Origin of the sequence: Dysgonomonas sp. ZJ279, from assembly GCF_011039205.1 — a bacterium.
Classification (GTDB): Bacteria; Bacteroidota; Bacteroidia; order Bacteroidales; family Dysgonomonadaceae; genus Dysgonomonas.
Map to the genome: position 1 here is coordinate 230,687 of NZ_JAAKEL010000003.1, position 57,671 is coordinate 288,357.

Annotated in this window: 47 protein-coding genes; 18 read left to right on the forward strand and 29 right to left on the reverse strand. The window is 36.8% G+C overall.

Features of this window, described 5'->3' with window-relative positions; genetic code table 11:
* Positions 1-247: 247 nt before the first annotated feature.
* The 10 genes from G7Y57_RS06310 to G7Y57_RS06355 all read right to left on the reverse strand — a co-directional run bounded on the left by G7Y57_RS06310 (position 248) and on the right by G7Y57_RS06355 (position 13,493).
* Positions 248-1,879: a DUF6377 domain-containing protein gene (locus G7Y57_RS06310; protein WP_185153925.1), complete on the reverse strand. Its 1,632-nt coding sequence runs from the start codon at positions 1,877-1,879 to the stop codon at positions 248-250.
* Positions 1,880-2,347: 468 nt separating this feature from the next.
* The gene (locus G7Y57_RS06315) at positions 2,348-4,075 is read right to left on the reverse strand and encodes a sensor histidine kinase (RefSeq protein ID WP_165021358.1); all 1,728 of its coding nucleotides are present in this window, start codon (positions 4,073-4,075) and stop codon (positions 2,348-2,350) included.
* Positions 4,076-4,146: 71 nt separating this feature from the next.
* A complete protein-coding gene (locus tag G7Y57_RS06320) occupies positions 4,147-4,848 on the reverse strand; it encodes a response regulator transcription factor (RefSeq protein WP_255491355.1) in 702 nt (233 codons plus the stop codon).
* Positions 4,832-5,500 carry a phosphate signaling complex PhoU family protein gene (locus tag G7Y57_RS06325; protein WP_255491356.1) on the reverse strand — a complete coding sequence of 223 codons (669 nt, stop codon included), beginning with the start codon at positions 5,498-5,500 and terminating at the stop codon, positions 4,832-4,834. The genes G7Y57_RS06320 and G7Y57_RS06325 overlap by 17 nt, the downstream gene beginning before the upstream one ends.
* An 88-nt stretch (positions 5,501-5,588) precedes the next feature.
* On the reverse strand, positions 5,589-6,371 hold the full coding sequence (gene pstB / locus G7Y57_RS06330) for a phosphate ABC transporter ATP-binding protein PstB (RefSeq protein ID WP_165021360.1): 783 nt from the start codon (positions 6,369-6,371) through the stop codon (positions 5,589-5,591).
* Positions 6,356-7,234: a phosphate ABC transporter permease PstA gene (gene pstA / locus G7Y57_RS06335; RefSeq protein WP_165021361.1), complete on the reverse strand. Its 879-nt coding sequence runs from the start codon at positions 7,232-7,234 to the stop codon at positions 6,356-6,358. The genes pstB and pstA overlap by 16 nt, the downstream gene beginning before the upstream one ends.
* The gene (gene pstC, locus G7Y57_RS06340; protein ID WP_165021362.1) at positions 7,231-8,079 is read right to left on the reverse strand and encodes a phosphate ABC transporter permease subunit PstC; all 849 of its coding nucleotides are present in this window, start codon (positions 8,077-8,079) and stop codon (positions 7,231-7,233) included. Before pstC ends, pstA begins: the two co-directional genes overlap by 4 nt.
* Positions 8,080-8,142: 63 nt before the next feature.
* Complete coding sequence (pstS, locus tag G7Y57_RS06345) at positions 8,143-9,189, reverse strand: phosphate ABC transporter substrate-binding protein PstS (protein WP_165021363.1); 1,047 nt, start codon at positions 9,187-9,189, stop codon at positions 8,143-8,145.
* Positions 9,190-9,632: 443 nt separating this feature from the next.
* On the reverse strand, positions 9,633-12,518 hold the full coding sequence (locus G7Y57_RS06350) for a PD-(D/E)XK nuclease family protein (RefSeq protein WP_165021364.1): 2,886 nt from the start codon (positions 12,516-12,518) through the stop codon (positions 9,633-9,635).
* 90 nt (positions 12,519-12,608) lie between these two features.
* Entirely contained in the window at positions 12,609-13,493 is an 885-nt protein-coding gene (locus G7Y57_RS06355) for an alkaline phosphatase (protein WP_165021365.1), read from the reverse strand.
* 212 nt (positions 13,494-13,705) lie between these two features.
* Between G7Y57_RS06355 and ilvA the strand changes: the two genes are divergently transcribed.
* A complete protein-coding gene (gene ilvA / locus G7Y57_RS06360) occupies positions 13,706-14,968 on the forward strand; it encodes a threonine ammonia-lyase (RefSeq protein ID WP_165021366.1) in 1,263 nt (420 codons plus the stop codon).
* A 49-nt stretch (positions 14,969-15,017) separates the two neighbouring features.
* A complete protein-coding gene (locus G7Y57_RS06365) occupies positions 15,018-16,010 on the forward strand; it encodes a DUF4421 family protein (RefSeq protein WP_165021367.1) in 993 nt (330 codons plus the stop codon).
* A 5-nt stretch (positions 16,011-16,015) separates the two neighbouring features.
* Here G7Y57_RS06365 and G7Y57_RS06370 read toward each other — a convergent pair whose 3' ends face one another.
* On the reverse strand, positions 16,016-17,653 hold the full coding sequence (locus tag G7Y57_RS06370) for a sulfatase-like hydrolase/transferase (RefSeq protein WP_165021368.1): 1,638 nt from the start codon (positions 17,651-17,653) through the stop codon (positions 16,016-16,018).
* A gap of 139 nt (positions 17,654-17,792) precedes the next feature.
* On the opposite strand from G7Y57_RS06370, the gene G7Y57_RS06375 reads away from it, so the two are divergent.
* Both G7Y57_RS06375 and G7Y57_RS06380 read left to right on the forward strand, forming a co-directional pair.
* Entirely contained in the window at positions 17,793-18,866 is a 1,074-nt protein-coding gene (locus G7Y57_RS06375; RefSeq protein ID WP_165021369.1) for a magnesium and cobalt transport protein CorA, read from the forward strand.
* A 9-nt stretch (positions 18,867-18,875) separates the two neighbouring features.
* On the forward strand, positions 18,876-20,003 hold the full coding sequence (locus G7Y57_RS06380) for a tetratricopeptide repeat protein (RefSeq protein WP_165021370.1): 1,128 nt from the start codon (positions 18,876-18,878) through the stop codon (positions 20,001-20,003).
* On the opposite strand, the gene G7Y57_RS06385 is transcribed toward G7Y57_RS06380, so the two are convergent.
* The 3 genes from G7Y57_RS06385 to G7Y57_RS06395 all read right to left on the reverse strand — a co-directional run bounded on the left by G7Y57_RS06385 (position 19,987) and on the right by G7Y57_RS06395 (position 23,087).
* Positions 19,987-20,793, reverse strand: coding sequence for a GNAT family N-acetyltransferase (locus G7Y57_RS06385; RefSeq protein ID WP_165021371.1), 807 nt, complete (start codon positions 20,791-20,793; stop codon positions 19,987-19,989). The two genes, G7Y57_RS06380 and G7Y57_RS06385, sit on opposite strands and share 17 nt — an antisense overlap.
* Positions 20,794-20,833: 40 nt before the next feature.
* Positions 20,834-21,511, reverse strand: a complete 678-nt coding sequence (locus tag G7Y57_RS06390) for an RluA family pseudouridine synthase (protein WP_165021372.1) — start codon at positions 21,509-21,511, stop codon at positions 20,834-20,836.
* A gap of 79 nt (positions 21,512-21,590) precedes the next feature.
* Positions 21,591-23,087: an acetyl-CoA hydrolase/transferase family protein gene (locus G7Y57_RS06395; protein ID WP_165021373.1), complete on the reverse strand. Its 1,497-nt coding sequence runs from the start codon at positions 23,085-23,087 to the stop codon at positions 21,591-21,593.
* Between the two features lie 314 nt (positions 23,088-23,401).
* Between G7Y57_RS06395 and G7Y57_RS06400 the strand changes: the two genes are divergently transcribed.
* Both G7Y57_RS06400 and G7Y57_RS06405 read left to right on the forward strand, forming a co-directional pair.
* The gene (locus G7Y57_RS06400; protein ID WP_165021374.1) at positions 23,402-24,172 is read left to right on the forward strand and encodes a DUF6597 domain-containing transcriptional factor; all 771 of its coding nucleotides are present in this window, start codon (positions 23,402-23,404) and stop codon (positions 24,170-24,172) included.
* Between the two features lie 30 nt (positions 24,173-24,202).
* Entirely contained in the window at positions 24,203-24,604 is a 402-nt protein-coding gene (locus G7Y57_RS06405) for a VOC family protein (protein WP_165021375.1), read from the forward strand.
* Between the two features lie 72 nt (positions 24,605-24,676).
* Here the strand turns inward: G7Y57_RS06405 and G7Y57_RS06410 are convergent, their stop codons facing one another.
* The 4 genes from G7Y57_RS06410 to lgt all read right to left on the reverse strand — a co-directional run bounded on the left by G7Y57_RS06410 (position 24,677) and on the right by lgt (position 28,655).
* Positions 24,677-25,258: a non-canonical purine NTP diphosphatase gene (locus G7Y57_RS06410; protein WP_165021376.1), complete on the reverse strand. Its 582-nt coding sequence runs from the start codon at positions 25,256-25,258 to the stop codon at positions 24,677-24,679.
* A complete protein-coding gene (locus tag G7Y57_RS06415; RefSeq protein WP_165021377.1) occupies positions 25,255-26,457 on the reverse strand; it encodes a pyridoxal phosphate-dependent aminotransferase in 1,203 nt (400 codons plus the stop codon). The genes G7Y57_RS06410 and G7Y57_RS06415 overlap by 4 nt, the downstream gene beginning before the upstream one ends.
* A gap of 133 nt (positions 26,458-26,590) precedes the next feature.
* The gene (locus G7Y57_RS06420; RefSeq protein WP_165021378.1) at positions 26,591-27,796 is read right to left on the reverse strand and encodes an FprA family A-type flavoprotein; all 1,206 of its coding nucleotides are present in this window, start codon (positions 27,794-27,796) and stop codon (positions 26,591-26,593) included.
* 1 nt (position 27,797) lies between these two features.
* Positions 27,798-28,655 carry a prolipoprotein diacylglyceryl transferase gene (gene lgt, locus G7Y57_RS06425; RefSeq protein WP_165021379.1) on the reverse strand — a complete coding sequence of 286 codons (858 nt, stop codon included), beginning with the start codon at positions 28,653-28,655 and terminating at the stop codon, positions 27,798-27,800.
* A 366-nt stretch (positions 28,656-29,021) separates the two neighbouring features.
* Between lgt and G7Y57_RS06430 the strand changes: the two genes are divergently transcribed.
* From G7Y57_RS06430 to G7Y57_RS06440, 3 genes are all read left to right on the forward strand, one after another.
* The gene (locus G7Y57_RS06430) at positions 29,022-30,983 is read left to right on the forward strand and encodes a glycogen debranching enzyme N-terminal domain-containing protein (RefSeq protein ID WP_165021380.1); all 1,962 of its coding nucleotides are present in this window, start codon (positions 29,022-29,024) and stop codon (positions 30,981-30,983) included.
* 62 nt (positions 30,984-31,045) lie between these two features.
* Positions 31,046-32,305: a glycosyltransferase gene (locus G7Y57_RS06435; RefSeq protein WP_165021381.1), complete on the forward strand. Its 1,260-nt coding sequence runs from the start codon at positions 31,046-31,048 to the stop codon at positions 32,303-32,305.
* A 16-nt stretch (positions 32,306-32,321) separates the two neighbouring features.
* On the forward strand, positions 32,322-33,767 hold the full coding sequence (locus G7Y57_RS06440) for a glycoside hydrolase family 57 protein (RefSeq protein WP_165021382.1): 1,446 nt from the start codon (positions 32,322-32,324) through the stop codon (positions 33,765-33,767).
* Between the two features lie 70 nt (positions 33,768-33,837).
* Here G7Y57_RS06440 and G7Y57_RS06445 read toward each other — a convergent pair whose 3' ends face one another.
* Positions 33,838-34,581: an RDD family protein gene (locus tag G7Y57_RS06445; RefSeq protein ID WP_165021383.1), complete on the reverse strand. Its 744-nt coding sequence runs from the start codon at positions 34,579-34,581 to the stop codon at positions 33,838-33,840.
* 141 nt (positions 34,582-34,722) lie between these two features.
* Between G7Y57_RS06445 and G7Y57_RS06450 the strand changes: the two genes are divergently transcribed.
* The 6 genes from G7Y57_RS06450 (at position 34,723) to G7Y57_RS06475 (ending at position 40,994) form a co-directional block, all read left to right on the forward strand.
* Positions 34,723-35,694: a stage II sporulation protein M gene (locus G7Y57_RS06450; protein ID WP_165021384.1), complete on the forward strand. Its 972-nt coding sequence runs from the start codon at positions 34,723-34,725 to the stop codon at positions 35,692-35,694.
* Positions 35,672-36,526: a hypothetical protein gene (locus G7Y57_RS06455; RefSeq protein WP_165021385.1), complete on the forward strand. Its 855-nt coding sequence runs from the start codon at positions 35,672-35,674 to the stop codon at positions 36,524-36,526. The genes G7Y57_RS06450 and G7Y57_RS06455 overlap by 23 nt, the downstream gene beginning before the upstream one ends.
* Positions 36,527-36,592: 66 nt before the next feature.
* Positions 36,593-37,291 (forward strand): hypothetical protein, encoded by a 699-nt coding sequence (locus G7Y57_RS06460; protein WP_165021386.1) that lies wholly within the window; start codon positions 36,593-36,595, stop codon positions 37,289-37,291.
* Entirely contained in the window at positions 37,281-38,675 is a 1,395-nt protein-coding gene (locus tag G7Y57_RS06465) for a DUF4350 domain-containing protein (RefSeq protein WP_165021387.1), read from the forward strand. The genes G7Y57_RS06460 and G7Y57_RS06465 overlap by 11 nt, the downstream gene beginning before the upstream one ends.
* A 13-nt stretch (positions 38,676-38,688) precedes the next feature.
* Complete coding sequence (locus G7Y57_RS06470) at positions 38,689-39,663, forward strand: AAA family ATPase (RefSeq protein ID WP_165021388.1); 975 nt, start codon at positions 38,689-38,691, stop codon at positions 39,661-39,663.
* Positions 39,627-40,994 carry a DUF58 domain-containing protein gene (locus tag G7Y57_RS06475; RefSeq protein ID WP_165021389.1) on the forward strand — a complete coding sequence of 456 codons (1,368 nt, stop codon included), beginning with the start codon at positions 39,627-39,629 and terminating at the stop codon, positions 40,992-40,994. Before G7Y57_RS06470 ends, G7Y57_RS06475 begins: the two co-directional genes overlap by 37 nt.
* Before the next feature lie 199 nt (positions 40,995-41,193).
* Here G7Y57_RS06475 and G7Y57_RS06480 read toward each other — a convergent pair whose 3' ends face one another.
* The 5 genes from G7Y57_RS06480 to rfbA all read right to left on the reverse strand — a co-directional run bounded on the left by G7Y57_RS06480 (position 41,194) and on the right by rfbA (position 46,792).
* A complete protein-coding gene (locus G7Y57_RS06480; protein ID WP_165021390.1) occupies positions 41,194-43,476 on the reverse strand; it encodes an NADP-dependent malic enzyme in 2,283 nt (760 codons plus the stop codon).
* Positions 43,477-43,553: 77 nt separating this feature from the next.
* Positions 43,554-44,552 carry a S41 family peptidase gene (locus G7Y57_RS06485; protein ID WP_255491357.1) on the reverse strand — a complete coding sequence of 333 codons (999 nt, stop codon included), beginning with the start codon at positions 44,550-44,552 and terminating at the stop codon, positions 43,554-43,556.
* Positions 44,553-44,578: 26 nt separating this feature from the next.
* Positions 44,579-45,367 carry a glycoside hydrolase family 25 protein gene (locus G7Y57_RS06490; protein WP_165021392.1) on the reverse strand — a complete coding sequence of 263 codons (789 nt, stop codon included), beginning with the start codon at positions 45,365-45,367 and terminating at the stop codon, positions 44,579-44,581.
* Between the two features lie 3 nt (positions 45,368-45,370).
* Positions 45,371-45,919, reverse strand: a complete 549-nt coding sequence (gene rfbC, locus G7Y57_RS06495) for a dTDP-4-dehydrorhamnose 3,5-epimerase (protein ID WP_165021393.1) — start codon at positions 45,917-45,919, stop codon at positions 45,371-45,373.
* A gap of 9 nt (positions 45,920-45,928) precedes the next feature.
* The gene (gene rfbA / locus G7Y57_RS06500) at positions 45,929-46,792 is read right to left on the reverse strand and encodes a glucose-1-phosphate thymidylyltransferase RfbA (RefSeq protein WP_165021394.1); all 864 of its coding nucleotides are present in this window, start codon (positions 46,790-46,792) and stop codon (positions 45,929-45,931) included.
* A gap of 219 nt (positions 46,793-47,011) precedes the next feature.
* On the opposite strand from rfbA, the gene G7Y57_RS06505 reads away from it, so the two are divergent.
* A complete protein-coding gene (locus tag G7Y57_RS06505) occupies positions 47,012-47,575 on the forward strand; it encodes a GNAT family N-acetyltransferase (RefSeq protein WP_165021395.1) in 564 nt (187 codons plus the stop codon).
* Between the two features lie 75 nt (positions 47,576-47,650).
* Here the strand turns inward: G7Y57_RS06505 and rpiB are convergent, their stop codons facing one another.
* From rpiB to G7Y57_RS06520, 3 genes are all read right to left on the reverse strand, one after another.
* The gene (gene rpiB, locus G7Y57_RS06510; protein ID WP_165021396.1) at positions 47,651-48,109 is read right to left on the reverse strand and encodes a ribose 5-phosphate isomerase B; all 459 of its coding nucleotides are present in this window, start codon (positions 48,107-48,109) and stop codon (positions 47,651-47,653) included.
* An 8-nt stretch (positions 48,110-48,117) separates the two neighbouring features.
* Positions 48,118-50,145, reverse strand: coding sequence for a transketolase family protein (locus G7Y57_RS06515; RefSeq protein ID WP_165021397.1), 2,028 nt, complete (start codon positions 50,143-50,145; stop codon positions 48,118-48,120).
* Between the two features lie 170 nt (positions 50,146-50,315).
* Positions 50,316-51,521: an L-serine ammonia-lyase gene (locus G7Y57_RS06520; RefSeq protein WP_165021398.1), complete on the reverse strand. Its 1,206-nt coding sequence runs from the start codon at positions 51,519-51,521 to the stop codon at positions 50,316-50,318.
* Between the two features lie 577 nt (positions 51,522-52,098).
* On the opposite strand from G7Y57_RS06520, the gene G7Y57_RS06525 reads away from it, so the two are divergent.
* Complete coding sequence (locus G7Y57_RS06525) at positions 52,099-53,385, forward strand: MFS transporter (protein ID WP_165021399.1); 1,287 nt, start codon at positions 52,099-52,101, stop codon at positions 53,383-53,385.
* 482 nt (positions 53,386-53,867) lie between these two features.
* Here the strand turns inward: G7Y57_RS06525 and G7Y57_RS06530 are convergent, their stop codons facing one another.
* Both G7Y57_RS06530 and prmA read right to left on the reverse strand, forming a co-directional pair.
* Positions 53,868-55,076: an MFS transporter gene (locus G7Y57_RS06530; protein WP_165021400.1), complete on the reverse strand. Its 1,209-nt coding sequence runs from the start codon at positions 55,074-55,076 to the stop codon at positions 53,868-53,870.
* Positions 55,077-55,697: 621 nt separating this feature from the next.
* A complete protein-coding gene (gene prmA / locus G7Y57_RS06535) occupies positions 55,698-56,534 on the reverse strand; it encodes a 50S ribosomal protein L11 methyltransferase (protein ID WP_165021401.1) in 837 nt (278 codons plus the stop codon).
* Positions 56,535-56,748: 214 nt separating this feature from the next.
* Here prmA and G7Y57_RS06540 point away from each other — a divergent pair, with 214 nt between their 5' ends.
* On the forward strand, positions 56,749-57,594 hold the full coding sequence (locus G7Y57_RS06540) for a hypothetical protein (RefSeq protein WP_165021402.1): 846 nt from the start codon (positions 56,749-56,751) through the stop codon (positions 57,592-57,594).
* Positions 57,595-57,671: the final 77 nt, after the last annotated feature.

A 57,671-nucleotide genomic window follows, 5' to 3' on the forward strand; every position in this document is an offset into this window, starting at 1 on the left:
AGAAAAATTGTTTTTTTAGTACAATTAGATTCATAGATTCATGATATTAAAATTAGTATATAAGATACGGTTGTCCAAAAACATAAATAAGGTTAAGCATCGTTTAAAAATGTTTTTGATATAGTGAAACTACCTATATAGAGCCTTGTCTTTTTTTTGTGCGGAGAAAAAGTACTAAACTGAAAATGCTAACTACTGTTTTATAGGTAATTAGCATTTATTCGGTGGTATAAAAAGTACTGACTTATTACTTGTATTTTTTGCTTACCGCTCCAATTTCTTTCACTCTTTCCTCAAATTCGTCACGAGAATCGGCAGCTTTGTTTCTGACTTTTGTGCGGTAATTGTAAACAGTTCTTAAAGAATATCGAAGGAAGCTGGCAATCTTAACACTGTCGGTAATACCTAGACGAATTAGTGCGAATATCCGTAATTCGGTATTCAAAAATTCGCCTTGCTTGGGCAGTATCTGTTCATCGGGGAGAAGCAGGGCATTGAACTCCTCTACGAAGGTTGGGTATATATTTAAGAAGATGGAATCGAAGTTTTTGTATAAATCTTCCAATTCGTTTTCGATCAGTATGGTCGATTTAAGAGCTTTGAACAAATCTTCGATCTTATTGTTGGCTGCAAGTTTGCTTAATGATTTGCGATAATCTTCAAACTTATCTATGTACGTTGAGCACAGATCGAAAAAATGTGCTATATATTCTTCTTTAATATGATTTGCTTCACTCAAACTACTATTAGCACTATTTAAATCTTCGTTCAGTTTGCTTAGTTTTACATTTGTATGATATAGCTCTTTTCTGATACGCGACAGTCTTTTCATTTGCCTGTACACATAGATAATACCAATGATAAGAAATACCGATAAGATACTGATGAGTATTAAATATGATTGAAGTTCTGATTTTTGTTTATTCTCTTTAGCTTGGTATGCTGCATTTATTAGCGGATAGAAGGATGATGTTTCGAAAGTTCTGCACCGAACATTACAAAATACAGCATCGTTTATGGCCATTTCTATAAATTTATATGCGAGATCTATGTCACCCATTCCATAATACATTAATGCTAATCCCTGTAATGAAGCATTGTCTTTTATCGAGTTTTTGATATCGGTAATAGCAGACATGGATAGATACTTTTTTTGTAATTCAATATTACCGTCTTCTTTATATTTTAGTCCGAGCATGTAGGCAATTACCGCACGATCGGCATCTTTATCGGATGTTTTATCTAAAAGAGATAACAGAATTGTTTCGGCCTCGTCTCTTTGCCCTTTATAAAATATTTTGGTAGCATAAGTTATTTGGTATAGAGTCGATTGAGTGTCAAGAACCATTAATAGGGAATCACGATATAACTCGCTTTTCTTATAATAATTGGCGTTATTGTTGCTTTGTCCATAATGGCTGCAAAATGCATTGTATATTTCGTAATAGTCGGGAAGTTGCTCTTTTATCAATGTAGACCGATCTATATTGTCGAGTATATTCTTGGCTTCTATATATAGACCTTCTGTCGAATATAGCCATGCCAGTTCCAGATTAGCTTCATTCTTAAGATCGAGATTTCCAATCTGATTTGCAATTTTAATATTATCTAAAACATAGGTCACGGCAGAATCTGATATATATTTTCTATACTCGTTGCACAGCTTACTATTGATCTCATATATTTGCTCAGGATATAAGTTCTTTATAGTCAACATTTGCTTTAGATTCTGTATGTTCTTTTCTTTAACAGCATCATAAGACTCGATGTTATTCAGCGCATTATTTAGTTCCTTGGCTATAGAATCAGTCTCATTCTTAGATGAAATATTGCCAAGTGCAGTAAATAGTAGAATTAGTATAATAATGTATCTTATCATAGTAGTTGTTTGGATATGCAGACCATTTATGGGTTAGTAGTAGAAAATCGTATTGTTATCTCAAGAGGTTATATCGTTTCGTTAACGAGTTGCATAAACAAAGAAAACCCGGACCTCATAGAAGCCGAGCAGATAATTTATTAAAATTAAGGGAACTCTTGTTTGGACGGAATAATATTACTATATATTCTCTCTCTCTCTCTCTCTCTCTCTCTCTCTCTCTCTCTCTCTCTCTCTCTCTAATAAAACATGGTTAACCTCCAAATTTTCAGCAGAAAAAATGATAGGAAAAGCTGATATATATTGAGGGTAAGCTGTCATTAAATTAAAAATGAGCGAGATTTATATTCTGCTACAAAGTAAATACAAATATCTGAACTATAAAATATTCAAATATATTTCGTAGTTCAGATATTTGTATTTGAAATAGGGGTTTGCTAAACAGAAACCGATATTAGCATTTATGATCTATTTTTTTAATGTGAACAGAAATTCGAGCCCTCCATCTATCCTATTTTTTACCTGTATTTCTCCTTTGTGAAACAATACAGCATTTCTGACAATAGATAATCCCAGACCAGAACCACCAGCATCTCGTGTGCGTCCTTCAGATACACGGTAGAAACGTTCGAATAAGCGGTTCAGATGTTCTTCGCCGACACCTTTTCCTGTATCATAGAATGATAGGTATAGGAATTTTTCATCTTCCATGTAATTGTTTATATGTATCTCGGTATGTGGCCCAGCATAACTTATCGAGTTATCTATTAGGTTACGGAAGATGGAATAGAGTAAAGTATAGTTACCTGTCAGATGTAAATCGTCTTTAAGTGAAATGTCGAGTTTTATATCGTTTTCTACCAACTTGTCTGTAAGATCAATACGAACATCATTTATAACCTGCGACAGATTGATGTTCTCGGTCGTAAATTGTTTTGTCGACTCTTCCATTTTACTGATGAGGCTTACGTCGTCTATCAGATTAGATAAGCGAATCGATTGTTGGTATGCTCTGTCGATAAATTGTTTTTGTTTATCAGCAGGTAAACTTTGCTCATTCAGTGTTTCGAGGTATCCACGTAGGCTTGTAACAGGTGTGCGCAATTCGTGCGCTATGTTATTAGTCATTTCTTGTTTCAACAAACGGTTTTTCTCAACCTTGGTTATGTCCTTTATCGTTATTTCGAAGCTTTTATCTTCGAATACGATTGTTTTTATCAGGAATACTTTACCATTTCTGTTAAGTTCGAATATAGAATGGTTTTGTACTTTATTTGTATCATTCAGAAACTCCATGATAGGACTGAATGCGTCTTCCTGAAAAATCATGTCGACATTGAACATCGGTTTATCGGCAATGAAATTCATAAAGTGGATGAAGTGCGTGTTGGCATAGACCTTTTTGCGATCGGACGAGAATATGCATAAACCTTCTTCCGAAAATTGGAAGTGGCGTATAATTTTCTCACGTTCTAATTCTATATTGTGCTTTATTTTTTCTTTTTGGTCAAATATATCCACTAACTCATATCCGATCTCTCCTAATTCATCATCGGGGAAATGTATATCTTTTGGAAGTGGTTTATCTCCTTTTATCAGTGAAGTAAAGGTTTTCAATCTGGCAATGGAACTACTAAATCTTCCTGCGGCATAATTCAGTAATACTAATACGATAATGAACATTATGCCGACAATATAGATAAACATTTTGTCAGCTTGAAGCATATTTTTTGTTTCAATATTGTAAGGTAGCGCTACACGTACATAGTATGATGGATAATGTTTTGCATAATAAATATACTCGTGTTTTGTAGATGCCGACATACGGATATTCCAACCATGCGATTGATATTGTGCATTTCTTATTTCGGGGCGATCCAGATGGTTTTCTAATGTATTTAAGTTAGTTACATCTTTGTCGTATTTTACTTTCCCTTCTGTACCTATTACTGTGATACGGATATCGTCTGGCAAAATGTCTGCCAGATTATGGAGTTTAGGTATGGTTGTATCATTCAACTGATTTTGCTCAATATACTTGTGTACAATTTCGGAATAACGATCCAAACGTGCTATCAGATCATCTGTGCGATACTTTTTTTCTTCGCTTTGTTCAAATATAATTATGCTCCCTGCAAATAACACAAAGATGACGAGGAAGTAACAAAAGATGCGTTGTTTATATGTCAGTTTCATAACTATATTGAGTTTATGATGTATTAAGAAATAATTATTGACCTGTTTTATATTACAAAGGTTTACGACCTTTATTTGTTGTGCATATTAAAGCTGTATCCGTACCCTGTACGATTGACAATGTAATCGCCATATTGTCCTATCTTTTTCCGAAGGCGGGTGATGTGTACATCTACCGTCCTGTCTAATACAATGCCGTTTCCATCCCATGCTTTTTCTAAAATATCGGAACGGGAGAAAGTCCGCCCTTCGTTCTGAACAAGTAAGACAAGTATATTATATTCGGTTTTTGTAAGATCAATAGTCTCATCACTGATAGAAACAACTTTAGAATCTAAATCAATTTTCAGATTGTTTATATCCAGAACCTTAGCTTTCTCGGCCTTCTCTGTTAAGCTCGCTCTTTTCACTACACTTTTTACACGGGCAATTACTTCTTTTATCGAGAAGGGTTTAGATATATAGTCGTCTCCTCCGATCGAAAATCCGGTCAGCATATCATTTTCGGTATCTTTTGCCGTTAAGAATATAATTGGAATATTGTTTCCCAGCTTTCTCAATTGGTCGGCAAGTTTAAATCCCGATATGCCACCCATCATAACATCAAGAAGAATCAGCTGATGCTTAGGTGATAGCTTTTCGAGTGCCTGTTCAGCCGACTCAGCCTGATCGATGATATATCCTTCGTGTTCGAGGTTAAATTGAAGGATTTCGCGGATGTCGGCCTCATCGTCTACTATTAGTATAGATGTCTCGTTATTCTTCATTTCCATGTCTTATATCTTTTCCTTCGGTCAAATAAATAGTTGCCTCGGCAATATTAGTAGCGCTATCTCCGATGCGTTCGAGATTGTGAGATATTGCATTTACATTGATAATGTTTCGTATCTGATCTTTGCTTAACTCTTTAGTGGCGAATGTTTCCTGTAAAGATATTCCAATTTGATCAAACAGGCTGTCTACTTTATCATCGTCTTTAATAATTTTGTATGCAGTATGACTATCGCGGTTCGAAAATGAAAATATAGCATTACGCAACATTTCATTTACAGCTCCTAACATTTTATGTATCAATTTCCGTATTACATCAAAATCAGCGTGATGTATATCTGTTACTTTAAGGAAATGGATGATATTTAAAAGCATGTCGCCGACACGCTCCAGATTAGTTGTAATATCCTGATAAGTAATTATTTTTCTTAGATCGGCAGCTATGGGGTTGAACTGGAAAATGGTAAAAACAACTTCTTCTCTGATTTTTATTTCCAGCCTGTCCATTATTATTTCGTTCGATTCTGCTTCTTCATAAAGCGCTTTGATACTATTGTCTTCGGACAGCCTGTTTACAATCTGCATCTGAACCAAAGCGGTTTTTGATAATAACTCAAAATCGTTAAGTAGAATTTCGAGTTGCTTCAATTTCATATTTGTTGTCATCGTTTTTTCTATTTTAGATAGCTACATGGTAACTATTGCTTGTTATAACTCTAAAGTAATAAAAAGGTCTGTGACCTTAACTAAATACCCCTGTCAGATAATCTTCTGTACGTTTATCCTTAGGCTTGGTAAACATTTGCTTGGTTGTGCCATATTCTACCAGTTCGCCCAAATACATAAACATCGAGTTGTCGGACAGACGGGCTGCCTGCGACATATTATGCGTTACAATCACAATTGTATATTGCTTTTTTAATTCTAATATCAGTTCTTCTATTCTATTCGTAGAAATGGGGTCGAGTGCCGATGTCGGCTCGTCCATTAATAGCAGTTCGGGCTTAAGAGCCAAAGCACGGGCGATACATAGCCGCTGTTGCTGACCGCCTGAAAGGAATGTTCCTTTTTTCCCTATCGCATCCTTTACTTCGTCCCACAAAGCCACACTACGCAGGCTTTGCTCTACGATTTCTTCCTTATCGGATTTACTCAGTTTTATATTATTCAGTTTATAGCCTGCAAGTACATTGTCAGATATGCTCATCGTAGGGAATGGATTCGGTCGTTGAAATACCATACCAGCCAATCGACGAACTTTCATCGGATTCATTTCGAAGATATTTTCACCTTTCAATAATATTTCACCTGTGGTTACAATATCCGGATATAGTTCGTGCATGCGATTGATAGCACGTAACAGAGTACTCTTACCACAGCCCGAAGGGCCCATTATGGCAGTAACTGTATTTGGTTTTATCCCTGCACTTACTGCATTTACTGCATTTTTGCCCGGAGTATAAGATACAGATACATCTTTCAACTCAAGTATATATTTATTGTCTGTCGTTATTGTATTTTCCATTTTTTAGCTATGCTTTTTGCAAATATATTAATTCCTAATACGATAAGAAGTAAAAATAATGATGATGACCAAACTAAATCCGCCAAGTTGGGATCGTTATAAAATTCCCATATCAATAGCGAAATAGCACTTGTCGGTTGTGCGGCATCCCAGTTGACAACCGATGCGCCCAATGCTGTAACCAGTAATGGTGCTGTTTCACCCATTACACGCGATACGGCAAGTAGCGATCCTGTAAATAACCCTCCGAATGCTGAAGGTAGTAATATTCTGAGTACTACAGAACTATAAGAACCACCTAATGCCAGCCCTGCTTCTTTGAGCGAAGTGGGTAACATCTTAAGACTCTCTTCTGTGGAGCGTATAATCATCGGTAACATCATTATCGCCAATGCTACGCTACCAGCCAGCGCAGAGTAACTGAACATGGGTTTTACCACCCAGATATAAACGATTATACCTATTACGATAGATGGAATACCTTGTAAGAGATCGGTAAGGCTTCTGATTAATTTGCTGAACCGTGTATTTTGATTTTCTGCAAGATAAATGCCGGTCATTATGCCGACCGGTATTGCTATCACGATTGCCATAGCCAGAATAAATAGTGTACCTGCTAATCCGTTTAATATACCGCCCGGAATAAGATCACCGCTTATACGTGCAAGCATGGCTTCCATCGATGTGGGTGCAACCTCTGTAAATAAGCTTACATTAAATTGTCTGTATCCTTTCTTCACCAGTTCCCACAAGATGAGGAAAAGAGGAATCATTGTAATAGCCGAAAAAAAGCAGACACTAAAGAAGAATGCCCTATTCTTGGCTAATCTATATCTGGAACTTGAAAATATATTCTTTTTCATCTATTTACAATTTTCATGATATACTTGGCTATAAAATTGATCGAAGCTGTTATAAGGAATAGCAGCAATCCGATAGCCATAAGCGAACTTAGTTTTAAGCCATCGGCCTCTCCGAATTGATTGGCTATGATACTAGCCATTGTATTTCCTGTATCGGATATGCTTTGAGGTATATTATTTGTATTTCCTATCAGCATGGTTACAGCCATTGTTTCGCCTAATGCACGCCCGAAAGCTAATATATATGAGGCGAAAATTCCCGATCCTGCAACGGGGAGGCTTACTGTTCGTATTACCTCAAGATTAGTTGCTCCTAAGCTGTATGCTGCTTCCTTCAATTCGTTGGGCACCATCGATATAAATTCGGTGCTTAATGATGAAGCGTAAGGGATAATCATAATCGCCAAGATAATGGACGATAATAATACGCCGAATCCTTGTGCACTGAGTCCCATATCAACAAGAATGGGGCGTAGTACATAAAATCCCCATAAACCGTAAACGATCGATGGTATGCCGGCTAGTAAATCTACAATAGAACTAACTACTGTTGCTATTTTTTTACCTCTGAAGTATTCGCCGTTAAACAAGGCAATCGACAGTGAAAAGGGTATACAGAACAGTAAGGCAAGAATAGATGTGATAAGTGTACCTGTAATGAATGATAAGGCTCCAAACTGGTTGTTGACCGAATCCCATTCCGAAGAAGATATGAATCCGATGAATCCGAAGGATGAGAAGGCGTCTATGCTTTTGCTTATTAAGCCATAGACTATACCTGCTGTCAGAAGTAATATCAAACAAGAGGCTATAAAAAGTATTATCTTAAATATTTTGTCTTTCATCTTAACGAGTATATAAACCCTTTGTGTAATTTAAAATTTAAGTAAAAGAATATGAGTTCTTACTTATTCTGTAACAATCGGATTTCCGTTAAAAGTCATTGACTTAATAATTGCCTGCGTTTTTTCAAGAGCAGCGGGCGATAGTGGAGCATAGTGAGTTTTTGCTGCAATATCTTGTCCTTCTTTGCTTATAACAAAACTAAGCAGGTTGCTGAGTGATTTGGCTGTGTTTTCACTTCTGTTATTATATCCTTGTTCTTTGTAAGCAATTATCCATGTGAAAGTGCTGATAGGGTAGGCTTCAGGATTAGGCGAATTGGTAATCATCAGGCGGGTATCAGCTGGCATATCTACGTTTGCAGCAGCAGATATACTTTTGGTATCGGCTTTGATAAAATGACCTGCACTATTTTGTAGCGATGCGGCTGTAATGTTCAGAGCTAATGCATATTCAGAACCGATATATCCGATCGAACCTTCTGTTTCGGCAACAATACCTGCTACTCCCGGATTTCCTTTAGCTGCGATTCCGGCAGGGAATTTCAGCGATTTACCGCTACCTATTTCATTCTTCCAATTGTCATTCACTTTGCTCATATAGTCAGAGAACACAAATGTTGTTCCACTGCCATCCGAACGATACACGGCAGTTATTGCTTTGTCAGGGAAAGTTATACCCGGATTTAATGTTTTAATTTTTTCGTCATTCCATTTGGTGATTTTACCTCTGTATATATCTGAGATAACTTCGGCAGTCAGTCTCAAGTCTGTAACATTAGGTAAGTTGTATGCCAGCACTACGGCTCCGAGTGCAGTAGGAATATGTACTATATCTGCACCCATATCTTTTAGTTCGGCATCAGATAAAAATACATCAGTAGCACCGAAGTCAACTGTTTTGTCTTTCAGACTGCGAATACCTCCGCCACTACCTACGGCTCCGTAAGTAACATTGTTTCCTGCTGTTTGAGAGTAACTTTTAAAAACGATATTGTAGAATGGTGCGGGAAATGTAGCTCCTGCTCCCGATAATTTTGCTCCGTTTTTGTTAGATGAACTACAAGAAACTAGAAGTAAAGCTGCGAAAGCGAAAAATAGTATCTTTTTCATATTTTTTCTTATTTATATATCGTGACTTTATTAATTCTGATGCAATATTATTTCATTATTATAACACTTCTGCTACGCAATTGTTACGTAATGGTTAAGATTATTTTACAAAAGGTTAATTGGTAGATAGACAAATAGGTAGTTCAATCTGAGTTTGATATTATAAAACGAGCAGTAACATTTTTATTTGAATCTGTCATCCCGATACGCAGTGAGGGATCTGTTATCTCTTGAGTTTATTAGTCAACATGCTTATTTTATATAGATCCCTCACTGCGTATCGGGATGACAGAGTGGACGATAGAGACTAGCTCATAACGCATAATTATATGATGGTTATACTAAACTAACGTGAGTTTAAGCAGATAAATTGTAAAGAAAAGTATATGAAGTTTAGATTATGTTAGGATATTGTTGGCTTTCGGTTAAGGCCGACAATGCTTTTATTTTTTACAAATATTGGTAAAAGTGCACCATTTGCAAGCTTCGCCCGTAGGGGTTTGGTTGAATGGTATTTCGGGATTGAATATTTCTTCGAGGCAGGTATCGAAATGTTCTTTGAAATCTTTTCGGTACGGTGTGAAATCAATGATTCGTTTGTCTTCACGCTCGGGTTTATAGATGACATCGGGATCGAATCTGTTATCAAACAGATTGCGTAAATAGTATATACCCGGTTCTATAATTTTTTCGGGTTGCTCCATCATATACAAATGGGCATACATAAAAACCTGCATAACGGCTTTCGGGCGGTCTTTCAGTTCTTTGTCGAACAAGTCTTTCATTGCCCGATATCGAAGAACACCTTTGCCTGTCTTATAATCGATAATTCGGGTGTGTCCTTTTACCTCGTCCACACGGTCGATGAAACTTTTAAGAGATACTGTTTCGCCCGAAGGTAAAGGATAATCTATCTTGATTCGTTTTTCAGATTCGATGTATATAAATGGTGTCAGTTTTGCATCGGTTGCTAATACACGTTTTATATATTTACGCAGCACCTCACCTGTCAGAAAGTTTTGTCCTGTCAGTTTCTTAATTTTTTCTGTTTTGAAATAGTTTTCGGCAAACGATCTTTCTATTGTTTCGGTCAATAGCTTCTCGTCTTTAGCTATTTTGTGTAGCAGATCGGCTGTAACCATTTTACCCTCGAACGGTTTGTATAACCATTCTATTGAGGAGTGAAAGATAGTACCGAAAGTGCTGGCTTCTATTGTCTCCGTAATTTCGTCCTCTTCATCCATTTTCTCGATGATGGACAAATAGAATTGTAGCGGGCAGTTCAGATAAGTGTTAATCGAACTGGCCGACAGGCTTCTGTCTCCACCTTGTCCGAAAGCTTTCATTTTATCCATTATCTGAGGCGTTTTCCTGATGGAGATGGATAAACTTTCGTTCGATGATACTTTATAGGTAGCAAGCTTCTCTTGTATATCGAATTTGTCGGCGTACAGGTGTTTTATTTGTTTGTAGTAGCGGCTGACTTCGCCCATTTGTAAACCTTCGGTACGAGTATCGTAAAGCAGATATATGCGCTTAGCCCTGTTTATCATACGGTAGAAATGGTATGCGAATATGCTGTCCTGATGCTCGTATGTCGGTAGTTCAAATCCTCTGCGCAGGTTGTAGGGTATAAATGAGTTTGTTGCTTTTTTCAGAGGAAATATGCCTTCATTCATCGACATAATAATGAGATTGTCGAAGTCTAAGGCACGTGTTTCGAGCACCCCCATTATTTGTAACCCAGATAATGGTTCACCGCTGAATGGTACACTGATACTTACTATCAGTTTTTTCAGTAGTTTGAAGTAAGTTTCGACTGTCATATCAGGCGCAGCATCTTTCAATGCATCTTCCATCTTGTTGATCGTCTTGTAATATTCCACTATAAATTCACACTCTATGTCTATCGATCGGGCATTTATATCTTCATCTTCGTTTTCATTGTTCACCGACAACAACGTTTTCAGTGCAGCTAAGATGTTCTTAAGATATTCGGGAATATCCTGCCATCGCTCGATAGGAGCAAATATCAGTTTAAGTAACGGATGAGTTTGCAGTTCACCAACCGAAACCACTACTTTATTGTATTGAATGATATTTTGTTTCAATCGTTTGGCTTCATCTTCCAGTACATTGGTAATGTACCGATGGTTGAGGATAGCGAGTACAGGACGGTAGTAAAAGCTTATCTGTCCACCCGATTTCTTAATATTACGCTGGATATTAAATATATGCTCCATCAATCCCGATACGGACGTATTGTTGAGATTATATCCCATCGTTACGTTTATTTTATCTATCTCTTCGGGAATGGAATAGAGGGTAGGCAATAGTAAATTCTCATCGGGTAATACCAATGCTGTATTCATTGCCTTATCAGACGAGACTATCTGTTTCTCGTTCAATAACGATTTTATAATAGTATGGACATATTTTGCCTGACCTACTGCCGATGGTATACCGATAGCTTCAATAACAGGTAAATCCATTGTTAACTCTTCGGCTTCAAGTGTGAGCTGTGATGGAAATAGCAGACGATTCTTATCGATAAAGAATGAAGCTTTGTTTTGTGCATCCTTTACTAATGGTGATGAATAGTCCCAATAAAAATCGGCAATGCCTCTTTTTTGAAGATAGCTGAGGAATTTCTCCTCCGACTTACTATGACCGTTAAGTCCTACAAATATGATTTTTTCGAAAGGTAATTCTATCTCTTCTTTACGTAAGGCTTTCTCGGTCACATCACGAAAAATCATTCCTTCGTATGCTTGTCCTTTTTCCCTTAATTGTTCTCTTAAGGTTGTATAAAGTCGGAAAAGTACCTGCCACATTTCGAGGAAGTCTTTCTTCTTGTCATTATCGCCGATGGGTAGAAAATTAGACCAGAATCTTTTTATAGCTTCTATCTGATCGTCGGTCAGGAAATCGAATCCTGCATCTATTTCTTTCAGATCGTAGATGTTGCGGAAGAGTTGTTCTGCATCCACCAGATATTTATCTACATCGTCGAAGTCGTTGAGCAGCATCTCTCCCCAATATAAAAACTCGTCGAATGTCTCTGTCGATTTACTTATCTGAATGTAAATATCATAAAGCATGAAAAGCATTTCGATACGATCGGCTTTCTTATACGGACTTAGTTTTTCAAACAGATCGGTAACAGTCAATACTTCGGGCGAAAAGATCGGCTTTTTCGCTATTTGTGATAAGTAGTGCTGAAAAAAGATACTTGCCCGCCGATTAGGGAAAACAAAGGTAAACCGACTGATTTCCTTATCGTAGGTTTTATAATATGTTTGGGCAACATTATAGAGAAATGGTATCATTTTTTCATTTAATGGGATTCAGATACAAAGTAATAAAAAAACAAGTCCCTGTAAATGTTTACAAGGACTTATTTTCAGAATTTGTGAGTCTTATTTTATGAAAGCATCCGAAATGGGAATGCCTCTCCATGCTTGCGGACGTTTAAGTCCGAATATTTCGGCAATGGTCGCGCCATAGTCGTAATCTATAATAACATCTTTTATTTCATGCCCTTTCTTAATTCCCGGGCCACACATTACGATAGGTACTTCTACTTCGTAGAGTGTTTTTCCTCCATGACCTTTTTCTATTCCTCCATGATCGGATACAACCATAATAATGGTCTCATTTTCTATTCCTGCATCTTTTACGGCTTGCACTATTCTGCCAATTCTTGCATCGACATTTTCGAGTTCAGCATAATATTCGGGAGTATTATGTCCGGCACTATGACCAATATGATCAGGTTCGTCCAGATGAATAAATGTGAATAATGGCTTCTCGTTTTTGATAATGGTTACTGCTTCGTCTACACAAAGGTTATCATTGTCGTTGGTCGGTATAACGAAGTCTATAATTTCTTTTTCCACAAGATATTCTATGCCTCCCCAACTGTATACAACAGCAGTCTTGGCTTGAGGTAATTGTTCTTTTATTATAGTATAAATGGAGGGGAATTTACCATATTGGCTAGTTGCAGCAGATGGTATTTCGGGTGTTTGGCTTCCCCATTCGGTGTAGCCATGTAGGGTAGGACTGGCACTCATAAGCATAGAGGCCCAATTGACAGCGCTGGATGAAGGCAGAACTGATCGGGCTTTTAGAGACCAGGATCCATCTGCCGCCAATTTCTTCAGATTAGGCATATTTGCTTTGTTGTAAGCGTATGCGCCGAATCCGTCGCAGCCGATTAGCACTACATGTTTGACATTGGTAGCATTTGTATGTAATACAATACCTAAACAGAAAATAAGTAAGATCAGTCGGTTTTTCATTAGTGTCGATTATTTAAAGTTAGATATACAAATCTACAAAAATTAATCAAGGATTATAGGTTTATATCCCCTTTTACCCCTTTATGTAGACGTATTTGCCCATTTCGTATATTTACTTAAATAAATCATTTGAATAAAATGTAAAGTAGCTGTAAGATAGTTTTCAATTTTGTATCTTTGTTTCGCTTATTCTAAAAATACTATAACGACATATGCAAACACGATTAACAGATGAATTTGGTCTTCATATAGAGGAGGCGTTAGACCGATTGAAAGGCATTGCTAAAGAGACTCCTTTGCAGTATCTGAATTCATTATCTCAATATTTTGAAGCTAATATTTATCTGAAGCGAGAAGATTTACAGGTTGTTCGCTCATACAAGCTGCGAGGAGCTTATAATATGATAAGTAGTCTCGACCCCGGACTTCTGAAAAAAGGTGTGGTTTGTGCCAGTGCAGGTAATCATGCTCAAGGATTTGCATATAGTTGTAATCGCTTAGGCATAAAAGGTGTTGTTTATATGCCCAAAATAACACCAAAACAAAAAATAAAACAGACCAAAATGTTTGGCAATGGTCATATCGAGATTGTATTGGAAGGTGATACATTCGACGATTGTGCAGATGCCGCAAAAGATTATTCGCATAATCATAATATGACATTTATTCCTCCTTTTGACGAACCTCGGATTATTGAAGGACAAGGAACTGTTGGCCTGGAAGTTTTGAATGAAATGGGCGAAATGCCATTAGATTATATTTTTATACCTATCGGTGGCGGTGGATTATGTGCCGGAGTTGGTGCTTATGTTAAGGATTATTCGCCGGCGACTAAGGTTATAGGTGTAGAACCTACGGGAGCAGCGAGTATGAATGCAGCTTTTAAAGTAGGGCATCCGGTCACACTTAATCGCATAGATAAATTTGTAGATGGCGCAGCTGTAAAACGGGCGGGAGATCTTACTTATCCAATCTGTGCAAAAGTAGTCGATGATATGTGTTTGGTTCCGGAAGGAGAAGCCTGTACAGCTATTCTCAAATTGTATAATGAGAACGCTATTGTAGTAGAACCTGCAGGAGCATTGAGTATTGCGGCACTGAATCATTATGCATCGGAGATAAGAGGTAAAAATGTGGTTTGCATTGTTAGTGGCAGTAATAACGATATCGATCGTATGCAGGAAATAAAAGAGCGATCTTTGATTTTCGAGGGGTTGAGGCATTATTTTATTATACGTTTTGCTCAGCGCCCGAATGCCCTAAAAGATTTTGTGAATAAAGTGCTAGGCGATAGTGACGATATTGTACGTTTCGAGTATATGAAAAAGAATGAGAAAGAATCAGGGCCTACTCTTGTCGGTATAGAACTCGATTCTATTGACGAATATGAAGGGCTATTAGCTCGCATGCGTGACTATGGTCTCGACTTTACAATTCTTGATCCCGATAGCGATTTAGGGCGATATATACTTTAAGAAAGACTAAAATTCATTTTAGTACGTTCTACATTACATATGTTTTAGAATGTACTATTACTACGTTATTATGATATTGGCAAATAAATTTCGTTTCCGCTATATAGTTCTATTTTCATTATTTCTACTTTCCCAAGCTTATTGTTTAGCTCAAGTTGACAGCTCCTATATTCGTCCGTTTGATCAGAAACTGGCAATACGTGCCTACGTTATGGATTCTTATAGTGCATTATCGCAAGATTATGACTACGATACTGAATACACATACCGTCCTAATAATCCAATTAGTCTGGGGCTAGGTGTATCGTGGAAAAACTCTTCGTTAAGTGGTTCCTATGGTTTTGGTTTTATGCGGGATAAAAAGAAGGGAAATACAAAATCTTTTGCTTTTCAGTACCATTATTATAAGCGAAAATATGTGTTCGATCTCTTTTTCCAAAACTATAAAGGTTTCTATCAGGAAGACGCTTCGGATAAAATGATTGCATTTTGTCCTGATATAAAGCTGATTCAATATGGTGCTTATGGTCAGTACTTTTTTAATAACAAAAAATTTTCATACAAAGCTGCATTCGATCAATCTGAGCGGCAGATGAGGTCTGTAGGTAGTTTTCAGATCGGCGGAGGTGTCTTTTATAACGATATAAGGTCCGACTCTTCGCTTGTGTCTTTAGGGCGTTACAACCAGAAGAATTTGCAGATAGGGATAAGTGGCGGCTATGCACATACATTTGTTATAAAAAAGAATTTCTACGTAACGGGTTCATTTTCTCTGGGCTTAAATGTGGCGACAGACGACATCAATAATTTTTACAACAGCAAGATAAACTTTTTTCCCTCTATGTTTCCTCGGGCTGCTGCCGGATATAATGGGAAAATTTGGTCTCTGAGTGTTTCGTTTGTAAATAACAGGATGGTGCTCATGACTCAAGATAGCCGAAGCCTGAATGTCGATTCGGGCAGTATGCAAATAAACTTCATCCGACGATTCAATTCGGCTCCCAGCAAAATAATCGATAAATTACCTAAGAGGTTTCGCTAAAAAACTTATTTGTCGAATTTCTCTTTAATCTTAGTGTATTTTTTCTCTCCTACAAATCTTTCTTTAGGCTCGAAATGAGTAGAAAATAGGCTTCGTGAATCATCATAGCCCTCATATTCCAGTCCACTCATATCGGATATGGTATAAATGAAATCTTGAGTAGAGTAGGGGCGATTGATGTCAAGCACTAGGTCTGAGCGATTCTTCTTATAATTGTCGGACATCCATACCATAAATGGTATTTCGCACATTGGAGGCGATACCTTTTCGTAAGCATGACCTGCAAATTCACGGTAATCATATAGCTCTTCTCCATGATCGGAAAGATAGATCATTGCAGTTTTCTGATTTTGTAGCCCTTCGAGTGATTTTATCACACTATTTATAATGAAGTCGTTGTATAGAACCGAATTGTCGTATTTATCTATTGTCTTCTTTGCTTGTTTGTCCCTGAAAATGGCAGTATCGACAAGGTTGTCGTTGGCATTATTAAATACAATATACTCTTTGGGATATCTGAATTCATAAGCCATGTGGTTGCCTATCAGATGGATAACAATAAGTCTGTTTTTGATTGTTTGGTTGTCTAATATTTCGTGAAAAGTATCCAGAACAACATCATCGTGCTGTTTGTGTTGGGCAACATTATATTTATTTTTAGCTAACGTGAGTAATACATCATAGCTGGATCTATATTTCTCACTGAATTCTTGATTACTTATGAGGTATGTATCATAATCGGCCCGATTGAATAATTCGAATAGAGAAGGATATTTCGTGAAATATTCGGGGTGCTCTAAGTCTGACATGGTGAGCAAAGAGCGCATTACAGGAATAGTGTGTACCTGAGGCGATACTACATCTGTGTAAACATGGAGTTGATCGTTTTTTACTAAATTCGATAATAGCGGGTTTGTATTTCGTGCATAGCCATAGAGAGACATGTGGCGCTTGGTCAAAGATTCACCGATAACAATAACGATTGTTTGAGGAAGCGAGTCCTGATGAGTTACCTTTACTTCGAATGGTTGGTTCTGCCTTTCTTTAATAGTCTTTATCTCGTAGCTTACTCTTAGTTTATAGCTTACAAACGTTTTATAGAAATTGATAAAATAGACAGAGCGTGATACCCTGTTTATACCAACGATTGATATAAGTACAATTATACTAAGAATAAAAATGGCTTTATGATCTTTTACTTTTAGCCGTTTAAAAGATTTCATCTTGCATATCATTACAATTGGGATTGCAGTATAGACCAATACACCGACAATCACCCATATACTGAGGTAATAGGCAACAAATTCTTTACTTTCTTCCGGATTGGTTTCGAATAGGCTCGTAACACTGTTTTGCTCTAATAATACATGCGCAAACAGAAGATAACTTAAGAAGATAGCTCCCGGTATAATGGATATGGTCAGTAGAATCGAATATATGATTTTTTCCGATTTAGAACTTATAAAAACTGATAATATCGAAATCGACATAAATAACAATCCACAGACTAAAAAAATGGCTAATTTGTCCAATATTGATATATTCTCGGCCAAAGGGCTAAGTATTGGTAATAGGAGTAATATGTAAAATAAGAAGAAAAATTGAAGCTTTTTATGCTTCAGAATGTCGAGTAATTGATTCATTAATAGTGTAAAGGTTTACTTTTTAACTCTTTTAATTTAAAGAATATAGGCTGTAAATAACCTATCTACAGGGAACAAATATAGTATTTTATTCTTACTTTTGGTGTAATTTACTTTTGTGTAACATTTAGATACGAGTATGGCTAAACGAACATTGAAAAAACGCAGGCATAAGCAAAGTCGGGAAAGTCAATTCTTGTCAACACCCATCTATCAAGGAGAGAATGATATTCCTACTCAGATAGAGCTTATTCAATACGACGAATTAGAGATTGATGTGAGAAATATTTCGCCGGATATTGATATAATGAACGAGATAAAACCGAATAAAATAAATTGGTTTAAGACAGTAGGCGTTTCCGATGTTACTCGCATTAATCAAATTTGTCGTGGTTGTGGATTACATGGCTTCGATATCAAAGATTTGTTGTCAGATCAGGATGTAGTTAAGGCAGTTGTATATGATAAAGTATCATTTGTTTTAATGCCCGGTTTCTTTTTCAACACAAACGGTGAATTCGAATCTTTTCAGATAGGATTTATATTGGGTGATAATTTTGTTATAAGTTTCCAAGAATCTCCGATGCCGGTTTTTGATGATGTGAAGAAAGCATTTAATGATAATCATATTCCTCTTCGTCGCAATGGGGCTGATTTTCTGTTATATGTGCTTTTGAATAGTGTTAATTCATTGTATATGAATGCTTCAATAAGAATAGAGGATCAACTGTTAGATGCAGAAGATCAATTAATAGCCCAACGTAATTCGTTGGATATAATGAATTTCTTGCGTGCACGTAGGATGGAATATATTAAGATGAAAAGATCTATAGTTTCTTTTCGTGAGGAATACAGTAACCTGCTGCGTAATTCGAATAAGTTGATAAAAGATGAAAATATAGTCTATATAAACGATTATGACGATAAATTGCGTACCGTTTTGAGTGATTTGGAGGCTTGTCATGAGTTACTGGTTTCGCTTATCGATCTTCATTATAGCAACAGTAATATGCGGATGAATGAGATAATGAAGCGATTGACGGTCGTTTCTACGATCTTTATTCCATTAACTTTCCTTGCTGGGGTATGGGGTATGAATTTTAAATTCATGCCTGAGACCGAATCCCCGTATGGTTATGTTTTTGCTTGGATTACGTTTATAGTTGTTGGTCTTCTGGCAGGTTATTTTTTGAAAAAAAGGAATTGGTTTTAAAATACCATTATGAGAAGGATTATAGCTATAGTTTTATTTATATCGGTTTCTATCTTGATGAGCTTTTCTCAGGCAGTACAACCAATAAAAGATATAAAAGTATTATTCGATGATGAACAATATCAAGAGCTTGTAGACCAGTATGCAGGTAAACCCCGCACATTATCTGCACAAGAGTTGGGTTATGTCGCATCTGCATATTTCAAATTGTCCGACTTCGATAACTGCAATAGATACGCAGGCTTAGCTCTTCAAAAAGATGCAAATAATTCGTTGGCTTACAATTTAAAAGGTTTGGTATATTCTGCAACGGGTAACTTTCAGGATGCTGTTAATATGTTTAAAAAGGCGATTGCATTATCACCTCGCGAAGCCGAGTATTATACTAATTTAGGTGACTCTTATCTCGGGTTGGAGCAAATAAGCGAGGCTATTGAGATTTATAAAAAAGCAACTCAGCAGATCAAACCATCCGAAAGGGCGTATTACATGTTAGGTGTTGCTTATACCTCATTAGATGATTATGAGTCTGCGCTTAAGGCTTTTAACGTCGCTAAATCGAAAGTTGTAAAAGACAAGGAATTATATGTTACAGTAATATATAATATTGGATTCATAGAATACACGAAAGGTGAATATCAGAAAGCAATACCGGCATTTAAAGATTTGATAGAGCATTTCCCCGACGATTACCGATCATTTGAAAAACTTATACAATGTTATTATGCTTTAGGAGATTATAAAGCGGGAGATAGTTATAAATCGAAATTATATAAAGCACATGAGGGCGGATTGTTGAATGATACAGAGTTGGATGACAAAATATGTATTGACAATTTCATGATTGCAGGCAATTCCATTCATGCCTACGAGCGTTATCAGACGGGTGATAGCCCTTATCCTTACCTTAAAAATATGTTTTATGTATTGAATCCCGACGGGAAAGTAATCTGTGAGGTACAGCTTCAATACAGCCCCGAAACAAATAACTATGGATTAGCAAAAATAGAAGGTGGAAAGATTTATACTTATGGTATTTTCTTCGATTCGATTGTTAGTTATAGTACTCTGAAAAGTTTTGCCAAAGATATAATAAATGGAGTGCTGAAACCAACTGCGGTTACTTTAAAAGAATAGTCTGAAAATCAAATTCTAGTAAGCAGTATTTGCTAACAAAACCATTCTTCTCTAATGTTCTTCGCGAAGCGATGTTCTCTACGGCACATCCACAGATTGATCTGTACCCATGCAAGAGGCAATATTCTTTGAGGTATGCTATTATCTGTGTAGCATAGCCCTGTTTTCTGAATTCGGGATTGACCCACATACCTATATCGTAATCTTTTTTATCGGGTAATATCCGAATAAGATAACCGCAACCGATAAGTTCTTTTTCCTTCTCAAACATATAAAGAGCTTTATTCGATACGGTGAAACGAAGTTCCTCCGGTGTTTCATATAAGTCGCTGTCGAAGGTAAGCAAGAAATTGATATCACCTTCTTTCGCCAAGCGGACACTTATATTACTATCCAGTTTAATGTATGTATTGAGTAAATAGTCCCGAAATAGAGTGCCAATTACATTATTTGATTCGGAAAAAGTATGGCAGCAAGCTAATAAAATAGGATCGAATGATTTACAATATGCTTTAGATATGGATTTTTCTATAATTATTTGTTTGAAAATCTTTTCTTTCTGAGTCAGCGAATTGGGTACTAAATAGAATTCTATAAGGATGTGATCTTCTGATATTATATAGTAACCTATTACTTTTCTTATCATTTCCTGATTATCTATTATCAGATAACATTCGCCCTTTGCAACCATCCATTCTATAAATAGCTCTTGAGCAAAAACGATACTATTAAAATACCCTTCTCTAAATTCTTTTAAAGAATCTAAATTAACTTTTTCAAATTGTTTCACTTTGTAAGGCAGGTTAAATAATACTGTAATCTTAATCCTTCTATACTATGCTTTTCTCTAGAGCACTCCACAAATTGTCATCAGGGAGGGGCGCCGTTATATCGATCTGTGTTTTCGATACAGGATGTATAAATGATATACTCCGTGCATGCAGGCTAATTCCTGCATCGGGGTTCGAGCGGTCTGCTCCATATTTCAGGTCACCTTTTATCGGGCATCCCATTTTTGCTAACTGGCAGCGAATTTGGTGATGTCGGCCGGTTTCAAGATCTATTTCAAGCAAATTGTATTTATCCGAACGGGCAATGAGTTTATAGTGTAATATTGCCAGTTTCGAATTTGGCCTTTCAGAATCGTAAGCATACGATTTGTTTTGTTTCTCGTTCTTTATAAGATAATTCTTTAAAGTACCTATCGGTTCTTTAGGTTGATTCTTAACGATAGCCCAATAGGTTTTCTTTACATCTTTATTTTTAAACATCTCGTTCAGTCGGGGCAATACTTTACTCGTTTTAGCAAAGACTACGATACCGCTTACCGGTCTGTCCAGACGATGAGTCACACCACAGAATACATTCCCGGGTTTATTGTATTTTACCTTTAACCACTCTTTTACAATCTCAGAGAGTGGTTTATCGCCTGTTTTGTCTCCTTGCACAATCTCGGAAACTGTTTTATTGACGATTATAATATGATTGTCTTCGTAGAGAACTGTCATGCTTTATCTGTTTATAATACAAAGAAAAACCTTTCGATCAGATAATCGAAAGGTTTTCACTATAATATTTAGCTATAGGTTAAGCTTTTTTCTCTTTTCTCCATTTTACGTTTTGCATATTGCCTGTTTCCATAAATGCTTCATGGAATGCAAACGCATCGTACAAATTGACAGGAGTCTGTCCCTTTTCGCCACGTGCAAGATATTCTCTTAACAATGGACGATAGTCAGGGTGTACACAGTTTTCGATAATGCATTCAGCACGATCTTTCGGGCATTTGCCACGTAGATCGGCAACCCCGTATTCCGAGATGAAGATTTTCACCGAATGTTCGCTGTGATCCTGATGTGCCACCATTGGGACAAAAGAACTGATCTTTCCGTCTTTAGCAATTGAAGGTGTTACGAATATAGAAACGTAAGCTCCACGGGTAAAGTCGCCCGATCCACCAATACCATTCATCATCTTAGTTCCCATAACGTGGGTTGAATTTACGTTTCCGAAAATGTCGGCTTCTATTGCCGTATTGATAGCAATAACACCTAGTCGGCGAACTATTTCGGGGTTATTCGAAATTTCAGATGGACGAAGTACTACTCTTTCTTTAAAGAAAGGCAGGTTTTTATATATTTTTTCGATGCAAGGATTGCTTACTGTCAATGAACATCCGCTGGCAAATTTAACACGACCTGTTTCCATCAAATCTATAACAGCATCTTGTATAACTTCCGTATAAACTTCAAAATCAGGGATTTCTTTGCTATCACCCATTGCAGCTAGTACTGCGTTGGCAATATTACCCACACCCGATTGTACGGGTAGGAATGTTTTCGGCATACGTCCTTCGGCCATTTCTTTCACGAAGAAATTAGCTACGTTCTCACCTATTTTTGCAGTTATTTCGTCAACAGGAGCAAAACCACCACCTTCGTTAGGTGTATTGCATTCAACAACTACAATTTTACTTGGGTCTACTTTTATGTGGTCTTTACCAATACGGTCACGTACTGCATGGATACCTATTTCGCTACGTGTAGGAGGGTCTTGCAATTCAGTTAAGTCGTGCATTCCTCTCATTTCTTTAGGATTCCATTTGTTAAGCTCTACAATTACAATTTTAGCCATACGAGCTACTGTCGGAGAGATACCTACACCACAAGTTGGCACTATTTCGCCATCTTCAGTAACATCGCATGCTTCGATAACTGCAACATCAACAGGGCCGAAAAATCCGTAACGGATATCTTGAGCCATAGTAGAAAGGTGTAAATCGAAATATTTAACTTCTCCACTGTTGATAGCATTTCTTAGATCTTTGTTTGTTTGATAAGGTGTACGGAATTTAATAGCGTGCGCTCTGGCGAGATTACCATCCAAACTGTCGCCTGTAGATGCTCCTGTGAACATACCGATTTTAAACGGGTTGCCTTTCGCATGTTCTTCTTCGGCTCTTTTAGCCAATGCTACGGGTACTACTTTGGGACATCCGGCATGTGTAAAGCCACTAAATCCCACATTATCATTGTCATTGATAAGAGATGCTGCTTCTTCAGCAGTTACAAATTTTAAAGCCATTTTTGTTGTAGTATATTTTGTTTAGTATCAATAAATTCTATAATAACCGGAGCAAAACAGTTGATGGTGTATATCTAAAATCATAACAAAATCATAACAGATTGCCTCTTTTGTACGTCAGAAAATAATAAATGGGTTTGCAATTTTATTAGTCTAGCAAAACCGACGCAAAAGTACAAAATTATTAGATGAAGAACTATTTTAATTGATTAAAAATTAGATACTATATCCTATTTTTAGCAATCTTCTTAACGAATGATGATACTTGTCCGGTTTTCTCTATTTTTACATTTTGAAAGACTTATTTATGACCAATGACTGAAGATTGTATAACATATCGTGAATTTACGCCCCATCCTTTATTGGCTGATTATGTGAAGTCGTATTGGTATTTCAGTAATGAATCGGATACTGTTCATTCTTTTGATATTATGCCCGATGGTTATTTCGATTTGCTCATATCTTTTAAATCAGGTAATATCGTGGATACGCAATTAACCGGAATCTGGAGTAAGATGGTGTCGCTCGATTATCTTCAGGGGCAGATAATCGGAATTCGGTTTAAACCACTGGCTTTATATTCTTTATTGGATATCCGTATCAAAGATATATTGAATAATTACTGTTCTTTACCATTGAAGGCATGGGGGCTTAATGATGAAATAATCGAAACCAAGAGCGATAAGTCGGTTCTTGAAGTTATTAAGTACATCGATGAAAGTCTATTGTTATTAATTAAGAACGAGAAAGAAGATATCAAGCTTAAATATCTTTTCGAGCAAATAGGTGAATCTTCCGGTATTACATCTATTCAATCTATTTCGGATTCTGTCGGGTTAAGTGCAAGGCATATTAATCGTAAAATGAATGAACTGATTGGTATTAGTACAAAAGATTATGCTAAAATAGTTCGTTTCAAGGATTCTTTAGCAAGGATTAAGAAAGACAAATCTGATTTTATAGGTTATTTCGATCAGTCTCATTTTATCAAAGATTTCAAAAAATATACAGGGTTTACCCCTAAAGAAATTGATTTAGGAGCTGATGTCCGATTTTTACAATACTATGATTTTGATAATATCTAATTTTGTATTTAAATCAAAAAAATAAAAGAAATGAAATTAGAAGGTCTGTCAATTTGTTTCCATACTACGAAAGTAGAAGAGTGTAAAGAATTTTATGTGAAATATTTCTCTGGTGAGATTATTTTCGATTGTGGTTGGTACGTAAGTATCGTTTTTAATAAAGAGAGGTGTTTGACGTTACAGTTTATGATACCACAAGACGATACTCCTGTTTATGGAGAAAAAGGTGTTACTCTTAATTTGGGTGTTAAAGATGTAGATGCGGAGTATCAGCGATTGATTGTGGAGAATAAACTTCCGGTTCAACGCGATTTGCAGGATCAACCGTGGGGAGATCGGTCGTTTACGATATTTGATCCTCTGGGGAATACATTATATATCTATTCTGACCGAGAAATGTCGGATGAATATAAAGAGGCGGTAAAGCAGTAAAGAAATACAAATAATAAGCGGGCGAGACTCATCATAGTCTCGCCCGCTTAAACATATATGGGGGATAATATGTTACCGCTTATTCAAAAAGTCACACAAAGCCTTAACGGCCAACGCCCGATGGCTTATTTCGTTCTTCACGTCAGCGCCTAATTCAGCAAAAGTCTCATTGTAGCCATTTGGTTGAAATACAGGGTCATATCCAAAACCGGTAGTTCCTCGTTCATCTTTTGTAATAACACCTTCTATTTTTCCGTCAAAAAGGTATTCCTTTCCATTTAAGATAAGTGCAATAACGCTTCTGAATCGGGCGGTTCTGTTTTCTTTCCCTTCAAGCTCTTTAAGCAACTTATTTATATTTGCTTTGAAGTCGTGCCCTTCGCCTGCATAACGTGCAGAATAAACACCCGGTGCGCCATTTAAAGCATCCACTTCGAGTCCTGTGTCATCGCCAAAGCAGTCATATCCATATTTTTCTTTAATATGGCGTGCTTTTATCAATGCATTCTCTTCAAGCGTAGTGCCTGTTTCGGCTATATCTTCGAAGCAACCAATATCTTTAAGACTAAGTATGTCGATAGTATCTTTTACAATCTCACTAACTTCTTCAAGTTTATGAGCATTATTGGTTGCAAAAACTAATTTATTCTTCATTTACGGGGCAAGCTGTTATATGTTTCTAATGCTTTCTCAAGAACGATCAAGGCATTTCCTAAATCTTCTTTATTAAGGACATAGGCTATCCGAACTTCATCTTTACCTAATCCTGCTGTTGTGTAAAAACCTGATGCCGGAGCCATAAAAATAGTCTGACCATCGTATTCAAAATCGGAAAGACACCATGCGCAAAATTTATCGGCATCATCTACCGGCAAACGGGCTACTGTATAAAATGCGCCCATTGGTATAGGAGAATATACACCCGGGATGCGGTTGAGCCCATCTATTAAAAATTTACGACGCTCTACATATTCGTCATACGTATCTCTAAAATAATCGGGATCGGCGTCAAGGGATGCTTCTGCAATTATCTGCCCGATGAGGGGTGGACTAAGTCGTGCCTGACAGAATTTCATTACGGTGTTTCGTAGTTCTTTGTTTTTGGTGATTAGAGCACCTATTCGGATACCACATTCGCTGTAACGTTTCGATACAGAATCGATTAATACAACATTGTCCTCTATTCCTACCAGATGGCATGCAGATATATAGGGTGAGCCTGTATATATGAATTCACGATAAACTTCGTCAGAAAATAAAAATAAATCATGTTTCTGAACCAGACTTTTTATCTGATTCATTTCTGCACGGGTATATAGATAGCCTGTCGGATTATTAGGGTTGCAAATCATAATCCCTTTGGTGCGCTCATTGATGAGTTCTTCGAACTTATCGATAGAAGGCAACGAAAATCCCTCTTCTATAGTTGAAGATACACCTCTGATAACAGCCCCTGCCGATACAGCAAAAGCCATATAATTGGCATAAGCCGGTTCGGGTACAATTATTTCATCACCGGGATCCAAGCAAGCAAGGAATGCGAACAGAACAGCTTCCGATCCTCCGGTAGTTATGATGATATCATCTGCCGAAACATTAATATTGTATTTCGCATAATAGCCAACCAGTTTTTCTCTGTAAGATCTGTATCCATCACTGGGGCTATATTCCAGTATTTTTCTATCGAGATTGCGAATGGCGTCGAGTCCCGCTTCAGGAGTGGCTATGTCGGGTTGACCTATGTTAAGGTGATATACTTTCAATCCTCTAGCTTTGGCTGAGTCTGATAACGGAGCCAATTTCCTGATAGGAGAATTTGGCATTTCGATTCCTCGTTCTGAGATTACTGGCATGATAAATATATTATTTTAATTTTAAAAACAATAAGTCGCAAATATACGAAAAGAGCATTGTAAATATAATAGTATATAAAATAAAAACGCCGAAAATACTATTTCGGCGCTTTATTCAAAAGGAAATGTATCTTTATTTTCGGTCTAATATTAATCTATCCGCCATCGCTTTTCCGAGGGCTATACATGAGTCGTATGTGTCAAGGCTCATAGATTGTTTCATTTCTACGGGTGAACCTATAATCTCAAATTTGGTAGAGTCGGCAAATTCTGTAAGACGTTTTACTGCCGCTCCTGACCATGTATATGAGCCGAAGTATCCGAAATAGCGATTTTTCATATCGCGTCCTTCTACTTTCGATAATAGGTATTCAACATCCGGAAACAATTTATTATTGTATGTCGGTGAACCAACGATTAATCCTTTATACTTGAAAATGTCACGTATAATATATGAATGAGATCGTTTTGATACGCTATGTATTATGACTTCTTTTATACCTTGTTGAGCCAACTCATAAGCTATTGTTTCAGCCATTTGTTCTGTATTTCCATACATGCTGCCATAGGCAATAACTACACCTTCGTCTCCTTCATAGCGGCTAAGCTTGTCATAGATAGAAATTACTTTATTTATTTGCTCCGGCTGTGTCCATACCGGACCATGGGTAGAGCAGATGTATTTAATATCGATAGTGCTTAGTTTTTCCAATGCTTTTTGAACAGGAGAACCAAACTTGCCTACTACATTCGAATAGTAACGAATCATTTCATCGTAATATCTTTCGGGGTGTAATTGTGAATCTGTGATACCACCATCTAATGTTCCAAAAGTTCCGAAAGCATCACCTGAGAAAATGATTTTTTCAGTTGTTTCGTATGTTATCATTGTTTCAGGCCAGTGCACCATTGGCGTAAGGTAGAAAGCAAGATTGTGTTTGCCAAGTGATAGCTGGTCACCATCTTCGATCACCATCACGTTATCTGTAATACCGAAAAAGCCCTCTACCATATCGGCAGTGCGCTTATTTCCAACGATTTGTACGTTTGGGTATTTGCTTCTTAAGAGACCTAGCGATCCTGAGTGATCTGGTTCCATATGGTTGATAACCACATAATCGAGCTGTTTTCCATCAAGAGCTGTTTCTAATTTTTGGAAAAAGATATCTGAATAGCAAATATCAACAGTGTCGAATAATACGTTTTTGTCGTCGGTGATCAGATAAGAATTGTAAGAGACACCTTTAGGCAGAGGCCATAGATTCTCGAAAAGGTGCTTAGTGCGGTCGTTTAGTCCGATATAATAAAGATCTTTCTTTATTTGAATTGGTTTAAGCATATTATTTTTTGTTGTTTATAATAGTTACATCTTTTTTTCTCAGTGCATTCCATACCAGCCATATCCCCCATAACACAAAAGGTATACTTAGTATTTGACCCATATCGAGTCCGTAGGTTGCCCGCATTTGCACTTCGAATGGCTCTTGTACATTCTTTATCATTTCGATGAATATTCGGGACAGGAATATGCCAATTAATGCAACGCCAAGTATAAGCCCTTTTTTCTCTTTGGCATTCGTCTTCCAGAACATATACAGAGTAAGTCCGAAAATAGCAAGATATATTAAGGCTTCATATATTTGAGTAGGGTGACAAGGCAATTCACCCGATCCTCCCATATCTAAAGGCATGTGCCACGCTCTGTCTCTTACAAAGTTGAAACCCCAAGGTAGTGTTGTGGGAGCTCCGTATACTTCCGAATTCATAAGATTACCAACACGTATAAATGCTGCTCCAATACCAATACCTACTATTAGCCTGTCTAAAGACCATATTATGCCCATTTTTGTTATTCGGCGAGAATGTATCCAAACGGCTAAAGCCATTCCGGCAGCTCCTCCGTGGCTTGCCAGTCCGCCTTCCCATACTTTGAATATCTCCAGCGGATTACTTAAATAGTATTCGGGAGAATAAGCCAGGCAGTGCCCTAGACGAGCGCCTACAAGAAGACCTATTACTACATAAAGGAATAATGAATCGAACCATTTTTCAGGATGTTTCTCTTTTTGGAATATCTTCTGAACCACCATGCTTGTGCATAAAACACCTATTGCCCAGCATATCCCATACCAGCGTACTTCTCTACCCAGCAGATTAAAAGCTTCGGGATCTATATCCCAAGTGATGAATGATAGCATATTTGGTCTGTTCTTTTTAGTTTTTGGTACTGTTTAGTTTTTACGACTGCAAATATAATAAAATACTAATGAATAGACATCTATTTTAAACTTAAGTTGTGATGGTTTGTTTAACATATTTATAATAAAATACCTTATACAATAGCTGTTTGATTGCGATAGCAGTGTGTTTGTGTAATGTAAAACAATTCTAAATAAGGATGATTAAGACTGCTTTTTTAAACTATTTTATTTTATGTTAATAAACATCTTTTGAAGCTATTTTTCATTAACATTTTTTATTATCTTTATAAACATAAATAGGAGACCCTCATTAATAAAGGGCTTACCTCTGGACTTTAAATATATAAAATTGGAATGATAGCTATGAAAGGTAAAAAATCTGATAGTTACTTGAAGTTTGATATGTCTCGGATGGTCAATCTGGAGTATTCTTTGAATAGAGAGATACTCAGGACTAACCGTAGGGGGGCGTATCATTGTACAACGCTCGTGGAATGCAATACCAGGAAGCAACATGGGCTTTTGGTAGTGCCTGTGCCCAGTTTGGATAATTCGAATCATGTTTTACTTTCGTCGCTTGATGAGACTGTAATACAGCATGGTGCGGAGTTTAATCTCGGTATCCATAAATACGATGGGGATAATTATAGTCCGATGGGGCATAAGTACATAAGGGAGTTTAATTGCGACTGCTTACCCCGAACGGTATATCGCGTGGGAGGTGTTATCTTGTCTAAAGAAAAGATGTTTTCGCTCAAGAATAATACTATTTATATACGGTATACATTATTAGATGCACACTCACCTACAACAATCCGCTTCAAGCCATTTCTGGCATTCCGAGAAATAAATAACCTTGCAGTCGAGAATTCAGTAGCAAACCATGGCTACAAAGAGGTCGAAAAAGGTATTAGTATGTGTATGTATAGCGGATATCCGGATTTGTTTATGCAATTCAACAAAGCGGCGAATTTTATTTTTGACCCAAGTTGGTATAAAGGGATCGAATATCAAAAAGACATGCAAGATGGTTTGCCACATAAAGAAGACCTTTATGTGCCGGGCTACTTCGAGCTGCCTATAGCTAAAGGGGAATCTATTATCTTCTCGGCAAGCGATGAGCCTGCAAAGACAGATAATCTTCTTTCGGTGTTCGAGGATGGTATTAAGGCTCGTACACCGCGTTCCTCATTTTTTAACTGCCTGAAGAATTCAGGACATCAATTCTATTTCCGTCCGTCAAAAGACGAGCTATATATCAGAAATAGTTACCCATGGGGAGAGGTCAGAGCCCGTGAACAATTTATGGCTTTGCCGGGTTTAACTTTATCAATTGATAAGAATGAAGCCTTTGAAGAGGTAATGGATACGGCGATTCCTACAATAAATAACTTTTTGGAAGGTAAGCCACTATCCGGATTCTTGAAAGATATAGATAATGCCGATGTATTACTATGGGTAGTACGGGCATTGAAAAAATTTGCAGATGTTGATAATGAACGATTTTATGCCAAGTATGCACTACTTGTAAATAAGATCGTTCATTTTATACAAAAAGGAAAACATCCGAATTTGAAGTTGTCGGATAACAAGTTGTTATATACAGATGCTAATATTGGTTTTCCCAGTTGGATGAATAACCAATCAGGAGGACAACCGACTTCTCGTACAGGGCTTTTAGTCGAAGTTAATTCGGCTTGGTATAATGCAATAGCATTTAATCAGGAGATTGCCAACGCATTGAGTAATACAAAGCTGGAGAAAGATATGAGCCTTTTGGCAGGGAAGGTTAAATCTGCATTTGTCGATACATTCCTTAATGAGGGAGGTTATCTATACGATTATGTAGATGGTAATTATGTAGATTGGAGTGTTCGTCCTAATATGCTTCTGGCAATATCCGGCGACTATCAGTTGCTCGATAAGCGACAGAGTAAATCTATTCTGGACATTGTTACGAAAGAGTTATTAACCTCAAAAGGTGTTCGAACATTAAGCCCTAAGAGTGTTGGGTTCCGTCCACGCTGTGAAGGCTCTGCAATGGATAAGGTGTATAGTGCCTATAATGGGGCTGCATGGCCTTGGTTGTTAGGCGCTTATATGGAAGGATATCTGAGGATATTCCAGCGTAGCGGATTATCATTTCTGGATAGGTTATTGATAGGTGTAGAGGATGAAATGTCTAATGATTGTATCGGTTCTTTATCTGCTTTGTACGATGGTAGTGTACCTTACTCGGGTCATGGGGCTATATCGTATGCTACCAATGTAGCGGGGGTGCTGCGCGCACTCACTTTGCAGAAAGCATTTGAAGACGAATATTGAAAAACAGTTATGATAAGAGCTTATTATTCCTCAATTTGTGATTGCTTAAAAACTAAAAATATATGAAGGCATTAATGTTTGGTTGGGAGTTTCCACCACATATTCTAGGAGGCTTGGGTACTGCCAGCTTTGGGTTGACCAGAGGGATGGCTATGCAACCGGATATGGATATTACATTCGTTATACCAAAACCTTGGGGTGACGAAGATCAGAGTTTTCTTAAGATTATAGGCGCATGCAATACTCCTGTTGCTTGGCGCGATGTACAATGGGATTTTGTAAACGAACACTTGTCAAAATACATGGATCCCCAGGAGTATTATAATTTGCGTGATAATATCTATGCTGATTTCAACTATATAGGAACGAATGATTTAGGATGTATCGAATTTTCGGGTAAATATCCCGATAATCTTTTACAGGAAATAAATAATTACTCTATAGTAGCAGGTGTGATAGCCCGTACTTATGATTTCGATATTATTCATTCTCATGATTGGTTGACTTATCCGGCAGGATTGCATGCTAAGAATGTTTTGGGTAAACCTCTTGTTATTCATGTGCATGCTACCGATTTCGACCGAAGTAGGGGAAATGTGAACCCACAGGTTTATCAGATAGAGAAAGACGGTATGGATAATGCCGATCATATTCTTTGTGTAAGCGAACTAACACGTCGCACAGTGATAGATAAATATCATCAGGATCCGGCTAAAGTAACTACTGTACATAATGCGGTAGAACCTTTAAGTACCGAGATTCAGTTGATAAATCCTACTAGAGGCTCTAATGATAAAATAGTCACCTTCCTTGGACGTATTACGATGCAAAAAGGACCTGAATATTTTGTCGAAGCTGCCGCCAGTGTTTTAGAAAGGGCAAATAATGTGCGCTTTGTAATGGCTGGTAGCGGTGATATGATGGAAAAAATGATCTACTTAGCCGCTCAAAAAGGAATATCGGATCGTTTTCACTTTACGGGTTTCCTCAAAGGAAAACAGGTTTATGAGATGTTGAAGCGAAGCGATGTGTATGTAATGCCTTCGGTTTCGGAACCATTTGGTATTTCTCCGCTAGAAGCTATGCAGTGTGGTATACCGACTATTATTTCGAAACAATCGGGCTGTGCTGAAATCCTCAATATGGCTATAAAAACAGATTATTGGGATATAGAAGCAATGGCGGATGCAATCTATTCAATTTGTACATATCCAGCCATGGCTGATTTTCTGAGTAAAGAAGGGAAAGCCGAAGTGGATGAAATAAAATGGGAATATGCCGGACAGAAAGTGCGGGATATATATAATAACTTATGTCAATAATTCAATTATAATAGATATGAAGACGATTTGTTTTTATTTTCAGATACACCAGCCTCATAGATTGAAACGTTATAGATTCTTCAATATTGGTGGAGATCATTATTACTACGATGACTTCGCTAATGAGGATTTTATGCAACGCGTAGCTGAAGCATCTTTTGTTCCGGCCAACAGGTTGATGTTGGATATGATAAAAGAATATAAGGGTAAATTTAAAGTGGCATTTTCCATATCGGGTGTGGCATTAGATCAATTAGAGATATATGCACCCGAGGTAATAGATGGTTTTAAAGAATTAGCGGAGACAGGGTGTGTAGAGTTCTTATCCGAAACCTATGGGCATTCGTTGGTATCTCTGATCGATCCACTCGGTTTCCAGCAGCAAGTAAAGCATCATGACGATAAAATAGAAATGCTGTTCGGACAACGACCAAAAGTATTTCGAAATTCCGAACTTATCTTTTCAGACGAAATAGCCAGAATGGTTCATGAAATGGGTTTTGCAGGTATGATAACCGAGGGTGCGAAACGCACGCTAGGATGGAAAAGTCCTAACTATCTTTATCAGTCGGCTGAGCAACCCAAATTGAAATTATTGCTTCGTAATTCACGTTTTAGCGATGATATTGCCGTGCGGTTTTCTAATTATAGTTGGAACGAATATCCTTTGACTGCCGATAAGTTCATCAATTGGATCGCAGATACGCCAAAAGAAGAGCAGGTAGTTAATCTGTTTATGAATTATGAAGTTCTTGGAAACTTCCAAAAGAGGAGTTCTGGTATATTCGATTTTATGAAGGCTTTGCCAAGATTTGCAGCTGATAAAAACATAACATTTTCTACACCATCCGATGTATTAGAGAAGCTAAAGCCGGTGGATCGCATATCTTCATTAAACCCTATTTCATGGGTGGGAGAGGAGAGGGATATTTCTCCTTGGTTAGGCAATACATTGCAGCAAGAGGCATTCAACAAATTGTATGAGATCGCAGATCGTATTCATTTATCTGAATCGAAGCGATTGATACAAGACTGGACTTACCTTCAATCGAGTGACCACTTTTATTATATGGGAACTAAAGAAGCTCTGCCTTTTAGTCCATACACATCACCTTATGAGGCATTCAATAACTATATGAATGTATTGAGTGATCTGATTGAACGTATGGAAGCCGAATTTCCTAGCACGATCGATAATGAAGAATTGAATGCTTTATTGACTACTATTCACAATCAGGCAGATGAAATAGAGAAACTTCAAAGTCAGTTAACTAAACTGAAACCGTCGGCAGAAAAAGAGAAAGTTACTCCTGCAAAGAAAGCGGCTTCGTCTGAAAAAACAACTGCTCCTGCAAAGTCTAAGAATACAAAGCCTGCTCCGGTGGAGGCAAAAGCTGCCAATACTAAAACAGAAGTTGTTCCAGATAAAAAAACTACTACGAGCAAAAAGAAAGCAAAATAAACTTCTTAAATAAAACAAAGCCTGTGAAGAAATCGCAGGCTTTGTTTTTATATATCAGAAAAGAGATTGCCTATTGTAAGGAAAGGTAGTTATAGTCACTAACTACTTTTTTTAAGAAAACTTTATCAGGTCCATCGTAAGTATAGCCTGTTATGGCTTTTATTCTATCAGCAAGACGTTTATTGAAGTAATCGTTATCTTTCATCTTGTCGTCTTCTGTTATCGCAATTATAGTTTGCACATCTTTGTCCGACAATCTATCCAGAATGTTCGTGTAACTAACTTTATAGTCTTCGTGGAAATCGAGATCGGATATTTTTAATTCTCTGTTTTTCGAGTTTACTTTCAGATCGATAACTGTTGTGCCGGCTAGATAGTCTCCTAAGCGTTGTGAACGTTTTGTTGCAACAATCATTATTAGTCCGAGAATACCTTCTGTCATCGAAAAATCTATAGGTCTGAACAGCCATCTTATCAGGTATGCTCCGAGTGAAGGGGGCGCACCATCGATATTGACTACTCTGATTTTAAACAACATTTTGCCAAGACTCTGTCCGTTATTCATTGTTTCGAATAATAGATCGTAAAAGAATGCAGGGCCAATAACTATTATAGAAAGGAATAACCAGAAGAGCTCGGAACCGAATAGATTTCCAGAATTAAAATCGAATATATTGTAAAGTATTCCAAACCAAACTCCAAACCAGGTAATGATCACAAGCCAATCGACCATATATGCTAATAACCGGTATCCAATACCTGCGGGTTCGTAGTCTATCGTTACATTTTGTGTCGTTTGTACTTCAATTGCCATACAGATAAATTAAAAAGCCCAAAAACTTAATCATAGGGCAAATTTATATTTTTTATACGATTATTCGAGTATTTCTTTATTCTTTTTGGACAAAGGGTTATATTTGTGGAGCAATCATTTAAAAAAACGACACTTAATTAGATGAGAGAAGCCGCATTCATTAAAGAAAATAGAGAGAAGTGGCAGCAAATAGATAGCCAGAATGAGGATAAAGATATTCCGGCCGAAACTTTAGCAGATAACTTTATAGAGCTTACAGACGATTTGTCTTATGCACGTACTTTCTATCCGAAGTCGCAAACTGTCAAATATTTGAATCAGCTTGCCGCTCGCTATTTCATTGATATATATAAACATCGTAAGAGAGAGAAAGGTCGCTTTGCCCGTTTTTGGAAAATCGAACTGCCTCTTATTATGTATCGATACAGAAAATATATGCTTTATTCATTTCTGTTCATGTTTGCCGGTGTTCTGCTCGGAATTTTTTCGCAGCAGCAAGATTCAGATTTTGCAAACCTTATTCTTGGCGAAGCTTATGTAAATCAGACTATAGAAAATATAGAGAGTGGCGATCCGATGGCTATATATAAAAGTCAGGAGGAGACACCAATGTTTTTTATGATTTCGACGAATAATATAATGGTATCATTCTATGCCTTTATATATGGAATATTATTCTCGGTCGGAACAGTTTTTGTTCTTTTTTCTAACGGAGTAATGCTTGGTACATTTCAATATTTCTTTTTCGAACACGGTCTGCTAGGAACATCACTTTTGTCTGTTTGGTTGCATGGAACACTCGAAATATCTGCAATCGTAATAGCCGGAGGTGCCGGTATCGCATTAGGTAACAGCTTGCTATTCCCCGGAAGTTATAAGCGTGTAGATTCACTACGTCGGGCAGCTAAAGACGCTCTTAAAATAGTAGTTGGGTTAATACCCGTATTTCTTGTTGCCGGATTTATCGAGAGTTTTCTTACTCGTTTGACTCACATGCCTGTATATTTTAATCTTACGATAATAATATTATCAGCATTATTTATTATATGGTATTTTTTTTATTACCCTTATTATCTAAATAGAAAATTGAATGAAACAATCACAGAAAATTAATCTTTTCGAAACAAGAGATCTTGGTCGTAATATTGAAGCTGCTCTAGCCTTTGCGAAGCAGAATTATGGTGCAATATGTAAAGGAATCAGTTTCTTTATACCTCTGTTATTAATTGCCGCTTATATAATGCCTGATACGTTCGAATTGCAGAGGCGGCTAAGTGGAGTTTCTCCATTGGAGATGTTAAGTGCATATGGATCGGATACGCTGCTTGCATATTTGGCTGTTGGGTTGAGTTCTCTATTCTCTATGACCTATGTAATCAGTTATATGACGGAATATATCGATGCTGTGGATGGAAAAGTAGATTCGGCTGCTGTTTGGTCGAGATTCTCAAAAGTTATTTTTCCTGTATTCGTATGCCAGCTTGTATATATGATATGTGTTTCAGTGGGAACAATGCTTTGTCTTATACCGGGTGTTTTTATTGCTGTATCGTGTATGTTTTATGCGTATGTGTATATCAACGAAGGCGAAACTGTTATTGGTAGCCTTAAGCGTAGCTATTATCTTGTGCAGGGTAATTGGTGGTCTGTATTCTTGTATGTGCTTCTAGTGGTAATAGTCGTTGCCATTATTAGCGGGATATTCTCTATTCCATTGCTATTTGCGAGTATAGGTGCTGTTTTTGGTTTGGATGCCTTTGCCAGTGATACCTATATTTTTATTACAACACTAATTGCATATGTTGGTGATTTCTTTGTAGCTCCCCTTGTTACTATAACGCTGGGTATGCTTTACTATAGCCTTCGCGATGAAAAAGAAGGTATTAATATGGATACAAAAATAGATGATATTGGTATTAATCAAGATAATAATACGAATTATTAAAGTCTAGCTGATATAATATAAGTGATTCAAATAAAAATAAATAAGACGTTGTTTAAGGGTATTGTAATGATACTCTTAATCTGTTTTAGCTTACCTCTGCTATCTCAAGTAGATACATTGTCAGTTTCGTCGAAAGTTGAAGCTGTAGATTTTCGGATACCTTCTAAGGCAATTATAGAGGAATATCAGAAAGACGAACGTTTTCAATATATGGATGAGAAAAGTGAGGTTGATATACCGTGGTATACTAAACTATTCTCTTGGCTGGTCAATAAACTTTTTGGTGGTGCAGGCGATTTGATATCATCGGGATTGATTGGCTGGATTGGTATTGTAGCTCTCGTTATTCTTATCATTGTTATTATTTTGAAATTGATGGGTGTCAACTTTAAAGCCATATTAGGTAAAAAGAAAATGGATACACCCGAAATCGAGATATATACGGAGAATGTTCATGAGATGGAGTTTGAAACTCTTATAGCTAATGCCTTGCGAAATAACGATTATCGTTTAGCAGTTCGCTTTTTATACCTTAGGAATTTGAAGTCACTATCAGATAAATCGATTATAAAGTGGAGTGTGAATAAGACGAATTATAATTATCAATACGAAATATCGAATAACACATTACGTTCTAAGTTTTTGGAAATAACCTTTATATTCGATTATGTGTGGTATGGCGAATTTCCGTTAGATGAGTCTGCTTTCTTTAGAGTAAATTCTCAGATGAATGATTTTAATAAAATGCTAGCCGATGAAAGATAAGAAATGGATAGCATTAATTGCTGTGATTGTTGTCATGTTGGTCGGACTGATTTATTTAAACTCGTCTAAGAAGAAGGAAATTAGCTGGGTGCCTACATTTTACAATACTGATACAAATCCCTATGGAACATACATTAGTTATGAATTATTGAAAACTGTTTTTCCTGATAATAAGATCCGGTCTACAAGGAAGCCTATATATAATAACTTAAAAGATACGCTCAATTCGTACTTCTTCTATGATGATTATTCTGACTATGAGTTTGAAGAAAATGATTCATCATATAACAATAATGAGTATACATACGACAATAATAACGAAACAAGCTATTCGGATCCGGAAAATATCGCTAAAGATGATGCTATAGCAACAACTGCCTCTAATGTTACGGATAATACAACTTACGATCCCATGAGTATGTATGACGGTATCGAAATTCCGGATACAACTGCTTATATATTTGTAAATAAAGATTTCACCCTCGATAAAGTGGATTTGGAGTACTTACTCGATTTTGTAGGTATGGGTAATAATGTATTTATATCATCTGAAAGTTTCTCTCGGTTACTGATGGATACGTTGACGATTAAAGAAGAGAAAACATATTTTGATAGCGACAGTATTTATACTTTAGTTGATTATCCCAATGAGGAATATGCATTCACAAATGCTTATTCAGATACTTATTTTAATACCGATAGCTGTAAACTGGCGGTGCGTGCGTTGGGACAAAATAAAAAGGGACAATCTGTATTTCTTCAAGTGAAATATGGCAATGGATATTTTTACCTGCATTCGGTTCCTATGGCATTTACAAATCTAAATATACTTAATCTAGATAAATACGATTTTGCATTCCGCAGTTTATCCTACATGCCGCGCAGCAGTAAAGTCATCTGGGACGAATATCAGAAGCAGGGGGCATTGGGAGAACAGAGTATGTTTAGAGTAATACTTTCTAGTATTCCGCTAACTATTGCACTCTGTATTTCGTTACTCGACTTTTTGCTTTTTATGATATTCAGAGCGAAGCGTACACAACGAATAATTCCTATCATAAATCCTCCGGTTAATTCTTCTATCGAATTTTTGGATACTATAAGTAATCTGTATTATCGAAAAAAAGATTTCCATGCTATAGCCGAGAAACGACAGGCTTATTTTTTGGATTATATACGTAAGAACTATTATATGTCAACCGAATATATCGATAGTGAATTTATTCAATTGTTGAGTACTAAATCGGGAGCAGAAAAAGATACACTTAATGATATATTTGCTTATTACAAAGACATATCGACTTTATACGATGTTCCTAACGATATGTTTTTGAAATATAATAGCCTCTTGGAAGATTTTTATAGAACAGTAAAGAATAAATAAAATAGAATAATATATGTCAGATTTAGATTTTCAGTCGAGAATAGATTTCTCCGAATTGAGCCAGAGTGTTCAAGGAATAAAGAGTGAGATAGGGCGTGTAGTTGTAGGGCAGCATCAGCTAATAGAACAGATGATAGTTGCTATTTTGGCAAACGGACATGTGTTGGTAGAAGGTGTTCCGGGAGTAGCAAAAACACTGTCTGCAAAATTGTTGGCAAAAACGATTGATGTCGGTTTTAGCCGTATTCAGTTTACTCCCGATCTAATGCCTTCGGATGTATTAGGCACTAGTATATTTATGCCGGGAGCCTCGAAATTTGAATTTAAACAAGGGCCTATTTTTTCTAATATAGTTCTTATTGATGAGATAAACCGTTCACCGGCTAAAACGCAGGCTGCACTTTTTGAAGTGATGGAAGAACGCCAGATAACAAATGATGGTACAACTTACAAAATGGATTATCCATTTCTTGTTATTGCTACTCAGAACCCAATAGAGCAGGAAGGTACATATCGTTTACCGGAAGCTCAGCTAGACCGATTTCTATTTAAGATATCAGTTGATTACCCCAATATTGTTGATGAAATAACAATACTAGATAGACAAAATAAGGGAGAGTTATCGGCTGAGGTTGGCATCAATCCGGTATTAACAGCTTCTAAATTACAATCTCTACGTCAGTCTATCGAGAAAGTATTAGTAGAGCGCCATCTACTTGAGTATATAGCGCAAATAGTTAGTTCTACGCGTCAGAGTCCATGGATAACATTAGGAGCATCACCGCGTGCATCGTTAGCGATATTGAACGCATCTAAGGCTTTGGCTGCGATAAGAGGCCGCGATTTTATTACTCCCGACGATATTAAAGAAATGGCAGTGCCTGTACTTCGCCACAGGATATTATTAACACCCGAAAAAGAAATGGACGGTACTTCTACCGACACAATAATATGTCAACTAATAGACAAAACGGAGGTTCCCCGATAATTCGATTCTTTAAGAGCTTGTATCTTTCCAATCGATTCTTTCTGACACTTGCGTTAATAGTGTTAGGGCTTATTCTGTGCTTTATTTTTCAAGCCTTCTTCCTTTTCATGTTGGTATTTATAGGTGTGTTGGGTATCTTGTTCATTGTAGATACTGTAGCAGTCTATCGTCAGAAGGATGGGGTGAAAGCATCGAGAGATTGTCCCGACCGATTATCTAATGGAGATCAGAATCCTATATCGATATCGATTAGAAATGATTATCCGTTTAAGATAGGTATCAAAATTGTCGAAGAAGTTCCTTTTCAGTTTCAAAAACGTGATCTTATATTTAAAACATCATTAGGAGTAGATAGGAGTGACGTATTTCACTATAATCTGCGCCCTACCGAAAGAGGTGTGTATTTATTCGGTGCAATAAATATTTTTGTGACAGGCGTCTTTGGGTTGGTAAGCCGTCGTTATGTTTTCGATCAACAAAAATATGTAGCCGTATATCCATCTTTTTTAGAAATGCATAAATATGAACTGCTTGCAGCGTCTAATCGTTTGACAGACTACGGAGTTAAAAAGATACGGCGGATTGGTCATGCAACGGAATTTGATCACATTAAGCATTATGTATTAGGTGATGATCCTCGCACTATTAACTATAAGGCTACGGCACGAATCAGCCAGCTTATGGTAAATACGTATCAGGAAGAGAAATCACAACCGGTATATTGTCTTATTGATAAAGGGCGTACTATGAAGATGCCATTTAATGAAATGACGCTTCTCGATTATGCGATCAATTCGACTCTAATGGTTTGTAGCACAGCCTTAAATAAAGGTGATAAAGCAGGTGTTATAACCTTCTCGAAGAATATTGATGATATACTTCCGGCCGACAAGCGTCGTCGTCAACGAAATAGTATTTTAGAAATGCTATACGCTCAACAAACTGATTTCAAAGAATCAGACTACGAACGTTTATTTGTTACAGTACGTCGTAAGTTGACACAACGCAGCCTCGTAATTCTCTATACTAACTTTGAAACAGTGAATGGTATGCGCCGTCAACTGAAATATCTGAGCCATTTGGCTAAGGATCATTTAGTATTGGTGGCATTCTTTCTCAATTCGGAGTTTAATGATATTTTAGAAACTTCTCCAACTAATATGGAAGAGACTTTTCGCCGAGGGATGGCAGAGAAGCTGTCGAATGATAAATTGTTGATAGTGAAAGAACTTAATAGGCATGGCATACACACTATTTTGTCTAAGCCTGAAAATCTGACAATTGATTCAATAAATAAATATCTTGAATTTAAATCGAGAGGATTAATCTGATTTAATCAGCGATTATAGTAGTATACAAAGAGGGTGTGTCATAAGTAGTTTTCGTATGATTCTGTCATTCTGAACGAAGAGAAGGATCTCTTATGTAGAGCTGAGATTCTTCACTTCGTTCAGAATGACAAAAGAGAGTAATCCTTTTGCAGGATATTTTACTTATGACACATCTACTTTTTCATTATTCAAATTTAAGTTATTCGTTTTTTCTATTCGCAATTGCATCTACAACAGCTACAGCCGTCAGAGTTACAATATCGCGAACCGAACTTTCTATATCTGTAAAATGTACAGGTTTGCGCAATCCTATCTGGATTGGCCCTATGCTTTCGCCCGCAATACCCAATTCCATTAAGAGTTTGCTTGAGATGTTGGCCGAACTCAGGTTCGGGAAAATAAGTGTATTCACATCTTTCCCTTTCAATGTGTTGAATGGAAATGTCTTATCTCTCAACTCTTTATTCATCGCAAAGTTCAACTGCATTTCGCCGTCTATTATCATTTCAGGATGATTCTCATGGAAATACTCAACAGCATTCGATATACTTTTAGGACTACCATTATCATCTGCACCGAAGTTTGAGAATGATAACATTGCCATAACAGGTTCGACTGAAAAATATTTAACAGCGTCGTAGGTCAGTTTGGTAATCTCCTTTAATACTTCTTCTGATGGCCAGCGATTGATTAACGTGTCGGCAAGGAAATACGGACCTTTTTTAGTTTGTACAATATGCATCGCTGCAAAATGATTACAACCCGGTTTTAAGCCTATAACTTCAATAGCCGTTTCTGCAAACTCCTGATAATGGCTGTAAACACCGGTGATAAGAGCATCAGCATCCCCTGTTTCGACCATCATCATTCCAAAGTAGTTGCGATCATTCAACTTTTCGAAAGCTTCTTGAAAGCGGATACCTTTTCTATAATTTCTATCACTTAGTATTGTTGCATATTTACTGCGGCGAACATCTTCTGATATATGTCTGTGATTAATAATTTCTATGCCGTTTAAATCTAATCCGTTCTCGTTAGCTATTTTTCGTATGCGTTCTTCGCTACCTAGTAAGATAGGGTCGCAGAATCCTTCTCTGGAAGATACTATTGCGGCCTTAATCATATTGATGTGGTTACCTTCGCAATAAACAACGCGTCTGTTCTCGCTACTTTTAGCAAGGGCATTCAGTTCTCGGATAAGTTTATTGCTATACCCCATCATTTCAGACAATTTATTTTCATAAGCTACCCAGTCTTTGATCGGTTTTCGTGCAATACCGCTATCCATAGCAGCTTTTGCTACAGCCATAGATACTTTAGTCATTAATCGCGGATCGAGAGGTTTTGGTATAATATATCCATTGCCAAATGATAATTTATTAAGACCATAAGCCGAATTGACAACGTCGAGGACTGGTTCTTTTGCTAAAGCAGCCAAGGCATGTACTGCCGCTAATTCCATATCTTCGTTAATACCTGTTGCCTGCACATCCAGAGCCCCTCTGAATATATAAGGGAATCCTAATACGTTATTCACCTGATTAGGGTAGTCGGAGCGTCCCGTTGCAAATATAAGATCTTCGCGCGAAGCTATTGCATCATCGTATGCTATCTCCGGATTGGGATTAGCAAGTGCAAATACAATCGGATAGCTTGCCATAGAGCGTATCATATCTTTTGTGAGTACATCGGCAGCAGATAACCCTAAGAATACGTCAGCACCGACCATAGCTTCCTCCAAAGTTGTTATATCACGCTTGGTAGCAAATATTTTCTTTGTCTCATTCAGGTTATCTCGTTTTAAGGAAATTACACCCTTGCTGTCACACATTACTATATTCTCTTTCTTGACGCCGAGCCGCATATATAGTTTTGTGCACGCAATAGCTGATGCACCTGCTCCATTCACTACGAGTTTGACTTTGCCTATATTCTTTTTCGATATGTCGAGTGCTCCTAATAATGCCGCTGACGATATAATGGCTGTACCATGCTGGTCGTCGTGCATAACAGGGATATTAAGCTCTTCTTTCAATCGTCTCTCGATTTCGAAACACTCGGGAGCTTTTATATCTTCAAGATTGATCCCACCGAAAGTAGGGGATATGGCTTTTACTGTTTGTATAAATTTTTCAGGGTCTTTTTCATCCACTTCAATATCGAACACATCGATTCCGGCAAATATCTTAAAAAGTAATCCTTTGCCTTCCATAACAGGTTTACCGGCTAAAGCACCGATATCTCCCAATCCTAGCACGGCAGTACCATTAGATATCACAGCAACGAGATTGCCTTTTATCGTATAATCGTATGCTTTTTGAGGATCTTTTTCTATTTCCAAACACGGTTCGGCTACTCCCGGAGAGTAAGCTAGAGATAAGTCGGTTTGGGTTGTATGGGGTTTAGTAGGTATAACTTCGATTTTACCCGGTTTGTCGGATGAGTGGTAAAGCAAGGCTGCTTCTTTAGTAATTTTAGGCATAATGTTGATCGGTAATTTTAGATTATTAGAGTATCTAAAGTTACGAAAAAAGAAGCTAAGGAGCCTTGTTTAAATTCTTAATTATTCTTGATTATCTTCCGGGCTTCTTCAATAATAGTATCGATACCTTCAGCAATATCAGCCTCTGACATATCTATTTTGACATCAGGATCGATCCCGAATTCTATCTGTTCCATTTCGGCATTAAGCATCGGCGAAGCAGAGAAACGGACAGACCATCCATTAGGAATTTCGGAAGAGAAAGGCATTCCGCTACCTCCTCCTGTTTTATCGCCCACAATCGTTGCGTTAGGCGCATACGTCATTGCATTGACGAAATTATTTGCAGAACTGTAACAGCTACGATTTGTAAGGACTATTACCTTCTTCTGATAGCGAATTCCGTCCGAAGGTTCTATGTATGTTTCGTATGGTTTCGAGAAATCGTTATGCCCTTTACCTGTTTTGTGCTGTATATGACCTACCAATGTTTTTTTGTTGAAGAAACGTGATGCTAACTTGTCACTATTAGTAAGGAAACCGCCTTTGTTATTTCTAATGTCAAGGATAATTCCGTCACACGAAGACATACGGCCTATTACCTGATCGAGATTACCTTCACCTATGCCACTGGAAAAACTTTCGTAGTAGATGTAGCCGATATTATCCTCAAATATTTTATATTTTAATCCACTGGCAATACTGTAGTCAGTGCCAATATAGTTTCTCTGTATTTTGGTGTCGAAATTATCCGGATAATCTTCAAACCATTTCCAATAACGGGCTGTATTGTGAGTTGCTACCAGATTTACATGCCCATCTTTCACCTCAGCCAGCATTTCCCCCAATAGAGTGAATAATGCATCATTACTCATATCCTCACTTACACGTACAGAATATTTACTGTAAATATCATTCCAGTCAACTTCTTTAAATGAGAAAAAACAGTAGTGTTCATCCATTATTTTCCACAAAGCTTCAAAGTTACCTTTCTTCGAATCAGTATATTTATCTTCCTCGAAGCAGGATGTAAGCAATAAGCAAAAGGATAGTATAATTAGAAATTTATATTTCATATATTGGGAAGACATAATTCAGTGTGTCAAGGTAATAATAATTCTTTAAATTCATCAAAAGAATACCGATAGTAATTTAGATCTATATCGCCAACAATACCGGGTAGCTCTCCTTTATGGGAGAATTGCCATATCCTCCAATTTATATCTTTCGACGGTTCTTTGTGCAGATCGGACATCCATATAAAATTGTTTGGAAATTTATTCTTTATATAGAGTTTATAACAGTCCTTATTTGTGTAGATAATAGCGTGAACGCCATAAAACTCGTATAGCTCATTTTCTAAAACCTTAAGTTCTTCTATAACTAAAGCTATATATGTCGGATCTTTACTATATGGGTTTGCCGGTGAATGTTCTACATCGATAGCGGGAAGCATGTCTCCCGATTTACATTTTGCTATTTTAATAAAGTGAGCTGCCTGTTCTTTGCCCGATAAGCCAAATGAATAGAAATGATAAGAGCCGACTTTTATATTTGTCTTCTTTGCTAAATCATAATTATAGGGATAGTTACGATCCTCGTGCGAAGTTCCTTCAGTTGCTTTCAGGTAGGCGAAGCTGATATCTTGTTCCATTACTATTTCCCAATTGAGAATAGGGTTATGGTGTGAAACATCTAATCCTTTTATAAAATACTTATTCGATTCGAAATCATTTGGCTCAACTGTAAGTTTTTTGACTGTAAAGAATATTGTAAATGCAGTACCCACTACCAGCAGAAATAAAAAGATATATCTTTTTATCGAGTCTTTTGAAGAAGACCGTTTAGTAACTCTCTTCTTTCTCTTTTTATGACTTGGGCTTTTTGTCATTTATTAATCGAACAGTATAGCTTCATTTAGTTGTTTCCCTATTTGATCCTTTGCCGATAAGATGATTTCGCTTTCGTTGATATTCCAATCAATATTGATTGTCGGATCATTCCATAATATAGAAGCTTCGTGCTTTGGAGAATATATATTGTCTACTTTATATGCAAATACAGCTTCGTCACTTAATACAAGAAAACCATGAGCGAATCCTCTTGGAACAAATAGCTGTTTTTTGTTATCTTCTGTCAGTTCAACAGCAACATATTCACCGAAAGTAGGAGAGGATTTGCGGATATCGATAACAACGTCTAGTACCGCTCCTTGTAGGGCACGTACTAGCTTAGCCTGAGAGAATTCTCCTGTTTGATAGTGCATTCCTCGGAGAACTCCCCTTGTCGATTTAGATTCATTATCTTGTATGAATTCGGCTTTACCTATATGTTGTTCGAATGCTTCTTTTCTGAAAGATTCCATAAAGTAGCCTCTTTCATCTGCAAATACTTTAGGTTCAATAACCCAAACTCCTTTTATTTTTTGTTCTGTAAATTTCATATCTTTTATTTAATCAACAAGACTAAGTATATACTGTCCGTATGCTGTTTTATCCGACTTTTCTCCTAATGACTTCAGTTGAATATCATCAATCCATTTGTTACGCCATGCAATTTCTTCAATACACGCAATATAGAAACCTTGTCTGTTTTGAATTGTTTCTACATAGTTGCCTGCTTCAAGAAGGCTATCGCAATTTCCTGTATCTAACCATGCAAATCCACGTCCGAACAACTTCACCTGTAATGTGTTTTCGGCAAGATAACATTTATTTAAGTCTGTTATTTCATACTCGCCTCTGGGCGATGGTTGGAGTGCTTTTGCCTTTGCTGTAACAGTTTTATCATAAAAATATAAACCGGGAACAGCATAGTTCGATTTTGGTTTTTCTGGTTTTTCTTCCAGAGAAATTACTTTACCCTCATCATCGAATTCTACTACACCGTAAGCACGGGGATCTTTTACATAATAGCCGAATACGCATGCGCCCTCATTTAGAGACGCAGCCTCTTTAAGCATTTTCGAGAATCCTTGTCCGTAAAACATATTATCACCTAATATTAGGCAACCGGATTCTCCGTCTAAAAATTCCTCTCCCAGCACAAAAGCCTGTGCCAGACCATTCGGAGTTTCTTGAACTATATATTCAAATCGCATACCTAGTTCTTCTCCAGAACCTAGAAGTTCTCTAAACATGGGTAAATCGCGGGGTGTTGATATTATTAATACCTCTCTGATACCAGCCAACATAAGGGTTGATAATGGATAGTAAATCATTGGTTTATCATAAACAGGCATGATCTGTTTTGATATTGCCTTAGATAGGGGATAAAGTCGTGTTGCACTTCCGCCAGCAAGAATAATTCCTTTCATTATATCTGTATTGATTTATTCCTGCAAATATAGCATTTTCAAGGTTATAAATAAATTCTTTGAATGATAAATGAGATCAATACAAAGTTATGTTTTCTAAATTATCTTTTTAAGATATACATAATAGTGTTAAATTATAAAACTAGCAATATGCAAAAGATAACTAAGAAATATTTATATTCGTGTTATATAAAATAACTTTAATCGAAAAATATACTTATGCTTACACATTACGGAACACAAACTATAGAATCAGAAAATCTGATACTTCGGAAGTTTTCATACGATGATAATGAAAATATGTTGGACTATTGGGTTAGCGATCCAAAGATTCAATTCCTTTATTCGGAACCTATTTATACCACTAAAGATGAAGTGAAAATTCTATTAGATAAATACATAGGTTCGTATACCCTTGATGATAAATACAGATGGGCCATTATAGAGAAATCGACGGGAATCTGTATCGGGCAAATAGCTTTTTTCTTAGTAGATAGTAAGAATCACTTCGGAGAGATAGAATATTGTATAGGAAGCAAGTTTCACCGTAAAGGATATGCATCGGAAGCTGTTCGGAATATTATTAATTATGGATTTAGCAAGATTAATTTTCATAAGATACAGGTTTGCCACAAAGAAAAGAATATTGCATCACAAGGTGTAATTATGAAAAACGGATTTCGATATGAAGGTACATTGAGAGATTATTTTTACATAGATGGTGCTTATGTAAGCCGATTGTATTATTCTATGTTGAAGAGTGAATGGGAGGCTGTTAAATAATTATCTGAATATGTCGAAATAAAAAAGAGATGGTTTAATTTAAACCATCTCTTCCTATCTAATAAGTATAATCTCTCATCTTAAAGGTATTTTGTCTATCCGAGCTTGATGTCTGCCTCCTTCGAATGGAATTGTGAAGAAAGTAACAATCATCTCGTAAGCTTCTTGTTCAGAAATCATTCGTCCCGGAAGCGTCAATACGTTAGCATTATTATGCGCTCTGGCCATTTTTGCTACATATGGATTCCAGCATAAAGCGGCACGAACAGCCTGATGTTTATTCAAAGCCATATTTATACCGTTACCTGTTCCACATATAGAAATGCCAAAATCACACTCTCCGTTGTCTATTGCCGCTCCTAACTTATGTGCAAAATCAGGATAATCGCAACTTTCGTTGGTATATGTACCAAAGTCTGTATATCTGATTCCTCTTTCGTCAAAAAGAGTTATAATATATTTCTTCATATCAAACCCTGCATGATCGCTACATAGTCCAATCGACTTTTCGCCTTGTGGAAATAATGCTTCCATATCTATAATTATTTCAAGAGTTTAGTAACCTGTTCGTATACGTTTTGAGCTGTGAACCCAAGTTTTTCGTCTAGTACGGTGTAAGGAGCAGAGTATCCGAATGAGTTTAGACCCCATACACTACCATTGCATCCAACTAATCCTTCCAGAGTAACAGGAAGTCCGGCTGTCAATCCGAATACTTTCTTTCCTGTCGGTATCACAGAGTCCTGATATTCTTTACTTTGTTTACGGAATAATCCTTCTGACGGTACAGATACGATGCGTGTCTTGATTCCGTCAGCGTGTAATAGTTTAGCTCCGTCCACTAATGTAGATACTTCCGAACCTGATGCTAAAAGAATAACATCGTAATTGGCATCATCTTGTACTATATAAGCACCTTTGTCCGATTGAAGAGCTTCTGCATAACGGTTGTCCTTAGCAGGAAGGTCATTTATATTTTGTCTTGAGAAAATAAGGCCTGTTGGAGTAGACTTATTTTCCATTGCCATTTTCCAAGCCACAGTAGCTTCCGATACGTCTGCAGGGCGAAGAACCAGCATAGAGTTATTACCACTATGGTTTTGAAGTTTCTCCATCAGACGGATTTGAGCTTCTTGTTCTACTGGTTCGTGAGTCGGTCCGTCTTCTCCTACGCGGAAAGCATCATGAGTCCACACAAATTTTACAGGTACTTCCATCAATGCAGCCAAGCGAATAGCCGGTTTCATGTAGTCCGAGAATACGAAGAATGTTCCGCAAGCAGCTACCATTCCACCATGCAATGTAATACCTATACATAGGCAAGCCATTGTCAATTCAGATACGCCCGCTTGCAAGAATGCTCCGGTGAAATCGTCTTTTTGTATCGCTTTCGTATATTTAAGGAATCCGTCTGTTTTATCAGAGTTAGATAAATCGGCAGAGGAAACTATCATATTTTCCACTTTTTGAGCTAGTACAGAGAGTACCGTAGCTGAAGCTGCACGTGTTGCTTGATTTGGTTTTTGTTCGATATTTTCCCAATCTATTGTAGGTATATAGCCATCGAACCATTTTTGCATTTTTTCTGCAAGTTCTGGATTAGCTTTGGCCCATACTTCTTTTTGGGTTTTTCTCTCAGCAACTATTTCTTTTAATTCATTGGCACGTTTTGCATATAAATCTTTAGATTCAGGAAATATTGCAAACGGATTTTGAGCATCTCCACCTAAGTTTTCAACTGTCTTGTCGAACGAAGCCCCTGCTGCGCTTAATGGTTGTCCGTGAGTAGATGTTTTTCCTTCGAAACAAGATTTGTCATCTTTCACAGCACCTTTACCCATTATTGTATTTCCTATAATAAGGGTTGGTTTAGATTTCTCTAGTTTAGCTTCAGTGAGTGCAGCTCTGATTTCAGTAGTGTCATTACCTTTAATTGTAATAACTCTCCATCCCCAAGCTGTATATTTAGCGGCTACGTCTTCTTCCGATACCTCTTTGGTCGGGGTTGATAGTTGGATACCGTTTGAGTCGTAGAACATAATAAGGTTATCAAGTCCCAGATGTCCTGCGGTACGACCTGCTCCTTGCGAAATTTCTTCCTGTATACCACCATCAGATATAAAAGTATAGATTGTTTGATCCATAACTTCTCCGAAACGGGCTTTCAGAAATTTAGCGGCGATGGCAGCACCAACAGCAAATGTATGTCCTTGTCCGAGTGGACCTGATGTATTTTCTATTCCACGCATCACGTCGAGTTCGGGATGCCCGTGAGTGCAGCTACCCCATTGACGGAATTGTTTAAGATCTTCTAATGAATATTTGCCTGTCAATGCTAATGTTGCATATAACATTGGAGACATGTGTCCGGGATCGAGGAAAAATCGGTCACGACCTTCCCATTTCGGATTTGATGGATCATATACTAAAAACTCAGAAAACAGTACATTGATGAAATCTGCTCCGCCCATAGCTCCACCGGGATGTCCCGATTTAGCTTTTTCGACCATTGCAGCCGCTAGAATGCGGATATTGTCAGCTGCTTTTTCGACTAATTTTATATCATTCATTATATATGAGAAATTGAGGTCACCGACCTGTTTATTATTTGATTAAGTATAGAACGCAATGTTAAATGTTTTGCTTTACCTACTTGTAGGTGCAAAGTTATAAAATATGCTGTTATAATTAAGTAATTAGTACAGTAAAATACCCGATGTTTTATTTTTCGATCGTTTACTTAATTATCAGATTGATTCATGTATATAGCCAGACCACCTGTCGATGTTTCCTTATAAAGGCTGGGCAAATCGTGTCCTGTCTGCTGCATTGTAAGCACTACTTTGTCGAAACTGACCAAATGTTTACCGTCCGATAGCATGGAGAACGAGCATGAATCGAGTGCACGTACAGCTGCGAAAGCATTCCTTTCTATACATGGAACCTGAACTAAACCGCATACAGGGTCGCAGGTAAGACCAAGGTGATGCTCTAATCCCATTTCTGCTGCATATTCGATTTGTTGGGTAGAACCACCGAACAGTTGTGCTGAGGCTGCTGCTGCCATAGCACAGGCAACACCAATTTCTCCTTGGCAACCAACTTCTGCTCCCGATATAGAGGCATTGAATTTTACTATATTACCAATTAGCCCCGCTGTGGCTAAAGCTCTTATTATTTTTGCATCGCTGATATTACGACCTACTTTAAGATGGTATAATACAGATGGCAGTACACCACACGAGCCACAAGTTGGTGCTGTTACTATCTTTCCTCCTGCTGCATTTTCTTCCGATGTGGCTAGGGCATACGCATATATAAGGGCTCTGCTTTTCATCGAGCCTTCATACCCTCTCGCTTTTGTAAAATAAGTAGAGGCTTTGCGTTGTAGCCCTAAACCACCGGGCAATAACCCCTCGGCTTCCAAACCTTTTTCGATAGCAGCTTTCATTGTATTCCATACCTCCGTTAGGTATTCTGTTATCCCATCTTTGCCTTCTGTATCTTCTACGTATTCCCAAAATGTTTTCCCCGTTTTTTGACACCATTCGAGTATGTCGTCCATCGTTGTCTTATCGTATAGCGAAGTCCTGTTTGCCTTTGTGTTTTCGTCGGCAAGACTACCGCCTCCGATACTATAAATTATCCATTCATCTATTGATTTTCCGTCAACGATTGCTTCAAATTTCATTCCATTAGGGTGAAAAGGAAATACTATTTCGGGTCTCCATACTATCTCTACCTCTTGGGGGGCTAATGTATTTATAATAGCAACATCGGTCATATGGCCTTTTCCGGTAGCCCCCAAGCTTCCATATAGAGTAACCCGAAAGGATTGTGCTTCTGGATTTTTTTCTTTAAATGTCAAAGCAGCTTTTTGCGGCCCCATTGTGTGGCTGCTGGAAGGACCGTATCCCATATTGTAAAGATGACGAATAGATTCCATTTAGAATTTGGTGTTTAATTGATAGTTTTTGGCAAAATTGTTACAGGAAAAGCGATAATGCTTTAATCTGTAAAAATAATTGTTGAAAATATTATTAGCAAACTTACCTGTTTTTAACTATTTGGACAATGATATTTGGGAATAAATTATGGCTGTAATTGCGACTTATACTTTGTTTTGTTAATTTAAAACATGTTAAGAATCTATTATTTAGGTCGCTTTATATGCTAAATGCTTTTTAACGCATTGTTATTGACTTTAAAAAGATAGAAATTATGCATATAAAAAGAAATAAGCAATACGTATTATTTTATATGTTATAGAACACGTTTTTTATTAGTCGGAGGTCGAAAGAGATTTTTAATTTTACATTGTTTTTAGAAGAACAATCTTCGCTTAACCATTACGACCATGAATCAAAGGATACCTTAGTTTTAGTATCCGGCAGGAAATCAAGGGGTAATTGGATTTTCTTATAATTCAATTACTTCTTGGTTTTGTGCTGAACTAGTGAATTTAAAATGTGTAAATTATAAAATATTGTTGAACTAAACTAATTAACTAATATTAAAATATTATGACTTCGACTCAAGAACAGAAAAAGAATTATTTATTGCCTATCGCAATGATGATAGCTCTTTTCGCTATGATCTCCTTTGTAACGGGATTGCAAAACCCGATGGGGATAATCGTGAAAAATCAGTTTGGCGCATCAAACTTTATGTCGCAACTAGGAAACTTTGCGAATTTTATTGCTTATGCCTTTATGGGAATTCCCGCTGGTTTGTTGCTGCAACGAATTGGTTATAAGAAAACAGCTTTATTAGCTGTTGCAGTAGGTTTTGCCGGTGTTGGTATTCAATATATCTCAGGCCAGGCAGAAAGTTTTGTAGTTTACCTTACAGGTGCATTTGTTTGTGGATTTTCTATGTGTATGCTTAATGCAGTAGTGAATCCGATGTTGAATACACTTGGTGGTGGTGGAAACAAAGGAAATCAATTAATACAAGTTGGAGGTTCACTTAATTCATTAAGTGCAACAATCGTTCCGGTACTAGTTGGTTACTTAATTGGTAATGCTGCACAAGCATCGATAAAAGATGCTAATCCTGCATTATTTATAGCTATGGGTATATTTGCATTGGCATTTATAGTTCTGTTCTTTATGGAGATTCCAGAACCTCATATGATAAAAGAGAAAGCTGCAGTAAAAGACAATCATAGTGCTCTTTCGTTTCGTCATTTTATCTTAGGCGCTGTTGCTATATTTGTATATGTAGGTGTTGAGGTTGGTATTCCTAATATCGCTAATCTGTTTATGACTTCTACTCCTGAGTCGGGAGGTTTAGGTATCGATACTACTATCGCAGGAACTGTGGTAGGTACATATTGGTTCTTAATGCTTATCGGTCGTTTGGTTGGAGCGTCTGTTGGTGCGAAGATATCAAGTAAAGCGATGCTTATCTGTGCTGCAGTGCTAGGTTTGATATTTGTTACCTTAGCAATGTTTATGCCGGTAGAAACTAAAGTAAGTATGCCAGTATTCCAGTCTGATATTTCTTTTGGATTGGCTGAAGTGCCTATTGGTATTATGTTCCTTGTTTTGTGTGGACTATGTACGTCTGTAATGTGGGGTGGTATCTTTAATCTGGCTGTAGAAGGTTTAGGTAAATATACGGCTGCTGCTTCGGGATTCTTTATGGTAATGGTTTGCGGTGGAGGTATACTTCCTCTTGTTCAAGGAGCTGTTGCCGATTCAACTACTTATATGACTAGTTATTGGGTAGTGTTTGCAGGTCTTGCATATATGGTATATTATGCATTGATCGGATGTAAAAATGTAAACAAAGATATTCCGGTATAATCTGAGAATACTATAATTAAAATAGAAAGCCTGCTAGTGAAAACTTGCAGGCTTTTGTTTTTTTATGAGATAAGTCTTGTAAAAAGAAAACTCTTAGCCATTTTAGTAAATCAAGGAACCTATATTGGTTAATATGGGTTCGGCATAAGAACTAGACATGAAAACTATTTTTCGAGGCACGAAAGTGCAGTACAGTAGTACCCAAAGAGAACTGTAATACTCGTATCTGGTATTCATTTTCTGTCGCTGTCATCCCGATACAAAGTGAGATATATAAATATTCCCTCGTTTTAAAGCAAAGATCCCTCACTTTGTATCGGGATGGCGTTTCTGACAATTCTACCAATTATTGCTTCTTTCCTTATATCTAACTCATGCTAGCTATCAAAAGGGCGATGAATGGGTTGAATGGATTTTATATAAATAATATGGCTCGGTAGATTAATCTACCGAGCCATATTATATGTTTTCTTTATGATTTATTATTTCAAAGCCTTATTGAATGTTGCTATACCAACGATGCAAGCCCCAAAGAGACCAATCACAAGGTAGGCAACTTCCATTCCTATATGTTGCGATATATAGCCGACTAAAAGTGGTGCGACTAGCGGTCCTACAAAGCTGATACTGGACATAATAGTTAAAGCCAGGCCTACAGGAGTCTTTGCTTTTTCACCTACAATACTGTAGATAGTCGGAACAATACACGAAATTCCCAGACCAATAAGCATAAATCCGAACGAATTGATGATCACTTTTATTAGTACTGTATCGGATAGATTGATGAAAAGAGATGATATTACGAACCCAACAAAAATTAAACCTCCTGCTATCTGCAAAACAGTTTTCTTTTTCCAGATACGATACGCAGCATTGGTTAGCAATCGTCCCGAGAACATCATGATCATAAATACAAGGAAACCTATTTGTAGTGACTCAGGAGCTTTTATAACTGATTGGAAATATACATCACTCCATTCGAACATTGTGTTCTCTACAATCAAAGCCAGAAGCCAAACGAACCCCAGCGATATAAGTATAGCTTCGGGCAGTTTCGCTCTTTTCAGTGTTTTAAGTCCTTGCGGTTCGACTTCTTTCGCCTTATTTTCTCCTTTATGTTCTTGCAAACACTTGTAATTTATCAATATCATAACACTCGCAATAACTGCAATGGCCGAGAAGTGAGCTAAGGTATCTATTTTGAGATTGATCATTGCATATCCGATAACTGCGCCAACGCAAGCTGCTAAACTCCATCCCGCATGAAAGGTGGCTATAATATTTTTCCCATAAATTCGCTCTACCTCAATTGCTTGGGTGTTGAGAGATATATCGGTCATATTCCAAAATGTACCAAAAAGTAGCAGTACCACTCCTAATATATATATGTTGGTTATAACGCCTACTATAAATAGGGATAGTGTGAATCCTAAAATACTTATCAGAACTGTTCTTTTACTGCCTATACGTGGCAATAGAAATCCGACAAGCGGTATTGCTATAAACTTACCAACAGGAATGAGAAACATTAGTAGTCCGAAGTAGATGAAATTATCAGCACTAAAGTGATTTTTAATGTCGGGTAGCCGACTTGCCCAGCTGGCAAAACATAGTCCTTGAGCAAGGAAAAAAGACAGGACGGCGATGCGAATGCGCATTTTGCTATGAGTCAATTGTGAATCTAAAGCCATTATTGGATATGTAAAAATTATAAATTAAAACTGCGCAAAGATAAAAAGACTTTATTTGATAATTTCGTATTTCTGTAAAAGTTACGAAAAAAAATGGCCGAATTATCTGAATAAGTGAATAGTGACAAAATGATCAATTTGTTCGTCCTTCTTTATTGTGTAATTTTTGTGTGAGGATGATCGTTTTTTATAATTTAAGATTAAATTAACCGTTAACTATTTCTTCATTTTAAATTTTATTTAACTATTGACAATGTCTAATTTAGTGGCTATGGAAGCCTGTTTGTGGATGTTTGGATATGAAAATAATTTAATATATAAAGTGAAAGTCTTATCAGTTAGTCGTTTGTGTTTTTTTATATTGAAAAATAAAATTGAAAAATACTCCATTTTATCATACTATCATTTTAGAAGCATATTTCTTTAAATGATGAAATATTTCTAAAAATATGTTTTATAATATGTTATTATATTTGGTATATGTAGCTAAATGGCTGATCTTTGTGTCGAATAACTAAACAATCTTTATTTTACCTTAGACCTAATACCTAAATTAACCACTTTACTTACACATAAAGGGAAGCTTTTTAAAGAAAGTTTCCCTTTATGCATTTATAGATATTACTTTGTGAATTTAACGGCTGTCCAATTTTCTTTTTCTACATTGTAATTGAACGATAGTCCATGTTTTTCGCATTCGGCTTTTATAGCCGGAATATCTTCAGTGTAAAATCCGCTCATATACAGACAACCTCCTTCATTTAGTACCGAAGCATATGTGTTTATGTCATTAAGTAATATATTACGATTGATATTTGCTAAAATAATATCATAAGTGTCTTTTCCTAACAGTTCAGCACCACCGATTTCTACTTTTACATTTTCGATATTGTTCAGTTTGAGATTTTCCATAGCATTGTCATATGCCCATTTATCGATATCGATAGCTGTAATTGTATTTGCACCTCGCATCGAGGCAAGTATCGCAAGTATCGCTGTTCCGCATCCCATGTCAAGAATCGATTTTCCTGTAAAATCATTTTTTAATATTTCCCTGATCATCAATTCTGTAGTTTGATGGTGCCCAGTTCCAAATGCCATTTTGGGATCTATTAATATATTGTATTCATACGTTTCTGCTACATTATGAAATGTGCTTTGTATAATACACTTATTGTCAATAATAAGCGGTTTGAAATAGTTTTTCTCCCATTCTTCATTCCAGTCTTGACCTTCGATACTTTTATATGAATAGATTATTTCAGCATCAATAGGCAGATCGTTTAAAATAGCTTGTATTTGATCAGCATCGAATAAGCTTTCTTGTATATAAGCGATTGTGCCTTCTTCACTTTCAACGAAACTTTCAAATCCTATTTCAGCCAGATAAACAGATAAAACGCTGTTTACTATTTCGTCATTGGGTGTACATTTAAACTTTACTTCAATATAGTTCATCGGATTAAATTTTTATTTGCAACAAAAGTACACTATTATTTATATATATCAGTAATAGAAAAACTTTTGAAATAATATTAAAACGGTTAATTTACTAGGGTTTATCTTGAGGTCAGAAATATTAAAAAAAGTTTCTTACTTTATTTTTAGAATAATCTTTAGTAACTTGCACCCGTATTTTGATTTAATGTTCTTTGTAACAAAAAATAACAGCATGAAACTTTATATTACGTTCATTATTGCTCTCATATTCTCTTTATCTCTTTCGGCACAAGACAATAACTCTCAACAGATTGTTAAAGAGTATGTTAGGTCGGGAAAAGTATCTCTATCCTCTAAGAAAAGTATAAGAAGAAGTGTTCTTGACGAACCATTTCATAAACTTGGAATGTCTTTTGGTATATCATCTCTTGGTTTTAATATAGAAGCAGCAACTCCTATTAATGAAAAATTTAAGGCACGTGCAGGTTTTAGCTTTATGCCTCCGATCGTGCAGGTGAATAAACAAATAGAGGTGAAAGATCAGGTTTTAGCTAATCGTATAGTAGGTGGTTATTATCCTGATTACAAAGTGGGATTCAAACCTAGTTTTTTTAATTTTCATATGTTGGTCGATTATTATCCCCACGAAACAGTTCCTTTTCATGTAACAGGAGGTTTGTATTTCGGAACAAATAATATAAAGGCGTCAGGAGAATTAATTAATCCTGAAACAGGGGAAAAATCGGTGTTGAGACCGGGGCAAGAATGGCCTACACTGAATGTTGAAGGATATGCTTTAAATATCGAAAATGGTAATCTGGATGCCACTATTCAAATGGGAGGACTTGTTAAACCTTATTTAGGTATAGGTTATGGTCATGTTATAGCAAAAAACAAACTTGGATTTAATTTTGATCTTGGAGTTTTATATCAAGGTAGTTATAAAATTAAGCAAGATGGAAAAGCAGCAGTCTCATATAAAGACTACGAAAGTTCGGCTATTAATATAGATAAGTACACAAGTAAAGTAAAGGTGTGGCCTATGATAAACTTTCAATTAACTTATAGAGTTTTCTAATGTATACGCATAATAATATAAATAGAGTGGCTGAATGACTAATTCAGCCATTTTTGTTTTCTATTTTAATGTATCTT

Coding starts and splice junctions, on each gene's coding strand:
- G7Y57_RS06310 (WP_185153925.1), bottom strand. CDS start 1,879: ATGATAAGATACATTATTATACTAATTCTACTATTTACTGCACTTGGC.
- G7Y57_RS06315 (WP_165021358.1), bottom strand. CDS start 4,075: ATGAAACTGACATATAAACAACGCATCTTTTGTTACTTCCTCGTCATC.
- G7Y57_RS06320 (WP_255491355.1), bottom strand. CDS start 4,848: ATGGAAATGAAGAATAACGAGACATCTATACTAATAGTAGACGATGAG.
- G7Y57_RS06325 (WP_255491356.1), bottom strand. CDS start 5,500: ATGAAATTGAAGCAACTCGAAATTCTACTTAACGATTTTGAGTTATTA.
- pstB (WP_165021360.1), bottom strand. CDS start 6,371: ATGGAAAATACAATAACGACAGACAATAAATATATACTTGAGTTGAAA.
- pstA (WP_165021361.1), bottom strand. CDS start 7,234: ATGAAAAAGAATATATTTTCAAGTTCCAGATATAGATTAGCCAAGAAT.
- pstC (WP_165021362.1), bottom strand. CDS start 8,079: ATGAAAGACAAAATATTTAAGATAATACTTTTTATAGCCTCTTGTTTG.
- pstS (WP_165021363.1), bottom strand. CDS start 9,189: ATGAAAAAGATACTATTTTTCGCTTTCGCAGCTTTACTTCTAGTTTCT.
- G7Y57_RS06350 (WP_165021364.1), bottom strand. CDS start 12,518: ATGATACCATTTCTCTATAATGTTGCCCAAACATATTATAAAACCTAC.
- G7Y57_RS06355 (WP_165021365.1), bottom strand. CDS start 13,493: ATGAAAAACCGACTGATCTTACTTATTTTCTGTTTAGGTATTGTATTA.
- ilvA (WP_165021366.1), top strand. CDS start 13,706: ATGCAAACACGATTAACAGATGAATTTGGTCTTCATATAGAGGAGGCG.
- G7Y57_RS06365 (WP_165021367.1), top strand. CDS start 15,018: ATGTACTATTACTACGTTATTATGATATTGGCAAATAAATTTCGTTTC.
- G7Y57_RS06370 (WP_165021368.1), bottom strand. CDS start 17,653: ATGAATCAATTACTCGACATTCTGAAGCATAAAAAGCTTCAATTTTTC.
- G7Y57_RS06375 (WP_165021369.1), top strand. CDS start 17,793: ATGGCTAAACGAACATTGAAAAAACGCAGGCATAAGCAAAGTCGGGAA.
- G7Y57_RS06380 (WP_165021370.1), top strand. CDS start 18,876: ATGAGAAGGATTATAGCTATAGTTTTATTTATATCGGTTTCTATCTTG.
- G7Y57_RS06390 (WP_165021372.1), bottom strand. CDS start 21,511: ATGACAGTTCTCTACGAAGACAATCATATTATAATCGTCAATAAAACA.
- G7Y57_RS06395 (WP_165021373.1), bottom strand. CDS start 23,087: ATGGCTTTAAAATTTGTAACTGCTGAAGAAGCAGCATCTCTTATCAAT.
- G7Y57_RS06400 (WP_165021374.1), top strand. CDS start 23,402: ATGACTGAAGATTGTATAACATATCGTGAATTTACGCCCCATCCTTTA.
- G7Y57_RS06405 (WP_165021375.1), top strand. CDS start 24,203: ATGAAATTAGAAGGTCTGTCAATTTGTTTCCATACTACGAAAGTAGAA.
- G7Y57_RS06410 (WP_165021376.1), bottom strand. CDS start 25,258: ATGAAGAATAAATTAGTTTTTGCAACCAATAATGCTCATAAACTTGAA.
- G7Y57_RS06415 (WP_165021377.1), bottom strand. CDS start 26,457: ATGCCAGTAATCTCAGAACGAGGAATCGAAATGCCAAATTCTCCTATC.
- G7Y57_RS06420 (WP_165021378.1), bottom strand. CDS start 27,796: ATGCTTAAACCAATTCAAATAAAGAAAGATCTTTATTATATCGGACTA.
- lgt (WP_165021379.1), bottom strand. CDS start 28,655: ATGCTATCATTCATCACTTGGGATATAGATCCCGAAGCTTTTAATCTG.
- G7Y57_RS06430 (WP_165021380.1), top strand. CDS start 29,022: ATGAAAGGTAAAAAATCTGATAGTTACTTGAAGTTTGATATGTCTCGG.
- G7Y57_RS06435 (WP_165021381.1), top strand. CDS start 31,046: ATGAAGGCATTAATGTTTGGTTGGGAGTTTCCACCACATATTCTAGGA.
- G7Y57_RS06440 (WP_165021382.1), top strand. CDS start 32,322: ATGAAGACGATTTGTTTTTATTTTCAGATACACCAGCCTCATAGATTG.
- G7Y57_RS06445 (WP_165021383.1), bottom strand. CDS start 34,581: ATGGCAATTGAAGTACAAACGACACAAAATGTAACGATAGACTACGAA.
- G7Y57_RS06450 (WP_165021384.1), top strand. CDS start 34,723: ATGAGAGAAGCCGCATTCATTAAAGAAAATAGAGAGAAGTGGCAGCAA.
- G7Y57_RS06455 (WP_165021385.1), top strand. CDS start 35,672: ATGAAACAATCACAGAAAATTAATCTTTTCGAAACAAGAGATCTTGGT.
- G7Y57_RS06460 (WP_165021386.1), top strand. CDS start 36,593: ATGATACTCTTAATCTGTTTTAGCTTACCTCTGCTATCTCAAGTAGAT.
- G7Y57_RS06465 (WP_165021387.1), top strand. CDS start 37,281: ATGAAAGATAAGAAATGGATAGCATTAATTGCTGTGATTGTTGTCATG.
- G7Y57_RS06470 (WP_165021388.1), top strand. CDS start 38,689: ATGTCAGATTTAGATTTTCAGTCGAGAATAGATTTCTCCGAATTGAGC.
- G7Y57_RS06475 (WP_165021389.1), top strand. CDS start 39,627: ATGTCAACTAATAGACAAAACGGAGGTTCCCCGATAATTCGATTCTTT.
- G7Y57_RS06480 (WP_165021390.1), bottom strand. CDS start 43,476: ATGCCTAAAATTACTAAAGAAGCAGCCTTGCTTTACCACTCATCCGAC.
- G7Y57_RS06485 (WP_255491357.1), bottom strand. CDS start 44,552: ATGAAATATAAATTTCTAATTATACTATCCTTTTGCTTATTGCTTACA.
- G7Y57_RS06490 (WP_165021392.1), bottom strand. CDS start 45,367: ATGACAAAAAGCCCAAGTCATAAAAAGAGAAAGAAGAGAGTTACTAAA.
- rfbC (WP_165021393.1), bottom strand. CDS start 45,919: ATGAAATTTACAGAACAAAAAATAAAAGGAGTTTGGGTTATTGAACCT.
- rfbA (WP_165021394.1), bottom strand. CDS start 46,792: ATGAAAGGAATTATTCTTGCTGGCGGAAGTGCAACACGACTTTATCCC.
- G7Y57_RS06505 (WP_165021395.1), top strand. CDS start 47,012: ATGCTTACACATTACGGAACACAAACTATAGAATCAGAAAATCTGATA.
- rpiB (WP_165021396.1), bottom strand. CDS start 48,109: ATGGAAGCATTATTTCCACAAGGCGAAAAGTCGATTGGACTATGTAGC.
- G7Y57_RS06515 (WP_165021397.1), bottom strand. CDS start 50,145: ATGAATGATATAAAATTAGTCGAAAAAGCAGCTGACAATATCCGCATT.
- G7Y57_RS06520 (WP_165021398.1), bottom strand. CDS start 51,521: ATGGAATCTATTCGTCATCTTTACAATATGGGATACGGTCCTTCCAGC.
- G7Y57_RS06525 (WP_165021399.1), top strand. CDS start 52,099: ATGACTTCGACTCAAGAACAGAAAAAGAATTATTTATTGCCTATCGCA.
- G7Y57_RS06530 (WP_165021400.1), bottom strand. CDS start 55,076: ATGGCTTTAGATTCACAATTGACTCATAGCAAAATGCGCATTCGCATC.
- prmA (WP_165021401.1), bottom strand. CDS start 56,534: ATGAACTATATTGAAGTAAAGTTTAAATGTACACCCAATGACGAAATA.
- G7Y57_RS06540 (WP_165021402.1), top strand. CDS start 56,749: ATGAAACTTTATATTACGTTCATTATTGCTCTCATATTCTCTTTATCT.